Below are 51454 nucleotides of genomic sequence, written 5' to 3' on the forward strand. Positions count from 1 at the left end.
GTGCGGTGAAAGCTGCACGCACGGTGTGGAGCCGGGGAAAAGTTGGAGATCATATCAAAGACTTACCTATGGCTATCCGGCTCCAAGTCTCAGGGCATGAAGCAGCTCATGGCTGGCGGCGGTGTCGCTCTGGTGGGCATCACCCTCATTCCTCTGCTGTCTGGTCTGTTCGGCTAAGAGCCGCAGGCGGGTTTTCCCGCCTGTACATACGCAATCGCTCTATCTTTGCTGTGGATAACAGCCCTTTATCATAAGGAGCGCATTGCGGTACGAATCTCCACCCATCAACGAAAGGCGGTGCTATTATGCAGTTTTTGACCCACATTATTTTTCTCTTGAATCTGCTCAAGACCCTTATCAACCATTTCAGCTAAGGACGGTGACTGAATGGAAACCGTTCTCAAAGCCATTGCCGACTGGATCAAAGGAATCCTGACGGCAGGCATTATGTCCAATCTTTCCGGCCTGTTCGATGATGTGAACACGCAGGTCGGCAATATCGCCCAGCAGGTGGGCACCAAGCCTTCCAGCTTTGAGCCGAGAGTGTTCGCTATGATCGAAGCCCTCTCCCGGAACGTGGTGTTGCCCATTGCGGGCATCATCCTGACCTTCATCGCCTGTTATGAGCTGATCGAGATGATTACCCAGCACAACAACATGGCGCAGTTTGAGCCTGCTCTCATCATGCGCTGGATCTTTAAGACCGCCATTTCGGTCTGGCTCATCAGCAATACTTTTGACATCGTGATGGCGGTGTTCGACGTCACCCAGAAGGTGGTGTCCGATTCCAGCGGCATCATCGCCGGAAATACCCGTGTCAACGACATTGGCTTGTCGATGCTGGAAGCCAGCCTGATGCAGATGGACGTAGGACCCCTGTTCGGGCTGTTCCTGCAAAGTTTCTTCATCGGCATCACCATGCGGATCTTGAGCATCATTATTTTTGTCATCGTGTACGGAAGAATGATTGAGATATATTGCATGGTGAGCCTTGCACCCATTCCCATGGCAACATGGGGCAACCACGAGCAGTCGCACATGGGGCAGAACTACCTGAAATGCCTGTTTGCGCTGGGCTTTCAAGGCTTTCTCATCCTCATCTGCGTGGCGATTTACGCCGTACTGATCCAGAGCGTGGCGATTTCCGGGGATGCCATCAACTCCATTTGGAGCATTGTGGGCTACACCGTTTTGCTCTGTTTCAGCCTGTTTAAGACCAGCTCCGTGACAAAATCCGTCCTCGGAACGCATTAAAGGAGGTGCTTTATTGGCTGCGTATATTTCCGTTCCCCGTGACCTGACGAAAGTAAAATCGAAGGTCGCGTTCAACCTGACGAAACGGCAACTGCTTTGTTTCGGCACGGCGGCACTGATTGGAGTGCCGCTGTTTTTCGTTCTCCGGGATTCCGGCGGCAACACAGCCGCCACCCTTGGCATGATGGCCGTTATGCTGCCTGCATTTTTTCTGGGTATGTACGAGAAAAATGGTCAGCCGCTGGAAAAACTGCTGTCGCACTATGTTCAGGCGCGATTCTTGCGCCCGAAGATTCGACCTTATAAGACCAACAACTACTATGCGATTTTGATGAGAGGAGGGTCAGCCAATGCCGTTTTGGAAAAAGACCGATAAGGGCGGCAAGAAAAAGCCGCCGAAGTCTGCTGTTCCCCGGACAGCACAGCAGTCCATCCCCATGCAGCGGATGTTCGAGGATGGCACTTGCCGGGTGAAGCCGAACTATTATACTCGGACGATTGCCTATCAGGATATCAATTATCAGTTGGCGCAGCAGGAGGATAAGACTGCGATTTTTGAGGAATGGTGTTCATTCCTCAATTTTTTCGACAGTTCCATCAAGTTTGAACTGTCCTTTGTGAACATGGCAACCGACAGCACCGAGTTTGAAAAGAGCATCCGTATCCCGTACCAGCGGGATGGTTTTGACGATGTGCGCGCCGAGTATTCCCAGATGCTGCGCCAGCAGCTTGCCAAGGGCAATAATGGTCTGACCAAGACCAAATTCATCACCTTTGGCGTGGAGGGCGAGAGCATGGCGCAGGTCAAGCCGCGGCTTGACCACATCCAGAACGATCTGCTGAACAACTTCCATCGGCTGGGGGTGCGGGCAAAGCCCCTGAACGGTGCCCAGCGGCTGAAACTCATGCACGATATGTTCAACATGGACGGTGCCAGCAAGTTTCACTTTGACTGGAAAGACCTTGTGAAAAGCGGCCTTTCGGTGAAGGATGCCATTGCGCCCACCGCCTTTGCCTTCAAGAACTCCCGGGCGTTCCAGATGGGCGGCATCTTCGGGGCGGTCAGCTTCCTGAATATTACGGCTTCTGACCTGAGCGACCAGCTGCTGAAGGATTTTCTGGACATGGATTCCAGCCAGATCGTCACCATGCACATCCAGTCTGTTGACCAGAACCGTGCTATTAAGACCGTGAAGCGCACCATCACGGAACTGGATCGCAGCAAGATCGAGGAGCAGAAAAAGGCAATCCGCGCCGGGTATGATATCGACATCATTCCGTCGGATTTGGCAACCTACGGCAGAGATGCAAAAGCTCTGCTGAAAGAATTGCAGAGCCAGAACGAGCGAATGTTCCTCGTCACTTTTCTGGTGCTGAACACTGGACGCACAGAGCAGGAACTGGAAAACAACGTTTTTCAGGCATCCAGCATTGCACAGAAGCACAACTGCAACCTGTGCCGCCTTGACTTTCAGCAGGAGCAGGGGCTGATGAGCAGCCTGCCGCTGGCAGACTGTCAGATCGAGATCCAGCGCGGTCTGACCACCAGCAGCACGGCAATCTTTGTGCCGTTTACCACACAGGAGTTGTTCGACAATGGCAAGGAAAGCCTGTATTATGGCCTGAATGCCCTGTCCAACAACCTGATCATGGTGGACCGGAAGAAGCTGAAGAACCCCAATGGCCTGATTTTGGGTACTCCCGGCTCCGGCAAAAGTTTCTCAGCAAAGCGTGAAATTGCCAATGCGTTTCTGGTGACGGACGATGATATTATCATCAACGACCCCGAAGGCGAATACTCGCCGCTGGTGAATCGTTTGAAGGGTCAGGTCATCAAAATTTCGCCCAACAGTACCCAGTTCATCAATCCCATGGACATTAACGCTAACTATTCGGAGGAAGATAATCCGCTTTCCCTGAAAGCTGACTTTATTCTTTCTTTGTGTGAACTGGTGGTGGGCGGCAAAGAAGGGCTGCTGCCGGTGGAGAAAACAGTCATCGACCGCTGTGTGCATCTGATCTACCGCAAATATTTTGCGGACCCCTGCCCGGAGAATATGCCCATCATTGAGGATTTGTACAACGCCCTGCTCCAACAGGACGAGAAAGAAGCCCACCATGTTGCCACCGCACTGGAAATCTACGTCAAGGGTAGTCTGAACCTGTTCAACCACCGCACGAATGTGAACGTCAATAACCGCATCGTCTGCTATGACATCAAGGAGCTGGGCAAGCAGATGAAGAAACTCGGTATGCTCATTGTGCAGGATCAGGTCTGGGGGCGTGTCACGGCAAACCGCAGCAGCGGAAAGTCCACACGGTATTATATGGACGAGATGCACCTGCTTCTGAAAGAGGAGCAGACTGCGGCGTATTCCGTGGAGATCTGGAAGCGTTTCCGCAAGTGGGGCGGTATTCCCACAGGGCTGACCCAGAACGTGAAAGACCTGCTTTCTTCCCGTGAGGTCGAGAATATTTTTGAAAATTCGGACATGATCATCATGCTGAATCAGGCGGCGGGAGACCGGCAAATTCTCGCAAAGCAGCTCAATATTTCGCCCCATCAGCTTTCCTATGTGACCCACTCCGGCGAGGGCGAAGGGCTGCTGTTTTTCGGAAATGTCATTCTGCCGTTTGTGGACCGTTTCCCCACCGATCTGGAACTCTACCGCATTATGACCACCAAGTTGGGTGAAGTCTCGGAGGGCGCACAGAAATGAGCGAACCGAAGCTGAACATCAAAGAAGAGTCGTCCGCAAAAAAGACCCGTTCTCCCCCGAAGAAAACCAAGGTGGAGCAGTCGGTGCCCAGAAAGAAGAAACTGAAAACCGATGCAGAAAAGACCGCCGAAAGAAACCAGCACCTGCGGTTCGGCAAGGCGGAACTGACCCCGGACGAACTGAGCCGGTTGAGTAAGGCGCAGAAGCGGGAGATGTACGCCGCCCATGCCGCTCGCTCTGCGGTGCACCGGGAGGTTGACCAATACGAGGATGACAATGTGGGCACACAGGCTCTGAGCGAGGGCGAAAAAGCGGCAGGAAATGTCCGTGATACTTCCAAAAGCCGCTATGCCCGGAAGCTCAAGAAGAAAGCCAAGATGCAGGGCAAAAAAGGCTCCAAAACCGCTAAATCTTCCGCATCGGAGCCGACTGCGGCACAAGATGCAGGCGCATCCGGCACCGGCGAGGGAGGCTCCAACTGGCTTTCACGCTGGAAACAGCGGCAAGAAATCCGGCAGAGCTATTATGCCGCCGCCCGGTCGGGCACGGCAGCGCAGACCGCAGGCGGCAAGGCGGCATCCAATGGCGCATCTGCTGCCCGGTCCGGCGTAGAACAGGCAGTGGAGAAAGGCAAAACTGCCGTCAGCACCGCCGTAAAAGGGCTGATGAATGCCGCCAAGGGCAACGCACACGTTCTGGTGATCGTGGGCGTTTTTCTTTTGCTCATCCTCATGGTGATGTCCGGCTTCTCGTCTTGCGGCATCCTCTTTTCCGGCGGCACACAGGTGTCCGGGCAGACCATGTACTCTGCCGAGGACAGGGACATCCGGGGCGCAGAGCAGGACTACAAAAAGTTGGAAAAAGAGCTGGACAAAAAGATCAAGCGCACTCCCGCCGACCACCCCGGCTACAACGAGTATCAGTACCACCTTGATCCCATCGAGCATGACCCATGGCAGCTGACTTCGTTCCTGACCACTTTGTATAACGATTACACCCGGTCGGAGGTGCAGGGCAAGTTGAAGGAGACTTTCAAAAAGCAGTACAAGCTGACCACATGGGTGGACGTGCAGATACGGTATAAGACCGTGTGGGTCATCAGCCCGGCAGGAATCCCGGTTCCCACGCAGGTGCCCTATGAGTACCGCATCTTCCACACCAAGCTGGTCAATCGTGGCTTGGAGGTGGTCATCCGGGAAGAATTGGATGCTGACCAATGGAAACGGTACGAGATCTTTCAGGATACGTTGGGTGGCAGACCCTACCTGTTCAACGGCGGTCTGCCGCCCGGTGGCTCCGATGGCTCCGGCACACCGGGCATCGACTATCAGGTTCCGGCAGAAGCCCTGACCGACAGCGAATTTGCCGCCATCTACAAGGAAGCCCAAAAGTATGTGGGCACATCCTACGTTTGGGGCGGCTCTACCCCGGAAACCGGCTTTGATTGCAGCGGCTACGTCTGCTGGGTGTACAACCAGAACGGCTACGATGTGGGCAGAACGACCGCCAACGGCTTGTGGAATAAGAGCCAGCACATCAGCGAGGCCGAAGCAAAGCCCGGCGACCTTGTTTTCTTCGAGGGAACGTATGATACCCCCGGAAAAAGTCATGTGGGCATCTACCTCGGCAACGGCATGATGGTGTCCGCTGGCGATCCTATCAAGTACGCAAACATTCACTCGTCCTACTGGGAGAAGCATCTCGCAGGATTCGGACGGCTTTCAAAATGAAATGGAGGGTTCAACTATGAGCGAAAAACTGGATAAGCTGCGGGCAACGCTCAAGAAAGAGCAGGAACGCCGCATCAAACTGAATAATCGTATCGAGATTCTGGAGCGGCGCATTCAGGAGGAGGATTCCGCCGAGGTCAACGAGATGGTGCGAACTGCAAAGGTTACGCCGGAACAGCTCGCCGCCCTGCTACGGCAGTCGGCTACCGCCACCCCGAACCCGGCTACGCTGTCTGCTGTGGGTGCAACTTTTGAGAAGGAGGTCGGTGCAGATGAAGATTAAGAAACTTGGGGCGATGTTGGTATCGGCGGCACTGTGCGCTGGTATGGCGGCTCCTGCCTTTGCCTTTGAGGGCAAAGCCGCCCCCGTGGAGCAGCCGATTCTGCCGGAAGTGGTGGAGGAGGATGTTGTCACCATCACGGACGAAACCGCTGGTGCCCTGACCCCGGAGGGCAATCTGACGCTGGTGGACGACTACCACACCAACTATTCCGATGGCAGCGGACAGCAGTTCATTACACTGGTGTCGAAGTCGGGTGCGACTTTCTATCTGGTGATTGACCGCAACGCCAAGGGGCAGCAGACCGTCCACTTTATGAATCTTGTGGATGAAGCCGACCTGTTGGCTCTTATGGAGGAAGAAGATGCGGACGCTTATACCGCCGAAAAGGAAGCGGCGGCGCAGGCGGAACGGGACAGGCTGAAATCCGAGGAAGAAGCCAAGAAAGCCGCCGAAGAAGCGGCAGCATCCGGCACGGAACAGCCCGAGGAAAATAAGGTCACAAAGATCGCATCGGGCTTTCTGGGTGTGGTCGTGCTGATTGCGCTGGCAGCAGGCGGCGGCTTCTATGCTTTCACAAAGCAGAAGCAGAAAAAGCAGGCCGAAAAAGAAGCCCTTGACCCCGATGCAAACTACACCGAGGACAAGGGCGATTTTGAGATTCCTGTGGAGGATGAGCCGGAAGAAGCCGGCGAGGAGGATACCGAACCCATCTGATTTTAAGGCGGCGTTTTGCCGCCGTACATATCCAAATGAAAACAGATTGGAGGGAACGCTTATTTCAATTCTAGTTGTAGCAGAAAAGCCATCTGTCGCTATGTCCTATGCAAAAGTCCTTGGCGCTACCAGCCGCAAAGACGGCTACTTTGAAGGCAATGGCTATCTGGTGAGCTGGTGTATTGGTCATTTAGTGGAGCTGGCTCCGCCCAATGTCTACGATGCCAAGTACGTTAAGTGGAGCATTGCAGATTTGCCCATCCTGCCGCAAAAGTGGCAGTATCTGGTGTCTGCCTCCACCAAAAAGCAGTTTGGCAGTTTGCAAAAGCTGATGCACCGCCCGGATGTGGATAGCATCGTGAACAGCTGCGACGCAGGGCGCGAGGGAGAACTGATCTTCCGCTTGGTGTACCAGCAGACTGGCTGCAAAAAGCCCTTTTCACGCCTGTGGCTGTCCAGCATGGAGGAAAACGCTATCCGAGAGGGCTTTGTCCACCTCAAACCGTCAACTGAATACGATGCGCTGTACAATGCGGCACTCTGCCGGGAACGCGCCGACTGGATGGTCGGCATCAATGCGTCCCGGCTTTTTTCGTGCCTGTACAACCAGTCCTTGGCGGTGGGGCGTGTTATGACCCCGGTGCTTGCTATGACCGTAGTGCGGGAAGCAGCCATTGCCGCATTTGTGCCGGAGAAGTTCTACACGGTGGATCTGGAACTGACCAGTGGCTGCACGGCATCCAGCCGCCGCATTCCCGAAAAAACCGTTGCAGAAAACCTGCTGGAAGCCTGCCGAAAGGAGATGGTAGCAACGATCCAGCGCATCACCTGCAAGGAAAAGTCCGAGAATCCACCACCGCTGTACGATCTGACCACCCTTCAGCGGGATGCTAACCGCTTGCTGGGGTACAGCGCACAGCAGACGCTGGACTATGTGCAGAGCCTGTATGAGAAGAAACTTACCACTTATCCCCGAACTGATAGCTGCTATATCACCGACGATGACGAGGAAATGCTGGAGGAACTGACCGAGGAGTTGGAAGGTTTTCTCGACATTGCCCCGGAAGATGTGGACGAGGCTGTGCCCCGGACACGGCGCACCGTCAACAGGGAAAAAGTCACCGACCACCACGCCATTCTGCCCACTCGCAGTATGCTGCAAGCCGATCTGGACGCATTGCCCAAGGGGGAGCAGAATGTCCTGAAGCTCATCATCGCCCGGACGCTGATGGCGGTGAGCAAGCCCTTCCGGTATCTGGAAACCCTGCTGACCACCGAATGTGCCGGGGAGGAATTTACCGCCAAGGGAAAGGATATTTTGGAAGAAGGCTGGAAAGCGGTGGAGCGCAAGGTGCTGGCAGACATCCTGAACCGGAAGCAAGAACTCACCGCCCTGCCCAATGCAGCGGAAAACGAGTGCGGCATCCTCAACGCCGAACTGAAGGAGGGGCAGACGTCCCCGCCGAAGCATTTTACCGAGGACACCCTGCTGCACGCTATGGAAACCGCCAGTGCGGATAGTATGCCGGAGGGCGTAGAACGTCAGGGTATCGGTACTCCGGCAACCAGAGCCGCCACCATTGAAAAACTGGTGCAGAAGGGTTTTCTGGAGCGCAAGGGCAACAAGAAAACCAAGGTGCTGCTGCCCACGGATAAGGGAAAAGCCCTCATCACTGTGATGCCCGAAGAAATCCAATCCCCGGAAATGACCGCCGATTGGGAAACAAAGCTGCTGCAAATCGAACGTGGCGAAATGGAGCCGAGCGAATTTATGACCGAGATCAATACGATGATTACCGAACTGGTAAAGAACACGGAAATGAAAAAAGGAGCGAATGCACTTATGAAAAGCAAGATTATTGGTGTCTGCCCGAACTGTGGTAAGCCTGTCGTGGAGCGTGAAAAAGGCTGGTTCTGCGAGAACCGGGAGTGCCGTTTTGTCCTGTGGAAGGACAATGCGTTCTTTAAGCGTCTGGGCAAGCGGCTGGACGCTCATGTGGCGGACAAGCTGCTGCGGGATGGTCGTGTCCGCTTGAAGGACTGCAAGAGTGCCAAGGGCAAGACCTACAATGCCACCGTGCTGCTGTCCTGTGAAGCCGATGGCCGCAGCAAGTTTTCCCTGGAATTTGAAGGTGGGTGCTGATGGAGCAGAAAAAAGAATCGGTCTACCTTATCAACGATGAACGCTATCTGCATCTCCGGGAAAACGGTGCAGGGGTCGGCTTTGCCACTTATAACAAGGTGACTGGCGAGCCGCTGGAAAGTGGGCAGATCTCGGAAAAGAATCTGCCGCCCGATGGCAGGAACGCCATTTCTGCCGCCCGGAACTGGTATCTGTTTGAACTTTCGGACGATGACCGCAAGGTCATCCAACAGGAAAGCGTAAAGATTCTCGAAAACATCCCGCAGGCGGGCATCGGCAGACGGCGCATCTGGGAGCCGGAAACGCTGCCGAAGGATATTCGTCTCATCAACAGCCACTATGATGACCTCTATCGCATTCCAGATGGCGGCGTGATTCAGGTGGATTACCCGGATGGGCACAGTTTTACGGCACGGGTGGAACATCTGGATGATTATCACTTTGACATGGGCGGTCTGGGCAATGTGTTCCACATCTGCCAGTTTGCCGAAGTCATGGAACGAAACCATGCCGACTTCTACCCGGAGATTCAGACACAGGACGAGCAGGCGGCGTGGGAACTGGGCGGCAAAGGCTACCTTGCCATCCAGTCTTGTGAGGATGGATGGGACTACACCCTCTACCACAGCGATTATTCCGTGATGGACGGCGGGCAGTTGGATGCCCCGGAACTGACCATTCAGGAAGCCCGTGAGCAGATTCTGGAAGCGCACCACATGGAAAAGGGGCGGCGGCTGTTGCAGGACTACGATGCCGTCATGGACAAAGTTGCGGAAGCCGAGGAACTGAGTGCAGACCATCGCCCTTCCACACTGGAAAAGCTGGCAGAACTGGCAAGTGATACGTCTGCGCCAAAATCGTCTGCACGTTCTGCGCCAGAACTGTGAGGTGGACGATGCAGCAAAAATGGAACCAGAATTTTGACGGTGAACCCATGACGGACATCCCGCAGAAGTTTCTGAACGCAGGGTGCGATGTTTATATGGTGATGCAGCTGCGGCATGACGAAAAAATCTTCGATGAAAGATTTGCTTCCATGCGGGAACTGCATCGTCGGGGCAAAACGCCAGACCCGGAGCATTATGAGGTCACCTACTATGCTGATTTGCCCGCCATGTGGCAGGATGTGCCGAACAACGAGATTTTGGAAGAACTATTTCAGATGTTCAACCTCTCCCGTCCGCAGGATTTTGAGGGGCACAGCCTGTCCGTCAGCGATGTGATTGCACTCAAACGCAATGGCGAGGTGTCTGTGCATTATGTGGACAGCATCGGCTTCAAAGATTTACAGGGGTTTCTGGACAGGCAGCCGGAACGCCCTTCGGTGCTGATGAATCTCAAGGAAAAGTGCGATGCCCCGGAGTGCAATCCCACGGTATGCCGGAAAGTGAGGGCTGAACATGAACTTTAACCATGAAGAACTCATGCTGATGATGCTTTACAACACCGGCACCCGGATGGGGCTTATCCACGAACTGCGGCTCATGCAGTGCTACCTGATGCCTGACGAAACTGCCCTGCGGGAGTTGTCGGAGAGTGTTATCGAAAAGCTGAAACTACTGACCGATGCCGAGTTTGCCGAACTGGAATTTCCGCTCGACTGAATTTTGCCGCCTGCGGGCGGCGTACATAGGCTCTTTTACAATGGGATTCGGTGTGGTATACTGAACTCGACAAATCGTATATACCCTGTACACAAAAATTTCACTTGTGATCTGGCAGGATATCGGCTACACTTTACACATTCCAATCTGATAGGAAGGATAAGAAAGAATATGAGAAAGAAATGGATTTTTATCGGAGCGGCATTTGCACTTGCAATGACCCTGACCGGATGCAGAGATAATGCGGCAGCCAGTATTCCGCAGCAAAGCAGCCAGGAGCAGACACAGATGATCCCTATGGAGGAGGCACAGGAAGCGGCGTTAAAAGCAGCGGATATTGTAGCGGCAGATGCAGACATTTCAGCCACGACCTTAAGTGAGGTGGCGGGAGTGGCCTGCTATAAGGTGGAATTTACTTCCGGAGAGTATGCCTACGCCTACACGATCAATGCAGAGACAGGAGCTGTCATGGAAATGAGCAGCCAAGAACAGAATGCGCAGGCTTCCGGGACACAGACGGAGACGGCAGACCCCGCTGCCCCTGCTCCGGCACAGAATGCAACAGGTACCGGAACCGTGGATGAAGCAGCAGCACAGAAGATCGCACTGGAGCATGCCGGAGTGAAGGCAGCGGATGCAACGATCACCAAGTCAAAGCTTGACTATGAAGACGGACGTCAGGTATATGACATTGAATGGTATGCAGGCGGTGCAAAGTATGACTATGAGATTGCGACAGACACCGGAGAGATCATCAGCTCCGCATATGAAGAAAAAACGATGGGAGCAGACAGCAAGAACGTTACGGTCAGTGAGGCAGATGCAAAGAAAACAGCCCTTGACCGTGTAAGCGGAGCAACGGACAAGGATCTCTACGAATGGAAGCTTGATTATGATGACGGACGTCCGGAATACGAAGGAAAGATCATCTACGGTGGAACGGAATACGAATTCACGATTGATGCAGCGACCGGATCCGTAATGGAGTGGGATGCTGAGAAGGTCCGTTAAGACAGACAGGAGAAGTAGTTGTGTACAAAGATTATCAATGACCAGTTAACAGATTTATTTTATAACTTTATCGAGATGGAAGACCGTATTGCGGCCAATGACCGGTATGCAGACTTAAACAGCTCGGATATGCGGTTTTTGTCCGCCGTAGGAAAAGGTGTTTTAGGGGATGATTGCCTTATTGATTGTTCCCAAATTCCTATGATTTATTGTAATTATGATACACAAGATGTTGTAGATATAACACATGATGATTTACAGGTGGGGGACGAAATCATTTTGGCTATTCGGGGTTCGGAAATAGAAAATCTTCAAAAGGAAGATGACAATAAAGCAAAAATAACAGTTGAACAATTACAATTAGGTACACAGAGAATTAAATAATTCCCAGTTTGTCGATGATTGTCAACTGAGATAATGTCATAGGGCATTGTTCCGAAATTTTTTCATAACCCGCAAAAAGTGGGCTTGATAGAATACTTCCATTCATGCTATAAACTACCATAGATTCCATAAGCGAGTGACCTGAAAAGGCCGCTCGCTTTTTTGTTTACAACGAGATTGAAGGGAGGAACGCTATGCCAAGCAAAACCGAAGAATATCTCGCCCTTGCCCAGCGCACAGCCAACGGCTTGACCCGGTACTGGGAAAGCTGGACGGACTACCTGACCACCGCATCCCGGCTGTACAAGTACCCCTTTGCCGACCAGCTCATGATCTACGCCCAGCGCCCGGATGCCACCGCCTGTGCCGACTTTGACATCTGGAACAACCGGATGAACCGCTATGTGCGCCGGGGTTCCAAGGGCATCGCTCTGCTGGACGAATCCAGCGGATTTCCCCGGCTGCACTACGTCTTTGACGTAAGCGACACCGGGGTTCGGCGCAATTCCCGTGACCCGGAGGTGTGGCAGCTCAACGATGACCTGTTCCAGCCGGTATCGGAAATGTTGGCGCAGGAATACGGCATTCACCATGAACGGCTCAGCCAGCAGATTGCGGACATTGCCGGAAAGCTGGCAGAATCCTACTGGGACAACAACAGCACAGACATCCTCGCCATCGTTGACGGTTCGTTCCTGATGGATTATGATGATGCCGGACAGGAACTCCAGTTCAAGAGTGCCGCCGCAATCAGCATCATGTACACCATTTTGGAACGGTGCGGTTTTGAACCAGAGGGTTATTTTGACCGGGACGATTTTCAGGCAATTTACGATTTTTCGACCCCGGATGCTGTCTATGCACTGGGTACGGCGGTCAGCGATTGCAGCCGTGATGTGCTACGGAATATCGAGCGTACCGTCAAAACCACCATCCGTCGCCGCAATGTAGAAAGGAGCCAGCATGAATATGAAGAACAGGAACGTGACCTACTCGACCATCGGGGATTACCAGCTCCCGAACCTGACCCTCAGCCAGCCGAAGATCCCGTTGGGCAAGTACGGCAGGATGCGCCGGAACTATCTGAAGCAGCATCACCCGGTGCTGTACAACTCGATGCTCCTGAACGGAACGCTGTACCCGCATCTGATGGAGCTGGAGCAGACGGCAGAGAGCCGGATGCAGCAGATGATGACCGAACTGCTGAAGCAGAACCCAGCCCCGGACAAGGAGAAGAACCAGATGAGCTGGGTGAGGCACATGAACAGCCTGCGGGCGCAAACCGAGGAAATCATTCTGACGGAGCTGATTTACAGCTAAGTTTTCTGGATGCCGCCATCCCTACCGAAGCAGAACAGATTAAGAACATCGACCGAGCGGAGAGCGAGAAATCGTCCTCCGCTTTTGTTTTGTCGCAGGCTGAAATCGAGAACGAACTGCGTAAGCATGGTTCTGGGTTTACAGGTGGCAAGCAGCGCATTATGGCGCTGTACCAGACCCAGCCTGACCGCAAACTCCGTGCCAAAGCACTGGCAAAGGAGTACGGCATTGGTGGGCACTCCTACGATTTTCTGGACGGAAGCTGGGGTTTTGTGAATCACGACTGGAAGGGTCTGGAATTTGACCATTACCCCGACCACCAGAAAATCACCCTGAAATGGGCGCAGGTGGAAAAGTATATCGACCTAATGATCCAGTCCGACCGCTACCTGACGGATGAAGAAAAGGAGCAGTGTACCACTGTACAGGAAGAAAACGGCTACAAAGTCGGTGACGATGTAATGGTTGATTTGCCCACTGGAACCATCGAGGGCACCATTGGCTATATCGGCGAAACGGATGTTCGCATCGACACCAGCGCACACGGACAGTCGTGGGATAACGAAGTTATCAACAAACGACAATTCGAGGACGGTCTGCGGCAGAATGAACCTAGCCAGCGTGTGGATGAAATGCTGGAGCAGGCAGAAACCATCTACAAGGAATCCGAGGTGCCGGAATATGCGCGTTTTTCTGTCCGCGAAGTGGTCGGAGGTACGTCCCAGCTTTTTGCTATCTGGGATGATCTCAATGAGGGCTACTATGCAAATGATAACGGAATGGCGCAATTTACAGACAAGGAGCAGGCCGAATCCTATTGCACCGCTTTGAAAAAAGAGACGGATGAACGAACCGCCGCCGATTGGCTTGCAGTGGAAAAGGCAAAGTTTTTGGCAGAAAATGAACCTGTTCCCGCTCTCCCAAAAGAGCGTGATTACCGTGTGGGCGATACAATCCGTCTGGACGGTAAGGATTTTACGGTCGAAACTGTCGGAACTCTGAACATCCAGCTTCGTGACCCGGATGAGGTCTATCCGGTTGCCCGCTCGGAAAGCAAGGAAAATCTGGAACGGCTGCTGCGCCAGCCGGGCAACATCCATCTGCACAACCTGACGGTCAATCTCACTCCTGCGCATGAGCCGGACGAGGACAAACCGCCGCTTACGGACGAAGAACTGGACGAACTCCCCATCTCTACTGTGATGGACGGAAAAGTGCAGACCTTCCCGGATGCCGCTGCCTTGGATGAAGCTCTGAATGCTGAACCTGCGCCGGAGCCTGCTGGGAACTTCCGCATCACGGACGACCATCTGGGCGAGGGCGGCGCAAAGCAGAAATATGCCCGGAATTTCGAAGCCATCCGCACCCTGTTCAAGCTGGAAGAGGAGCATCGGGGTGCCACCGCCGAGGAACAGCAGGTGCTTTCCCAGTATGTGGGCTGGGGCGGTCTGGCAGATGCCTTTGACTCCGGCAAAGACAGTTGGGCAAAAGAGTACGTCGAACTGAAAGGACTGCTCTCCGAGGACGAATACGCCGCCGCTCGTTCCAGTACCCTGAACGCCCACTACACCAGCCCCACCGTTATCCGTGGTATCTACGATGCGGTGGAACGCATGGGTTTCCGCAGCGGTAACATTCTGGAGCCTAGTCTTGGTGTGGGCAACTTCTTTGGAATGCTGCCGGACAGCATGGCAGACAGCCGGCTGTACGGCGTGGAACTGGACAGCATCACCGGGCGCATTGCCAAGATGCTGTATCCGCAGGCTGACATTACTGTTGCCGGTTTTGAGACCACAGACCGGCGTGACTTCTACGATCTGGCGGTGGGCAACGTACCCTTCGGCAACTACAAGATCAACGACAAGGCGTACAACAAGTTGGGATTCTCCATCCACAACTACTTTTTCGCCAAGGCTATCGACCAAGTGCGTCCGGGCGGCGTGGTGGCGTTCGTCACCAGCCGCTACACCATGGACAGCAAGGACAGCACCGCCCGCAAGCACATGGCAGAGCGTGCCGATTTGCTGGGTGCCATCCGTTTGCCGAATAATGCGTTCCGTGCTAACGCAGGCACAGATGTTGTCAGCGACATTATCTTTTTGCAGAAGCGTGACCGCCCTGCGGACATTGAGCCGGACTGGGTGCAGCTTGGCAAGACCGAGGACGGCTTTGCCATCAACCAGTATTTCGTAGACCATCCGGAGATGGTGCTGGGCGAGCTGACCACCGAAAGCACCCAGTACGGACGGGAGGAACTGACCGTTGCACCCCTTGAGGGCGCAAACCTTGGCGACCAGCTTGCCGAAGCGGTGCAGCACATCGAAGGGCAGTACACCGAAGTCGAGGTGGAAACACCAGATATTACGGATGCCGAGGCAGAGCGCAAGACGCTCCCTGCTGACCCGGATGTGAAGAATTTCTCCTACACCGTGGTGGACGGCGAGGTGTTCTACCGGGAAAATTCCGTGATGACGCAGGTGGAGCTGTCCGACACCGCCAAGGGGCGTGTCACCGGCATGGTGGAGCTGCGGCAGATCGTCAACGAGCTGATTCAACAGCAGTTGGAGGATTACCCCGATGCCGACATTAAGGCAACGCAGGAGCGTTTGAACGCCGCCTACGATGCCTTTACCGCCAAATACGGTCTGCTGAACGACCGCAAAAACGGGCGGCTGTTTGAGCAGGATTCCTCCTATTATCTGCTGTGTTCGCTGGAAAATCTGGACGAGCAGGGGCAGCTCAAGAGCAAGGCGGCAATGTTTACGAAACGCACCATTCGCCCGGAGCGCACCGTCGCCAGTGTGGACACCCCCAGCGAAGCATTGGCGGTGTCCATCGGAGAGCATGGCAAGGTGGACTTGCCCTATATGGCGGAGCTGCTGGGCACATCCGGCGAGTACGGGCGCATTACCACCGAACTTTCCGGCGTGATCTTCAAGGACCCCGCCGCCGACCCCACTGACCCGGAAGTCGGCTGGCAGATGGCAGACGAGTACCTTTCCGGCGATGTCCGGGCGAAGCTGCGGATGGCACAGTTCGCCGCTGAGACAAACCCGGAATTTGTGGTCAACGTGGATGCACTGACCAAAGCACAGCCCAGAGAACTGGAAGCATCTGAAATTGATGTACGGCTGGGTGCTACTTGGCTGGACCCGGACATTATCCAGAAGTTTATGACCGAGACGTTCCAGATTCCCTACTATCTGCGCCATGCAGTCAAGGTGAGATATTCTCCCTATACCGCAGAATGGCGTGTGGAGGGCAAAACTGCCACCGGGCGGGGCGATATTATCTCCTCCGAGACCTACGGCACCAGCCGTGCCAATGCCTACAAGATTCTGGAGGAGACCCTGAACCTGAAAGATGTCCGCATCTATGACACCATTGAGGATGCCGAAGGCAAGCCCAAGCGGGTGTTGAACAAGCGGGAGACTATGCTGGCACAGCAGAAACAGCAGGTCATCAAGGACGCTTTTGCGAACTGGGTCTGGCAGGACCCCCAGCGGCGCATTGTGCTGGTGAAGCAGTACAACGAGCTGTTCAACTCCACTCGCCCCCGTGAGTATGACGGAAGTCACATCAAATTCGTGGGTATGAACCCTGAAATCACCCTCCGGGAACACCAGCGCAACGCCATCGCCCATGTGCTTTATGGCGGTAATACGTTGCTTGCACACGAAGTGGGGGCTGGGAAGACCTACGAAATGGCGGCATCCGCCATGGAAGCAAAACGCCTTGGTTTGTGCCAGAAAAGCCTTTTCGTAGTGCCCAATCATTTGACAGAGCAGTGGGCATCGGAGTTTCTGAACCTCTACCCTAACGCAAAACTTTTGGTGGCACGGCGCAAGGACTTTGAGACCGCCAACCGCAAAAAATTCTGTGCCCGCATCGCCACCGGCGATTACGATGCCGTTATCATCGGCCATTCGCAATTTGAGCGCATTCCGCTGTCCTTTGAGCGGCAGGAGCGTATCATTCAGGAGCAAATTTATGAAACGCTTGCCGCCATCAACGAGCTGAAAGTCCACGCAGGCGAGAATTTCTCCATCAAGCAGATGGAAAAGACCCGGAAAACGCTGGAAACCAAGCTGGAAAAACTGCGCTCCGATGAGCGCAAGGACGATGTGATCACCTTTGAGCAACTGGGCGTTGACAGGCTCTTTGTGGACGAAAGTCATTTTTACAAGAACCTCTTTTTGACCACAAAAATGCGAAATGTCGCAGGATTATCCACCAGCGAAGCCCAGAAGTCCAGCGATATGTTCGGCAAGTGCCGCTATCTGGATGAGATCACCGGCGGGCGGGGCGTGGTGTTCGCCACGGGTACGCCCGTGAGCAATTCCATGACCGAGCTGTACACGGTCATGCGGTATTTGCAGTACAGCACCTTGCAGCAGAAAAAGCTGACCCACTTCGACTGTTGGGCATCCACCTTTGGTGAGACCACCACCGCCATTGAGCTTGCCCCGGAAGGTACAGGGTACCGTGCCCGCACCCGGTTCGCCAAGTTTTTCAATCTGCCGGAGCTGATGTCCATGTTCAAGGAGGTTGCGGACATTAAAACCAGTGACCAGCTTCACCTGCCTGTGCCGGAGGCAAAGTTTGAGACCGTGGTGGCAAAGCCGTCCGACCTCCAAAAGGAAATGGTGCAGGAGTTGAGCAAACGTGCTGCGGAAATTCACTCCGGCAATGTGGATGCGTCTGTGGACAATATGCTCTGCGTCACCAACGATGGGCGCAAGATTGGTCTGGACGTTCGCCTGATGAATCCCATGCTCCCGGACGACCCCAACAGCAAACTCAACGTCTGTGTGCAGAACGTGCTGAAGATCTGGGAGGAGGGCAAAGACCAGAAGCTGACCCAACTTTTGTTCTGCGACCTCTCCACCCCGAAAAACGATGGCAATTTCAATGTCTACGATGATATTCGCAAAAAGTTAGTCGCCGCCGGTGTGCCGGAAAATGAGATCGAGTTTATCCACAACGCCGACACCGAAGCAAAAAAGGCGGCACTGTTCTCGAAAGTGCGCTCCGGCGATGTGCGGGTTTTGCTCGGAAGTACGGCAAAAATGGGAGCAGGAACCAACGTCCAATCGCGGCTTGTGGCGGTGCATCACTTGGACGTTGGCTGGAAGCCCAGCGACATGACCCAGCGCAATGGTCGCATCATCCGGCAGGGCAATATGAATAAGGAAGTCAAGGTGTTCAATTACGTCACGGAAGGGACATTTGATGCCTATTTGTGGCAGACCCTTGAGAATAAACAGCGATTTATCAGTCAAATCATGACTTCCAAATCCCCGGTGCGCTCCTGCGAGGATGTGGACGAGCAGGCACTTTCTTATGCAGAGATCAAGGCACTGTGTGCCGGAAATCCGCTCATCAAGGAGAAGATGGACTTGGATGTGCAGGTGGCAAAGCTGAAGGTGCTGAAAGCCGACCACCAGAGCCAGAAATTCCGCTTGCAGGACAAATTGCTGACCAAGTTCCCGGCTGACATTCAGGAAACGAACGCCCACATTGCCGGGTTGAAAGCCGATGCACAGCTTGCCGCCGCCCATCCGCAGGGCAAGGAGGAGTTTTGCGGCATGGTCATCAAGGGCGTTGCCTACGACGAGAAAAAGACCGCCGGTGAACGTTTGGTGCTTGCCTGTTCCGAACTGCCCAACGCCGAGGAAAAAGTCATCGGCAGCTACCGGGGCTTTGAGCTTTCTCTGCGGTTCGATGCTTTCCGCACGGAGTATCAGGCACTTTTGAAGGGGCAGCGAAAGTACACTGTGCCTTTGGGCACCGACCCACTGGGCAACATTATCCGGCTGGATAATTCGTTGAACAGCTTCCCGGAGCGCATCACCGCCGCCGAGAACGAGCTGACCACCCTGCATCAGCAGCAGGCGGCAGCGCAGATCGAGGTGGAAAAGCCCTTCCCTCAAGAGGAAGAGCTGGCAGAAAAGTCCGCACGGCTTGCAGAACTGAACGCCCAGTTGGATGTGGACGAAAAGAGCCACGAGCCGGAACAGGAGGAAGAACAGGAAGATACTCCTCGCCGCCCCTCGGTGCTGGCGGCGTTGGAGGAAAAATCCGATAAGCCGGAGCCTGTGAAGCCCTTCCGCAGTTACTACGACAAGGATGGTGATGCACGATGAAAGAAAAGCGGGATGAAACCATCATCCTGCGCTTGAGCAAAACAGAAAAGAACCGTATCTATGAAAAGATGCTCAGTATGGGCATCCGAAGCCTGAGTGCCTATATCCGCAAGATGGCACTGGACGGCTATTGCCTGCACCTCGACTTGAAAGAACTGCGGCGCATGGCATATCTTTTGCAGATGTGCAGCAACAACCTGAACCAATATGCCAAAACCGCTAACGAAAATGGTCGGGTCTACGCTGCCGACATGGAGGACCTGCGGCAGCGTCTGGATGAACTGATTGACATTGGCAAGCAAATTCTTTCCAAGCTGGCAGAGCTATAAAAATTCCCGCAGTTGGAGGACTGCGGGTGTACATATAACGCTTGACATCCTTGCAACGTAGTAGTCGATACCTTTATAATAAGGGCGAACAGAAAGGAAGTGCTTGATATGATGTCTATGCTGAAGAAAATTGTTCTTTTCCCGATTTCTCTCTTTGTGGCGTTTCTAGCTCTGATGGCAAGGTGGCTGCTAACCCTATCCAGCTATGTAGTTGCTCCGCTGATGCTCTACATCTTCGGCTGCGGCATCTACACGGCTTACCGTCAGACTTGGAATCAGTTCTTTATCCTGCTGGTAGCCGAGTTCATCTGCTTCATCCTCTTTTTCGGTGCAACTGCCATCACCGAGGGCATCGGGCGTTTCAGTGAGTGGCTTGCAGAACTGTGAGGGATGCTATGAGCAAACAGAAGATAGAAGATTGTTATTTTGAACACAACAGCACGATTTTTTCTGAGATGCTGGGTGAGGATGAAGAGTATCTGCGACTGAAAAAAGCCAAACGAGCAGCTGAGGAAGCCTTGCAGAGCGTTATCAGCAAAGAAGCATGGAATCAATATCTCGCCTTAGATGAAATCTGCAATGAGTTGGAATGCGCCAGATACAAGGCAATGTATCTGGCGGGTGCTGCCGATTACGAAAAAATATCCAAATGATCTCAATGCCGCCTCCGGGCGGCATTTTTTTTTGCAATAGGGGGTGATGATGCTGGCAGCAACACGGCTGATTGCGCTGCACAAAAACAAGGGCATGACCGTTGCGGCCTGCCTGAAAAATCGCACGGACTATATTGAAAACCCGGACAAGACCGAGCAGGGGCAGTATGTCAGCAGCTATGCTTGCAGCACCCTGACAGCAGATGAAGAATTTATGCTCACCAAACGGCAGTACGACCTTGTGAACGGACGAAGGCAGAAAAGCGATGTAATCGCTTATCAGATACGGCAGTCCTTCCGTCCGGGGGAAATCACCGCAGAGGAGGCTAACAAAGTAGGCTACGAACTGGCCATGCGTTTTACCAAGGGCAAGCACGCCTTTGTGGTGGCAACGCACACGGACCGGCAGCACATCCACAACCATGTGATCTTCAACTCTACGGCACTGGATGGCACCAAAAAGTTCCGGGATTTTTTCTTTTCAGCGTTGGCAGTGCAGCGGTTGAGTGACCTGATTTGCTTAGAGCACCAGTTGTCCGTCATTGAAAAGAAGCCCTACCGGGAGCGGCAGAAGCGTGTTCTCTATCCTCCAAAGGAGAGCAACCGTGACCGCCTGTGCGGAATCATCGACACCATCCTTGCGGAAAAGCCGAAGGACTTTGAAGTTTTTCTGCAAAAGCTGGAACAGCAGGGATATAGGGCGAAGCGTGGCAAGCACACGGCGGTAAAGGGCAAGGGGCAGAAACGCTTTATTCGATTCCAAACTCTGGGCACCGGGTACAGTGAGGATGAAATCAAGGCAGTGCTGGAGGGAAAGGCGAAGCACCAACCGTACCAGAAAAAGCCACCCAAAGAACAGCCCTTCCAGTTGCTGGTGGACATTCAGGGAAAAATGGCTGAGGGCAAAAGTGTCGGCTACAAAAAGTGGGCAACCAAGTTCAACCTGAAGGAGATGTCCAAGACGCTGCTGTTTTTACAGGAGCAGAAAATCGGCAGTGCCGAGGAACTGCGGGAACGTGCAGCGGCGGCAACCGAGCGCTATCATGCTATGGGGGATTCCATCAAGGCGGCAGAAGCGAGGTTGACACAAATTGCCGTTCTGAAAACCCACATCATCAACTATGCCAAGACCCGCCCAGCCTATGATGCCTACCGCAAGTCAGGGTACAGTAAAAAGTTTTTGGAAGCCCACCGGGAGGAAATCACCCTGCACAAGGCAGCGAAAGCTGCCTTTGACGAAGCCGGGATGAAAAAGCTGCCAAAGGTCAAGGAGTTGGATGCAGAATACGCCGAACTGCTGATCAAGAAGAAAGCAGCCTATCCAGACTATCGCAAAGCACGGGACGAGATGCAACAATTGATGAAAGCACAGAAAAATGTGGAGTTGTTCTTTGCGGAGGACAAGAGCAATCTCCGACCACAGCATACCCGATAAGCGAATACCGTCGAGGACTCTTCCCATTGTGGAGGTGTCCTCAGCGGATTTTTTGTATATGTACTCTTTTTTTGACAGGTAATTTCCTGTCAAATTATGTCGATGGCGTTCTCGTACCACAGCGACTCCCTCCTAAAGCCGCCGTGATCTGCCAGCGTCAGCGCGTCATTACTTTTGAGGGCAAAAGAAACGGCGGCCTTGATTTTCTCAAAGCCGCTGTATAGGAATAGGCGCACGAAATTGCCTCTGCTCCACGACGGCTTTTTTCTTTTGCCGTTGTTCGGCAGATTACAAACAGATTGAATTAAGTAATAGATAACCCTGTTTTCCCCTTCAATCCTCCCCCCTTTCACGCAGTTTTGCTTGCACCCCCCCCCGGAGAGTGGTATAATTTTCTTACAAGCACAAGCCCATGTTTTACCGGATTTGAAACTTTGTAAGGAGGTACCACTTATGATCTCTTATCGCAAACTCGCCATGCGTGTTCTGGGGCACAGCCCGGTTTCTGCGGTCAAAACAGCCCGCCGCTCCACCGCAAAGCGCGCCGCCGCCCTCGCCCTCACCGCCGCCCTTGTGGTCGGGATGACGCTCCCCGCCTTTGCGGATACATGGTACATTGAAGATGGTGACATCTCGATTTCGGCTGGTACAAGCGGCAACCATGTCGAACAGGGAGAGAAGAAACAAGATGAGACCACGGAGACTATTATTACAAACCGCGAAAGTACCGCGTCTTCGAATACGGTAACGATCGAAGCAGGTGAAGGCAAGACGGTGGATGTCACGCTGAAAAATGTCAATATCGACGCATCAAGCGGTGCCGCTGTAAGCGTTACCGGCAAAGGCGACACGAACATTGAGCTGAACGGTAATAATACTCTAACGAGCGGCTCTGGTCATGCCGGTCTGGAGCATAATAAAGAAACAAATTCCGAGGGAAAGGAAACCAGCGGTACTTTGACCATTATGGACAATAATAACGACGGTAAACTTACCGCCAACGGTGGTATCGACGGTGCCGGTATCGGCGGCAGTGACGAACACGACGGCCAAGTGACCATTACGGGTGGTGAGATCACTGCCACGGGTGGTAATGGGGCTGCCGGTATTGGCGGCGGTGCCGGTGACACGGACGCCGTCGGCGGTGACGGCGATGTGACAATTTCCGGTGGTACGATCACCGCTACGGGCGGCCGTCTGGGTGCCGGTATTGGCGGCGGTGCCTACGGCAATGGTACTGTCACAGTTACCGACGGCGATATCACCGCAAAGGCTACGGGCCGCTATGGTGCCGGTATTGGTGGCGGTTATGGCGCGAAACCATCTGGCACCCTCATTGGAGGAAATGGCACTGTCACCATCAGCGGCGGCACCATCACCGAAGCCTCTGGTGGCTATATGGCTGCTGGCATCGGCAGCGGCTTTCAGGGTCTGGGCACAGTGACCATTGAAGGTGATGCCGTCATCAAAAACGCACAGGGCGGTAAAGCTGGAGCCGGCATCGGCAGTGGCACCCGTGGTGACAGCAATATCCTCATCAGAGGTGATGCAGTCATTGAAAATGCGGAAAGTAGCGGAACCGGCGCTGGCATCGGCAGCGGCCAAGGCACAACTAGTTATGGTGCCCCCGTTCCCTCTGTCGGCAATGTGACCATCGAAGGAAACGCTAGAATCGAAAATGCAAAAAGTGGCTCTGGTGGTTCCGGCATTGGTGGCGGTTTCATTGGCATCGGCAATGTAATCATTAGAGGCAACGCTCAAATCGGAAACGCCACCGGCGGTGAAGAAGGTGCCGGTATCGGCGGCGGTGCTCTTGGCACTGGTGACGTGACCATCGAGGGCAATGTCACCATCGAAAATGCACAGGGCGGCGCTGGTGCTGCCGGTATCGGTGGCGGCGCAGAAACAAAACCAGACACCAAGGATACCAGAAACAAAGTTTCCATCAAGAGCACCGAAGCTGGTTCTCCTAACATTACTGCTACAGGCGGCGGCGTTCTGAATGACGAGCTCGCCGGTGCTGCGGCCATCGGCAGCGGCAGCGTTGCTGACGGTGCTACTGAGGTAAAGTCTGATATTACCATTGAAGGCAAGGTAACAATCAACGCCACTGGCGGCGGCGATGTGGCCATTGGCGATTCGATCAACGGCGAAACGCAGTTCTCCGGTTTGCAGGTGGGCACGACCATCACCCGCCGCAATGCGAAGGGCGACGACGTTTCCCAGCCCGGTGATGTTGTACGCGAGCAAGCGCCCACCGAAACGGAAGCGGCAGAAGCACCTTCCACCGGCTCGGTGGAAGTGGAGCGCCCGGTCACGGTGGAGGGGCTGTATGTCACCAACGTTCTGGGCAAGCAGATCACCCACACCTGCACCCAGAACGGCACGACCCTGACCATCCGCGCCAACGGCATCGTGACCTCGGCCCACCTGACGCTGGGCATGGTCCGCACCCTGAAGGCGCAGGGCGTGAAGACCCTTGTGTTCACCACCCTGCTCTCCCGCTCCACCACGGTCTCGGTGGACGCCCTGCTGGCGGCTGAACCCAACGCCCCCGATGAAACGGCCGTCGTCTGGACCCACACCGGCCTCCGCGCGGCATTGACCATTGACGGCACAGACCACAGCGCCCTGCTCAAGTAACCGGACAGAGCACACAACTTACAAAAAACACAGCCGGGAGGCTTCCGCTTTTGGAACGCCTCCCGGCTATTTCGTTATGCCGTTTTGGTTTTGAGGTAATACCAGATGCCGATGGCGTCCGCCAGCGCCCAGCCGATCGGGACGCTGAGCCAGATGCCCGTGCCCCCCAGCGGCGTAGCCGAGAGCAGATGTGCTGGATGAAAAGGCCGATGGAAAGGGTGATGAAGAATGAGGCTCCCGGTACAACTGAATAAGGCCGTTCTCAGGCCGCAGCACATCCGATAAACGAATACCGCCGAGGAGCTTTCCTACTTGGGAAGCGTCCTCGGCGGCTTTTTTAGTTTATGTAGCAGCGGTCCTGTTTTATAAGCCAATCTTCACACAGCCGCTGGGCTTCGTCCTTTGTGCAGCAGGTGCAGTTGAAAAGTTTGCCACGGATGGAACAGTAAGTGTAGTGTACCTTCGGGACTCCATTGGCATCTCGAAAATCAACGCAGCGTTCCTCACCGGGCAGCAGATAGATCGTATCCACGTTCAGCAGCTCCTATCTTTTATCTTCGGTCATGTGCAAACGACACAACGCTTGTTATTGTACCATGTGCTGTCTCAAAAGACCATTGCCTTTTTGACCAAAGATACGCACAAAAATTTTCCGTCTTAAAAGCACCCGATTGGCGTTGAATAAATGCTGATTGATTGTGTATAACAAAAAATGCGACAGGTATGCTATTGGTGTGTAATAAACACAAACAGAATGTGAGGTCGCTATGAATACGCTTTTGGGTCAACGAATACGAGAACAGCGCAGGGAAAAAGGCTGGACGATTGAACAGTTTGCAGAACGGGTCGATTTATCGGCAAATTATGTTGGAGATTTAGAGCGCGGAGTAAAAATCCCCAAACTGGAAACCTTTATCCGAATCGTAGAGGTGTTGGACGTATCTGCTGATGTGCTTATTCGGGATTCCGTTCCATCCGCATCCCATGTGGCAGATGACGAACTGAGCAGAAAGCTGAGCCAGCTCACACCGGGGCAGAAGAAAGCTGCCATTGACATTCTGAATGCATACACCGACAACATTCCCTATATTACAAAATAACACCTATGTCAAAGAACGCCAGCAAACGTGCTGACGCTCTTTCTTTTTGCCCACAAATAGTCTATAATCAACACTATAAGCGTGCATATAACGCTAACAGTGAGTGTTTGAGGTGAACGACATGACAATCCTACCCAATATCGAAGAAGCAATGGAAGATGCCCGGAATGGAAAGCTGAGTCCGTATTGGCAGAACGACCTATACCGTGAATGTCACCGTCAGAAGTTATCGGACGAAGAACAGCAGGCTCTTTCGGAACTGGAGCGCATTTTGTCCGAAACTCCACAATGGAGCAGCGAAGAAGAATTGCATCATGACATGGCGAACATCGGCGGCAGAGTCTGGTACTGCCACTACTGGGAGGAACACTACTCCATGGTGCAGTTGACGGAAGATCGCAACGGCAGATTTAATACTGCCTACGTTCTGGACAGAAACACTTCCCCGGAAATGCGCCGGGAGGCTGCACTGCTGGCGCAGAAGGAGCTTGCGGAATGTATGCAGAAATGGGGCATTACGCTTCTGGATGCGCCTGTTCCTGAACAGATGAAGTACGATTCTCTTGCAGAAGCCGCTTCTCACCTCATGCAAGTTTTGAACGACCCAGAGCACATCACCGGGTAAAAAGCGTCCCGAAGGGATGCGCAGCCTGCATTGGAAAATGCAGATTAAAGGGGCTTGGGGCATTCCCCAACAAGCGTTTTGCAACGCAAAATAAGCAGATGTATATACGTCTGCACTGCTTGCTGGTACAATGTCACCGATGAAACAAAAATAGTTTCATCAAAGACGGTTATATGGTTGTGCCGATTTCCAAAACATAGTAATATTGAAGTACTAACTGGGGCTGAAAGTGGCAAAACTGCTTACTTGGTTTCCATTCAGGAATTACTAACAGCGTAGACCGTTCGTTCGCTTCGTATACCGTCAGCGTCACAAATTGACACCAATTTATCATTCTTCACGAAGTATGTGCTAAAATCTCTTGACAGCACCTCACAAAATATGTTATCTTTTGTAAACATCCCTGAAAAGATATGACCTTTTCTGGGGACCGAACACAAACCGATTTTTCTCTGGAGGAAAGACCCATGAAACAGGAGATCATCCGCAAACTGAGCGCTGCCGTGGCCATGAGCCTCGTTGTTGGCGTTTCTCTGGCCGCGTGCGGCGGCGGCAGCAGCTCCACCGCCGCTGGTGTGACTAAGACCGGCTCTGCCGAAGGCTTTGGCGGTGCTGTCACCGCCACCCTGACCGTGGATGCCAACGGCACCGTTACCGACTGCAAGCTGGAAGGCGCACAGGAGACCGAGAGCATCGGCGGCGCTGCACTGGAAGAGCTGTCCAAGCAGGTCGTGGCCGCCAACGGCCCCGCCATCGACGGCGTTGCCGGTGCCACGGTGACCACCAAGGCCGTCCGGAAGGCCGTTGCCGCCGCACTGGGTGTGGAGCTGGCCGAAGAAGCCCCCGCCGACTCTGCTGCCGCAGCCCCCGCTGAGCCCGCCGCCATCGTCCCGGTGGAAGGCGGCATCCAGATCGGTCAGGCCTATGCTGCCGCCCACGGCACCAAGTGCTTCACCGAAGCGGTGGCTGTGGTGAAGAATGACGTCATCCTCGCCGCCTACCTCGACGATTTCCAGTTCACCAGCGCCGATGCAGGCGTGACCGCTGTGCCCAACTCCGACTCCGACTTTGCCGCAGGCTACGCCGAGGGCAAGGTGCTGATGTCCAAGCGGGCCAACGCCGATTATTACAGCAAGATGATGGCTGAAAAGGGCGGCTCCACGGTCGCTCTGGATGCAAACTTCGACGCCATCCAGAACTTTGCCGTCGGCAAGACCATCTCCGAGCTGGAGGATGTAGCCGCCAAGGGTGCCGAGGCTGTGGACGCCGTCTCCGGCGCAACGCTGGTGGATACCGCCGGTTATCTCTCTGCCATCGTGGATGCAGCCAAAAACGCCCAGACCACGCAGGCCGTGGAGTTCAACGGCAGCTCCGAGGACCTGAAGCTGAATGTGGTCTATGGGGCCGCACACGGCACCAAGTGCTTCACCTCCGGCGCTGTCGCCACCGCCGGGGACACCATCGTGCTGAGCTACATTGACGAGTTCCAGTTTGCCGGTTCGGACGCCGGGGTCGTCGGTGTGCCCAACTCCGATTCTGACTTCGGCGCAGGCTACGCCGAGGGCAAGGTGCTGATGTCCAAGCGGGTCAACGCCGATTACTACAGCAAGATGATGGCCGAAAAGGCTGGTTCCACCGTTTCGCTGGATGCCAACTACGACGCCATCCAGAACCACGTGAACGGCATGAGCATTGCCGACGCCGAGGCTCTGAGCAAAGATGAAAAGGCTGTGGACGCCGTTTCCGGTGCCACGCTGGTGGATACTGCCGGCTACGTTGGTGTGCTGGTGGATGCCGCAAAGTAAGGCAAGAAAAATAACGTTCCTCTGAACACAGCAGCGCCCGCCGGGAGATCTCCCGGCGGGCGCTGCTTATTTATTATACTCTGCATGAGCCGCCTCCTTCCTTACGCAAACACGCCGAACAGCTTCGCCATCCGGGACAGAAGCATAAACAGCTGTGAGAAAAGAGACAGTGCCGATGCAGTTGTAGTAAGAAACGCCATTGTGCCTCTCGGAAAGGATTCAAAGTGCCACTAAATTTTCCCGTGCAGGCATCTGTCCCGCCGCTCTCTGGCGTATTCCAGCAGTGCATTGCACGCCGGACAAAGCGCCTCGCCCCTTGTCCCATGCACGCCACAACAATACCGGCGCACCATGAGGGTAACGGTTTCGATCTCCTTTTCCTTGTTCAAGTTCTGAAGTCCTTTCTGTTTTATACATAGTTAGTCAACTCTAATCATCTGGTAGAAGAAAAGGCAGGCCACCTGTATGTAGTCTGCCTTTTGCCTGATGCGAAAGCCCGCAGACACGCGGGGCTTACAGCACCAGCGAGGGCGCGGTGTAGACCCGTGCCTTCAGCTCGCTGTTTAGCATATACAGCCCCTTGCTGTCACCGCCGAACAGATCCATCTTGGTAATGAGGTCAGCGGCGTTCTTCTCCTCCTCACCCTGTTCCTTGATGAACCAGTCCAGCATCTGCATGGTGCGGAAGTCCCTGACCTCGTATGCGGCGGCGTAGATGGCATTGATGCTGGCGGTGACCAGCATCTCGTGTTCCAGTGCTCTTTTCAGCGGGGCCGTGTGGTCGCCTCGTTCCCACTCCGGCTTTGCGATAGCCTCAAAGGTGACGCCCTCGCCGTTATTCTGCAAATACTGACAAAACAGCATGGCGTGATCCCGTTCCTCCTGCGCCTGTACCCGGTACCAGTTCTCAAAGCCGTCCAGTCCGACGGCGGCGTAGTAGTTGGCAAAGTCCAGATACAGATAGGCGGAGTAGAACTCCTTATTGATCTGCTCGTTGAGCAGAAGAGATACGTTAGCGTTCATGATACTTCTCCTCCATAAGATTGTCTTTTCCTGCTCCCGGCATGGGGGCAGATATACCGTACCCAGAGCGATGCTGGGATGCTCCCTTTTTTCATCTCCAGGAACACCTGCTCCGCCTTGGGATGCTGCTGCAGCTCCGTTACGGCGGCCAATATCTCCTCTGCGTATTTTGGCATACCGCCAATTCTCCAAATGCAAGAATGAACCTTATTATTTTGCTTTTATTATACCTATATTTTTTTCTCTGTCAACAACCACAAAGGGCTTGTGCTCCAAAAGCTGCCTCGAAGCCGATTTTTTCAAATTATGTGCCGCCGTCACAGTAAAACCGCTTGTCACGCGGTAATACTACGCATAAAAGCACAGCCGCAGAGTACATCTGTGGCTGTGCTTTGTGTTCAGTTGCTCACTGTTGTGTGGACTGGATATGGAGAGACAACATATCTCCCGATCTTACATGGGTTATCTTATCTGCCATCATTCTGGCAGTTTGCCTTGCAGATATGTCGGCATCCCCACTGCGGTCGTATCCGGCCTGACCTTAAACATGGCTTTTTCAATCTACCTCCCTTATCGGTTTTCCGCGATATATTTCTCCGCCATGTGGACTGCCACCGCGCCGTCCGCCACGGCGGTGACCACCTGACGGAGGGGCTTCGTCCTCACGTCGCCCACGGCGTATACGCCGGGAATACTGGTTTCCGTGGTCTCTCCGGCCACGATATAGCCGCCGCCGTCCAGCGCCAGTTGACCCACCGCCAGCGCCGTGGCGGGCTGTCGGCCCACGCTGACAAATACGCCGTCGCAGTCCACCACGCTTTCCTCACCGGTGACGGTGTCCCGCAGGCGGACGCCGGTCAGCCTGTCCCCGGAAAGCAACGCGGAAACGACGCTGTTCCAACGGAATTCCACGTTTTCGGCCTGTGCCAGCGGCTCGTGATAGATCTTGGTGGCCCGCAGGGTGTCTCTGCGGTGGACGAGGATCACTTTTTTCGCCACGCGGCTGAGAAGGAGGGCATCTGCCGCGGCGGAATTGCCGCCGCCCACCACGACCACCGTTTTGCCCTTGTAAAACATCCCGTCGCAGGCGGCGCAGTAGGCCACGCCCCGGCCCAACAGCTCCGTCTCTCCGGCAACGCCCAGCGTTCTGGGGTCTGCGCCGGTGGCCAGCACCACGGTTTTCCCCCGGAAGATCCCCTCGCTGGTCTCCACGAGCTTGGGAACCGCCGTCAGATCCATGCGGAGAACTTCCGCGTATTCGCTGCGTGCCCCAAAACGCTCCGCCTGCTTTTGCATATTCTCCGCCAGAGAGAAGCCGTCGATCCCGTTCTCAAAGCCGGGGTAGTTGTCGATCTGCTCGGTCAGGGCCATCTGCCCACCGGCGGACAGTTTTTCCAGCACGATGGTGTCCAGCCCCGCCCGTGCCGCGTACAGGGCAGCGGTGTAGCCGCCCGGTCCGCCGCCCACCACGAGCATATCATAAACATGATTGTTGTTCATATCTGAACCCTCCGTTATTTCGCCAAGGCTTCCTGAATGAAACGGTCGATTTCTGCCTTTGAGCCGGGCGCGATGATGGAATCCACGGCCTTTCCGTTCCGGTACAGCACCAGAGTTGGGATGTCCTCGATCCCCTCGGCCCCCGCCAGCTGCGGCTCCTCGTCAATATTGATCTTGCCGACAGCAAGGCTGTCCGCGTATTCCTCTCCAATCTTCTCATACGCAGGGCCGATCCTCCGGCAATAGCTGCACCAGGGCGCCCAGAAATCTACCAAAACAGGCTTTTCCTCCCGGATCAACTGCTTAAACTGCTCCTGATTCATATTCATAGCTGCCATATCTGTCAGCTCCTTTCCTTTGTTTGGGTATTCTCAAGACTCCAGTCTCGCCCCACACCACATTGTGACCTCATCCTGAGATGACGGTACTCTGCCCTTGGGACATAAAGCAGATGAGTAAGACCATCATCTGTACGAAAATAGCTGCGGTTTGTTGCAGCTTATTCTGCGCAGAGCTCAGCCACCAGAGCGTCCATCTGCGCTTCGCTGGTTTGGTTCAATGCACCACGCAGAGACACTACCGTTTCGTAAAGGTGGATATCCTTCATCTCCTCCAATTTGGTGCGCATCAGCCGCGCGGCATCAGGTGCCCAAGAGCCGTCTTCAATAAGGCCAACCCGGCGGTTTCGGAATCCCTTTGTCCGTAAATGTTCCAAAAACTCCCTCATGGGCGGAAACAGTCCTCCGTCATAGGTGGCGCTGGCTAAAACCAACTTCCCGCAGTAGAACGCACTGGCAACAGCGTAGGAAAGATCTGTCACAGTGAGATCACATATGTTGACCTGTACGCCTTTTTTCTCTAATTTACCCTTGAGGGTCTTCGCCGCATGGGCAGTATTTCCATGGATGGATGCGTGGGCAATCAGTATGCTCTCCGATTCTTCTGGTTCCCATTGTGACCAGAGATCATAGAACCGCAGACACTCCTCCAGCCCTTCTGTAAGCACGGGACCGTGGAGCGGGCAGATTGTTTTGATCTCCAGTGCGGAGATTTTTTTCAGCAGCGCCTGCACCTGTGCGCCATATTTCCCGATAATATTGTAATAATACCGTCGGGCCTGCGGCACCCAGGGGGCACGGGCAGTCCGTTCCAGTGAGCCAAAGCGTCCGAAGGCATCCGCCGAGAACAGGATTTTTTCCGTTTCCTCATACGCCGTCATCACCTCCGGCCAGTGTACCATCGGCGCCAGCAGAAAGCGCAGCCGGTGCAAACCCAAGGAAAGCGTATCTCTTTCGCCAACCTCCAGCATACGGTCTTCCGACAATGCACCTGTGCCGAAGAACTGCTTGATCAGGGTAAATGTTTTCGCGTTTCCCACGATCTTCATCTCCGGGTACTTTTGTGCCAGCCGCATGAGACTGCCGGAATGATCCGGCTCCATGTGTGTGACCACAAGATAGTCGGGCCTGCGCCCCTCCAACACCCGTGCCACATTGGAAAGCCATTCTTCCGTTGCCCGTGCGTCCACGCTGTCTATCACGGCAATCTTCTCATCCAGAATGACATAGGAGTTGTAGCTCACTCCCATAGGCTGGACGGGGTACTGGTTTTCAAAGAGTGCCAATGTGTTATCATCCACCCCTACATAGCGGATGGCATCTGTTACCGTTTGGATAGCCATATAAAATATACCTCCTATTTTCCTTACTCAGACTCTGACTGATAGGTTCTTCTTTTCTAACGAAACATACGCTCAACCGCGGATCGACGGTCGCGCATTTCACCGTTGCCTTGCTTCCCCCCAGAGTCGTTACATGTGGTACACCGCAGCGGGGCGAAGTCCTTCCGGCAGGCCGTCGGGCGCAGCAGGTGAAAGTTCCCAGCGTACCTGCCCCGCCCACTGGGAGGCGACAGCGGAGAAGTGGAGCATGACAATACCGAGATCCAATGCGGCATCCAAATTATCGGTGTAGGCATCCTCCTGCTGCACCAAATAGATGCTGTGGTCCTGCACAAGGAAGCCATAGGGCTGACGGTTGAGATAGCTGGGGGAGAGCGAAGCGGCGTAGACGGACTGCCAGAGCATATCGTCGTAGAAGTCCATCATCTCGTCAAGCCCAGACTTGTTGCTCCAGCTCCCCATGTGAACCAAATCGTGCACGCCCTTTTTGGGCGCGTAGTACTGCTGCTCGGCCCGCACATCGATCTGAGACATACTTAGGATATTCAGCCGCAGCTTTTTTGCGGTCTTTTCCCCGTAGCCAAAGGCAACGATTGCCGCCACCTCTAACGGGGTGGCGAGAGACAGTGCCTTTTTGATTTTGTCGCTGTCGGTGAAGGTCATCCAGCAGGTGTCAATGTCCAACTCAGTCAGCTTGAGGACGAGATCTTCCATCATGTAGCCGGCGTTAATGGCCGCATAGGAATGCGGGGCAGACATAAGGAGCAGGTAGTGCGGTGCTCCGATGAGAAATTGATTATAGCCCGCTGAGCTCTCCAGCGCCGGCTGTGCATCCTTGTCCAAGACGATCAACTCCGTTGCAATCTCCGGGACAAGACGGGGGCAGGTCTTTTCATAGTAGGATCTGAGCTGGCCGATAGCCTCGCTCGGAACTTCCTTTTCGCGGAATGCGTGAACGGATCTGCGATTTTGAATCATAGCGCTGTAATTCATAGTAATATCTCCTATTCTGATGTCTTTGGTTTTCTTATAAATCGTCTATCAGTGCGGTGCTCTTGGCGTAGGCGGTACTGCGTGCCTCAAAGAAATCGGTCTTGACCATGTTGGCGTCGGCGTACTGGCTGACCCATTCCATGCTCTCCGGTTCGCTCTCAAAGCCTGGATACAATGCGGGATAGCCAAGGCTCGTCCAGCGGAGGTTGCCGAGATAGCGGATGTAATCGCTGATCATCTGCCGGTTCAGCCCCGGGATGTCGTCGCCGATTACATAATGCCCCCATGCGATCTCCTGCTCCACGCCCTCACGCATCATCTCGCGCAGCGCTTGTACGCTCTCGGCGGTGAACAACTCCGGCTGCTCCTTTTGCAGCTCCGTGATGATATTGCGGAACAGCCACAAGTGCGTGTTCTCATCGCGGTTTATGTAGCGAATCTCCTGCGCCGAGCCGGGCATCTTCCCGTTTCGGGAGAGATTGTAGAAGAACATAAAGCCGCTGTAAAAATAGATGCCCTCCAAAATATAGTTTGCCATCATCACGCGCAGCAGCGTGGGAGCGTCCTTCCGCTCCTGAAACGCGTTGTAGCAGTCCCCAATGAAGGTGTTGCGGCGCAGCAGATGCTCGTCCGTTTTCCATTGGTAGAGGATGTCATTGCGCTCCACGGGGGAACAGATGGTATCGAGCATATAGCTGTAGCTCTGTGAGTGGACACACTCCTGAAACGCCTGAATGGACAGGCAGAGATTGACCTCGTTGGCGGTAATGTAGGCGCCGATATTAGGCAGGTTCGCTGTCTGAATGGAATCCAAAAAGACGAGAAAACTCAGAATTTTATCGTAGGCGCTGCGCTCGGTTGACAGCAGGCGGGGATAGTCCTTCACATCCTGCGAGAGATTGATCTCCTCAGGGATCCAGAAGTTGTTCATGGCCTGCCGGTACCAGTCGCTGACCCAAGCGTACTTCATATTGTTGAAGTCGTTGAGGTTTGTGGTATTGCCGCCGATCATGCGCCGCAGGCGCACATCAGGGTCGCCCTCCGGGTTAAAGAGGGGCTTTTTCTTCAGTTCCGTCATGCTATCCTCCTTATGACGAGCAGCTTTCGCAGGTCTCGACCTCAAGGGCCTTGCTGCGGACATAGTAAATGGTCTTGACGCCGGCCCTCCACGCCTCCAAATACAGTCTGAGCACCTGACGCATGGAATAGTCGTTGGTGATATAGAGATTCATGCTCTGCGCCTGGTCAATATGTCTCTGGCGAAGGCCCGCGGCGCGTACCGACCAGCTTTGGTCGATCAGATGCGCTGCCTTATAGTACCACCATGTGTCCATAGAAAGCTCCGGAGCAACGCGGGGCAGCATGCTGCCCTTTTTTTCCTCTAAAAAGAATTTCTTCATAATTGGATCTATGCCCGCCGACGTGCCGGAGAGGATAGATGTGCTGGAGGTCGGTGCGACCGCCAGCAGATAGGCGTTGCGCATTCCCTGCACCGCCACCGTTTTCGCAAGCGCCCGCCACTTTTCGGAGGTATAACCCCGCTTTTCAAAATACGCGCCCGTCTGCCAGTCGCTGCCCTCAAAGAGCGCGTAACGACCCTTTTCCCGTGCCAGTGCTGTGTCCGCCTTGACGGCGGCGTAGTTGATGAGCTCGAACACTGCGTCGGTGAAGGCAAGGTGCTCATCGCTCTCCCAGTGGATGCCGCGCTTTGCCAGCATGTGGTGGTAGCCGCTGACGCCCAGGCCGATGCTGCGGTACTTCTGATTGGTAAGCCGCGCGTATTCCAACGGGTAGAAGTTGAGGTCGATCACATTATCCAGTGCGCGGATGGCCGTTTCCACCGTGCGTTCCATATAGGCCTCGTCCTCCACCGGCAGATTACCGAGAGACAGACTCGCCAGATTGCAGACCACAAACTCACCTGGGCGTGTGGCCGTCACCACTATTGTGTCGCCGTTCTCAGTGTGCACCTCAGTGCTGATGTGCTCGATGGGCGCCATGTTCTGCGCGATCTCCGTACAGAGATTGGAGCAATAGATCATTCCCGTGTGGCCGTTTGGATTCATATGATTTACACTGTCGCGATTGAAAGCGAAGGGCGTGCCGGTCTCCACTGCCGAGCGAAGCACCAGCCGCACGATGTCCTTGACGGTGACGCTGCGCTTTTCGATGCGCGGGTCATTGACGCAGTCCAGATACCGCTTCTCCCATTCTGTACCCCAGTAATCCTCCAGTGCGTAGCCCTTGACCGTGAGGATCTCATGCGGACACATGAGATGCCACGGCGCGTCTATGTTCTCCTCCGCCAGTCGCCAGAAGAGATCCGGATAGCACACGGCGGGAAATACATCATGTGCCTTCATGCGGTCGTCGCCGTTGTTGGTGCGCAGTTGAAGGAATTCCGGCAGGTCCCGGTGCCATGCGTCTAAGTAAACCGCCACAGCGCCCTGCCGCATCCCCAACTGATCCACCGCCACGGCGGTGTCGTTGACCAGCCGGATCCAGCGGATAACACCGCCCGCCGCCCCTTGAAAGCCGCGGATGGTGCTGCCTGCAGCGCGCACCTTACCGAAGTACATCCCCATTCCACCGCCGAATTTAGAGACCTTTGCGAAGTTGTCCAGCGAGCGGTAGATGCCGTCCAGACTGTCCGGCACAGTGTCCACAAAGCAGCTTGAAAGCTGATGGTAGGGCTTTCGTGCGTTGGACATGGTAGGTGTCGCCATTGTGACCTCCATACGGCTGAGCATATCGTAAAAGCGTTTTACCCACCCCATGCGATCAGAGCCTTCGTTCATAGCAAGATGCAGCGCGATACCCAAAAACATCTCCTGCGGTGTTTCCAGCGGCACGCGGCTGCGTGACTGGATCACATAGCGTTTGAGCAGCAGGTCAAGGCCGGAATAGGTGAACAGCTCGTCCCGTTCCGGGCAGAGAAAGTCCTCCGCCATGGCAATCTCCTCGTGGGTATAGTGGGCAAGGATATAGTCACCGTAGAGTCCCTTATCCGTCAGATAGCGAAGCTTGCCATAGAGGTCGCCGACGCCACGCCCCTCCCATTCCTGTGCGTTGCGACAGCGAAAGGAGTGGTTCAGAAGCCGCGCCGCGATGAACTCCCACTTGGGTGCCTCTGCCGTAGTCAGCTCTACCGCCGCCTTGGTCAGTGCCTCAGCCCGCTCATCCTCCGTCATGCCCAGGCGACAGAAACTCTCAAACTTCATTTGAAGCGCCGCGAGGGAGTAGACTTCCTCGGTAAAATCCATCTGGATGCGGCGCAGCACCTCGTCAAGCGAGTCATCCCCCACCGTCCGCGCGATGGTATGCCGGACACGGCGCAGCGCAGACCGCTTTTCGCGGTAGAGGATGTACGCCTTGGCCACCTCATAGTGTCCGCGCTCCATGAGCGTTCGCTCCACCTCGTCCTGCACACGTTCTACGGTGAGCGGCACTGTGACGGAGAGATTGTTGAGAACGGTGGCGAGGATCTCATCCATCTCTCTGCTCCCGATCTCCTTGCCCTGTCCGTCAAACGCCTTTTTCATGGCGTTGAAAATTTTCTCCTGTTGAAAGGGAACAGACTCCCCGTTTCGTTTTCTGATCTCCATTTCGATCCTCTCATCTTCTCCGGTCACTTCTCATGTCCTTTTGGGCAAAGAGCGGGCAAGCGCAGTATCACGCTTGCCCGCTCTGTTTTTGAAAGCCGGTTTTTCTGCAGCCGACGCGGCAGGGCTGTTTGTTGTCTGTTGTCTTGGTTTTGGCTTTCCTGCCAGTTACTTCATAGATTCCAGAATGGCGTCCGCCAGTGCTTCCAGCTCAGTGCGCTTGTCCGTGCCCATGGACGAGGCGAGGCTGAGCCGCTCGTTGAGCACCGTCATGTTCTTAAGCTCATTGTTGACGAATTTCTGCATGAGGTCACCGGACTTCACCGCCCATGAGCCGTTTTCAATGATGGCAAAGGTGCGGTTTTGCAGATTCAGTGCCTTCATATCCATGAGGAAGTCATGCATGGCAGGGTAGATGCCGAGGTTGTAGGTCACAGAGGCCAGGACAATGTGACTGTACTTAAACGCCTCGGAGATCAGCTGGGAGACATGAGTGGAGGACACATCGTACATCGCCACCTTGCTCATGCCCTTATCGCAGAGCGACGTCGCCAGCGCCTGCGCCGCGTTCTCCGTGTTGCCGTACATAGAGGCGTAGACGATGAGCACGCCCTGGGTCTCAGGGGCATAGCGGCTCCATGTGTCGTACTTTTCAATGAACCAGCCCAGATCCTTGCGCCACACGGGGCCGTGGAGCGGGCAGATGTACTTGATCTGATCCAAAACGCCGCCGGCCTTTTTCAGCAGGAGCTGGATGTGGGGGCCGTACTTGCCCACGATGTTGGTAAGGTAGCGACGGGCGTCGTCCAGCCAGTCCCGCTCGAAGTCCACCTCGTCGGCGAACAGCTTGCCGTCCAGCGCGCCGAAGGTGCCGAAGGCGTCGGCGGAAAAGAGGACGCCGTCGGTGACGTCGAGGGTCACCATGGCCTCCGGCCAGTGAACCATAGGCGCGCCCACAAAGGTGACGGTGTGCTTGCCGAAGGAGAAGGTGTCGCCCTCCTTCACCTCGATGCACTCATGTCCGTCCACATGGAAGCCGAACTGCCGCATGAGCATGAATGCCTTCTCGTTGGAGATCAATTTCACCTTGGGATGGCGCAGCAGGATCTCCTCGATGCAGGCGGCGTGATCCGGCTCCAGATGGTTGACCAGCAGGTAGTCCAGCTCGCGGCCATCCAGCACATACGCCAGATTTTCCAAAAGCTGGCGGCAGGCAGACCAGTCCACCGTGTCAAAGAGCACCGTCTTTTCATCCAGCAGGCAGTAGGCGTTGTAGCTTACGCCCCGGGGAATGGGAAAGCAGTTTTCAAACAGGGCCAGGCGATGGTCGTTGGCGCCCACCCAGTAGAGGTCGTTCGTTACTTTACGCACACAATACATCTTATCTTGCCTCCTTCACGGCCTCAAGCCTTTACAAATTGATCCTTCGTCTCCGCGCACTCGGGACACACCCACTCGGCGGGAAGCTGCTCAAAGAGCGTACCGGGCGCGATCTCGCCGTCCTCGTCGCCCAACTCCGGCACATACTCGTAGCCGCAGCCGCTGCAGACGTAGCGGTCGCCGATGGGGGCGGGCTTCGGCGGCGTGGGCCGCTTCATCTTTACCATGGGCGGCGCGGGCAGCTTTTCGCCGCTATCCAGCGCGGCAGTGAGCAGGGGCAGGATCTCCTCCACATCGCCCACGATGCCGTAGTCGCAGTTCTTGAAGATAGGCGCGTTACCGTTCTTATTGATGGCCACGATGGTGGAGGCGTCCTTGATGCCCTTAAGGTGCTGGGATGCGCCGGAGATGCCGCAGGCGATGTACAGATTGCCGGTGAACTTCTGACCGGACATACCCACATAGCGGTTCAGCGGCAGATATTTGAGAGTCTCCGCCACAGGGCGGGAAGAACCGATGGCCGCGCCGGCGGCCTTGGCCAGCGACTCTACCAGTTTCATGTTCTTTTTCTCCCCGATGCCCTTGCCCGCGGAGACCACCCGCTCCGCCTGCGGGATGGGCGTATCCATAGGGATGCCCACGGAGAAGTCGTGACCATCCTTCTTCAGCGCCGCCACAAGGTCGGCCACCTGCTGGGCAGCATCCCCCTCCCGGAAGATAGTCTTTTTGCGAATGCCGGTGATGGGCGCGGGTTTCTTGGCCGCCGAACGGCTCTCGCCGCCGGAGCTCTTGCCCAGTCTGCCCAACAGATGAGAGGCGATGACCACCCGCTGGATCTCGTTAGTGCCCTCGTAGAGGGTGGTGATCTTGGCGTCGCGGTAGGCCCGTTCCACCTCCATGCCCTTGAGGTAGCCGCTGCCGCCGTGGATCTGCAAGGCATCGTTGGTGACCTCCAGCGCGATGTCCGAGGCGTACATCTTCGCCATGGCGGACTCCATACCGTAAGGCGCGTGCTGCTCCTTCAGCTCCGCCGCGGAGTAGATGAGGAACCGGGCGCAGCGCAGCTTGGTTGCCATATCCGCCAGCTTGAAGGCGATGCTCTGCTGGGCCGCGATGGGCTTGCCAAACTGGACACGCTCCTTGGAATAGCTCAACGCGTGCTCAAACGCGCCCTGGGCGATGCCCAGCGCCTGCGCGGCGATGCCGATGCGTCCGCCGTCCAGCGTGGACATGGCAATCTTGAAGCCCTCGCCCTCCTTGCCCAATAGGTTTTCCTTGGGAACCTTCACGTCGTTGAAGATCAGCTCCGCCGTGGAGGAGGAGCGAATACCCATCTTGTCATAGTGGTCGCCGAACTCAAAGCCCTTCCAGCCCTTCTCCACGATGAAAGCGGAGATGCCCCGGGTGCCGATGTCCGGCGTGGTGACGGCGAAAACCACATAGGTGTCCGCCTTAGGGGCGTTGGTAATGAAGATCTTGCCGCCGTTGAGGAGGTAGTAGTCCCCCTTATCCAGCGCTGTGGTCTCCGTGCCGCCGGCGTCGGATCCGGCGTTGGTCTCCGTAAGGCCGAAGGCGCCGATCTTCTCGCCCTTGGCCAGCGGAACCAGATATTTCTTCTTCTGCTCCTCGGTGCCATAGGCGAAAATGGGCCATGAGCCGAGGGAGACGTGGGCGGAGAGGATTACGCCCGTGCCGCCGTCCACACGGGCCAGCTCCTCCACCGCGATGGCGTAGCTCAGAGCATCAAGACCGGCACCGCCGTACTCCTTGGGGTAGGGAATGCCCATCCAGCCCAGCTTACCCAGCTTCTTGACAGCCTCCTCGGGAAACTCATTGTTCTGATCCATTAAAAATGCGAGGGGCTTGATCTCCTCCTCCGCAAAACTCCGGATCTTCGCGCGCAGCTCTTCGTGCGCCGACGTGGTTTGAAACAGCATACGGGTACCTCCTTTTAAAATTTTACAGCTTGCTTGTATCTTGGGGATCGGATCCGCCGGTCAGCAGCCTGCGCAGGCTCACGGCGCGGAACGCCTCGTCCTGCTTTTGCTGCAAAGCCGCCAGCTGACAGTGGATGGCGCACCGCCCATGCTTGTCATGCCAGCGGCATTCATATCCCGGCTCCATGCAGGCGCACAGGATGCCCCGCTCCCCCACGACCCCCATGAGATCGTAGAGGGAGGTCGCGTCCAGATCGCAGGACAGCTCGCAGCCGCCGAGAGCGCCGCGGCTCACCCGCACCAAATTGCCGGCGGAGAGCTTGCGCAGAATCTGGTAGGCAAACTGATTGGGGATCAATTCCGTTTCCGACATCTCGGCCACCGAATGCTTCTCCCCGTCCATCAGCACCCGCAAAATGCGCAGCGCGTAGTCCGTCTCTTTGGTGATGATCATGCTCCACATCCTCTTTTCGCTTGCTTGTTAATACTATCATATCAATCTTGATAAAATTTGTCAAGATTATTTCAAAAAAAATATTGCTTTCATACAGACCGCCCCAGCCCGGGTCAGCTTCGCTTTCCATTCAGCGAAAAGCCATGTTCCTTACAATTATAGAAGCCGAAAAAGCTGTGCCGTGGCAGTCCGCCGAAAGCAGAAAAGACTATGCCTGAAAACCAGAAAGCGGAGGAATTGGTTGGGGCTCGCAGGGGTCGCCCATCCAAGGCGGATGAGGCGATCCCTGACAAGTCCAAGGCAAGCACCAAAGTGCGTGCTTTTCATTTTATATCCGACGCACTATGTTAAGATGTGCAGTAGATGTTCCATTTTTCTGTCCCATTCTCTGCTGGAATCGGCGCACTCTTTCAGTTCAGTTTCGATTTCAGCATTTATCGGCAGATTTTTCTTATAGCGGATGGTATGCTCAAGGCTTGCCCAGAAGTCCATGGCGATTGTACGGAGTTGTATCTCCACTGGCACATGGATCTCTTTTTCCGCAAAGAATACCGGCAGCCGGATCGTCAGGTGCAGACTGCGATAGCCATTTGGCTTAGGGTGTGAAATATAATCTTTCTCCGTGATGATTTCAATGTCAGACTGATCTTTTAAGCACTTTGCCAAAAAGAACACATCCTCCTCGAAAGAGCAGATCACCCGCACACCGGCAATATCCATGATATTTGCCTGCATGGTCGGAAAATCCAGAGAAAGTCCGCGCTTCTGCATCTTATTCATAATGCTGGACGGCGACTTCAAGCGACTTTTCATACTTTCTATCGGATTGCGATCATGCTGCAATGAAAACTCTTCGTTTAGAATTTCCAACCTGCTTTCCAGTGCTTTCAGCGCACATCGGTATTGCAGCATGACTTCCTGATACCTGCGATTTTCGCTTAAAAGGCGCTGGCACTGCAGATCATCTAAGCCTTTATCTGCCGCAACCGTCAAGCCAAATAAATTTTCACTCATAGTTTCTCCATTCCGCAGGGATAGGCGCTCCGCGCTGTCTGCTGCTCTTGTGTTACGACCTGATAAAAACTGTATCCGCCGGAGAGATGGGAACAGCTGAAACCATACTGCGTCAAAAGCCGACAGGCCAGATAACTGCGAAGCCCAGTCTGGCAATTCACATAGATAGGCTTGTCCCGCTCTAACTCGTCCAAGTGCTTCCGCAGATCGTCCAGTGGAATATTGCGGAATCCATTCAAGTGCCCACGCCGATATTCGCCTTCCGTACGGACGTCCAGCAGCGTCGCACTGCCATCGCAGGGCAAGTCCTCAACATCATTCCAATGGAACTGCTGCACTTTCCCGCTCTCCAAATCCTCGATCATAAAACCGGCCATATTGACCGGATCTTTGGCAGAGGAATAGGGCGGCGCATAGGAAAGGTCAAGTTCCGTCAGTTCCAAAGCTTTCATTTTTGCGCGAATGGCCGTTGCCAGTACATCAATACGCTTGTCCACACCGTCGCCGCCAACGATCTGCGCACCGAGCAACCGCAGGCTTTCTTTTTCATACAGTACCTTCATTGCCATAGACTGTGCGCCGGGATAATAGGCAGCGTGGGATGCTGGGAAAAGTACGACTTTGTCGTAAGCGATTCCTGCTGCCTGCGCTGCCTTTTCATTGATACCCGTGGAGGCCGCTGTCAAGCCAAACAGTTTCAGAACAGACGAACCCTGAGAGCCGGTAAAGTGGCTGTTGCCGCCGCAGATATTGTCAGCGGCAATGCGTCCCTGCTTGTTGGCGGGTCCCGCCAGCGAAATCAACGCTTTCTGCCCGGTTACAAAATGGGTGACCTCTACGGCATCGCCCACAGCATAGATGTCCGGCACGGAGGTTTCCATCCGTTCGGTGACAGCGATGCTTCCACGAATACCAAGCTCAAGACCGACATCTTTTGCTAAATGCGTGTCCGGGGTAACACCGATGGCCAGCAACACCATATCCGAATGCAGCGGCTCACTACTCTCCAACAGAGTCAGCACGGAATCTCCGTCCTGTCGGAATCCGGTAACGGTTTCCCCCAACCGCAGAGTCACGCCGTGTCTGCGCATTTCCGCATGGACAAAGCTCGCCATGTCCGCATCCAGTGGTGCTAATAGCTGATTGGGTCGCTGAACGATGGTGACAGAAACGCCCATTTCTGTAAGGTTTTCCGCCATTTCCAGACCGATAAAGCCGCCGCCAGCCAAAACAGCGTTTTTCGGCTTCTGATCCTCTACAAAGTGCCTAATGCGGAGGGTATCCTCCACGGTGCGCAGCGTGAAAACACGCTCACTGCTGACGCCGGAAAGCGCAGGAACCGTCGGCTTTGCGCCGGGGGCAAGAAGCAGTTTGTCATAGGTTTCCGTATAGATCTTCCCGCTGTCCAGTGTGCGGACCGTGACGGTTTTCTCTGCGGGATTGATCGCAGTTACTTCCTGCCGTACCCGCACATCAATGCGAAAGCGGTCCCAGAAGCTCTCCGGAGTTTGCAGTGTCAGTTCTTCTTGCTCCTTGATCACACCGCCCACATAATACGGCAGACCGCAGTTGGCATAGGACACATAGCCGCTACGCTCGATCATGATAATCTGCGCGTGTTCATCCAAACGGCGGATGCGGGCAGCAGCAGAAGCACCGCCCGCCACGCCGCCTACGATCACAACTTTCATCTTGCGCCCTCCACCATTGCGGCAATCTCCGACTTAGGCCGATAGCCGACCAATTTGGTAATGGCCTTTCCATCCTTGAATACGGCCAGCATCGGGATGCTGGATACCTGAAAACGCATCGCCAGCTCCATCTGCTCGTCCACATTGACCTTGCCCACCTTGAGCGTACCGCTTTTTTCTTCGGCAAGCTCATGCAGTACGGGAGAGAGCATTTTGCACGGTCCGCACCAGTCCGCATAGAAATCCAGCAGGACGGGCTTGTCGGAATGCAGTACCTCATTTTCAAAATTCGCAGCAGTAATTTTCAGTTCAGCCATGAGAAAGGCTCCGTTCTGTTATCTTTGTTTATTCTTTGTTTTTCAGCTTGCAAATACCCTGCGTCATGGTTCCCATCGGACAAAACGCACACCATGTGCGGGGCTTGTAGAGCACCATAACGATCAGACCCAGCAGCAGAGAGGTCAGCATGAGGCTATAAAAGCCAAAGCTGAACTGCGCCATCCAATCAGCGACTGTACCGGCTGTATAAGTCCAGTCCCATGGCACACGGAATGTCCAGAACAGCTTAATGGCCTCCCGCAGGGACGTAGCACCAGCAGCGACCAGATAGGTCTGGAACACCATGTTGCCGAACATCGTCAGGAAAAAGAGCAAAAAGGCATAACGGAACCACTTGGAGGACATCCAGCGGGGCGTGGGCTTGCAGCGGGAGCATTTAAGGTCTGTCCCCAGCTTGCTGAACAGTTGACCCCGTCCGCAGAGGTGGTTGCAAAAGAATTTGTTCCCGCCAAAGATGGCTAAAAGCAGCGGCAGAAGAAAATCGATCATACCCAGCCATGCGAACAGGATATTGAAAAAGCCCAGTGCAAAATAGATGATGGCATATACCCACAGGTAATCGTACCAATGCTTTGCTTTCATGCGTCAGCCCTCACTTTCACCTCAATGCAGCCGACGGGACAGAGCTTTGCGCACTTGCCGCAGCCTACGCAGCGTTCCGCCTCCACGGCGGCGTAGCAGCCACGGCGCACCTTGACGGCCCCCAGTGGACAGGTATTTTCACACACACCACAGGCGACACACCGCGTCTTATCTATGGCAGCCAGTTTCTTTGACAGCATAGCTTTCCTCCCTTAATCCTACAAGGATTTGTAATAGAGCATACAGTGGCAGACCCCCTCGAAGCGCGGATCTGCAATTGGATTCTTGAACTCCTGGCACATACATTTGGTTGCCTCTATGCGCTCCCTGCGGCAGGGGCAGTACCCGCCGGTGCGCTTGAGTCCTTTTCTGATGGTGCTGACAATCTCCTGATCGGGATTGAGCTTGATTTTCATGTTCGCCAGCTCTTTCTTGATTGTGGCTTTATCATACCGCAGGACAAAGTCTTTTTCTGTGACGAGGTTACATTGATAAAAAAATCCGGTGCTTTTTGAGCACCGGATTTTAAGAAGGTGAATTACGCTTTCCACAGACTGTGGAGGTTGCAGTAGGCGTAGACCGCCTCGACCTCATCGCCCTCGCAGAGAGCGAAGCAGACCTCCGGCTTTTCGCCGGGATGCAGTTCCTTACGCTGATTGCCCTGCTTGGTCTGGAGAGATACCCATTCGATGTAGTGCTCCGGCAGCATGGGGTGCTCCACAGAGCCGACCTTGACATGGACGATGCCGTTTTCCACCGTCCAGACAGGGACGTGCTTCTCCACGGCAGCGTCGGTGGTGCCGGGAACGATCTCGCTCATCGGCTCGCCGCAGCAGACGACAGGGACGCCTGCGTCCTTAACTTTGGCAATGATGTTGCCACAATGCTTGCAAATGTAAAACTTCTGATCCATGATAATTCTCCTTTTCTTTCTTTAATAGTTTTCTGCGTGAATTTCAAAATAGCTCTGGGGATGATTGCAAGCAGGGCAAACCTCCGGAGCTTTCTCACCGATCACAATGTGACCGCAGTTGCGGCACTCCCATACCTTGACCTCACTCTTGGCAAAGACCTCTGCCATCTCCACATTGTGCAACAGGGCACGGTAGCGCTCCTCATGGTGCTTTTCAATGGCGGCTACCAGGCGGAAACGCTGGGCCAGCTCATGAAAGCCTTCCTCATCGGCAGTTTTGGCAAAGCCATCGTACATATCCGTCCACTCGTAGTTCTCACCCTCAGCGGCGGAGAGAAGGTTTTCTGCGGTGTCGCCAATACCGTTCAGTTCTTTGAACCACAGCTTGGCGTGTTCCTTCTCATTATCAGCGGTTTTGAGGAACAGTGCCGCGATCTGCTCAAAACCTTCCTTCTTGGCCTTGGATGCAAAATAGGTGTACTTGTTGCGTGCCTCGGACTCGCCGGCAAAGGCAGCCATCAGGTTTTTTTCGGTTTGAGTTCCTGCGTATTTCGTTTCTCTCATGGTGGATACTCCTTCCTGCTTTTCTGCTTTTCTGTTTTTATTGTAGCAAATCTATGATTTTATTCCGTGACGAAGTCACATTCCTTTTTATTTTAGACGATTTAATCTGTTCTTATCCCGCAGCGTGATTGCACCACGCTTCAGCTCCACCAGTCCGTCCTCCGAGAAGCTTTTGAGCATCCGTGCCACTGCCTCCCGTGCCGAGCTGATGTGCTGGGCGATCTGCTCATGGGTCATACGTATCGTGTCGGAGCCGGTACGTTCCGCTTCGGCAAAGAGAAATTCTGCCAGCCGCTGATCCAGCCCCTTGAACATGATCTGCTGCATCGCCCACATCACATCAGAAAACCGTTTCGTTGCCAGTTCATAGAGAAAACAGCGGACATGGAGATTTTTCTCCTTGAGTGCAGCAATGACATTTGCAGGGATAACCAGAACGTCCGTATCCATTCCGGCAGTCATTTGCGTATCAAAGGTGATCTGACTGATCACGCAGGAGGCGGAAAGCACACATAGTTCGCCCGGATACAGGCGGAACAGCGTTACCTCCCGCCCCTCATCAGAGAGAAGATAGGTGCGAATCTCGCCGGAAAGAATAAACAGCATTCCGAGACATTCATTGTCGCTGCTGTGAACGAACGCACCCTTTTTATAATGACGGACAAAGGCACTTCGGCGTAGTGTGTCCATTTCGCGTTCGGTCAAGGATGACCAGAACGGAAGTTGTGTCAGTGTGCGTTCCATATCAATGGCAGCTATGCTTGCCGCAGCCGTGGTCACCGCAGGAGTGACCAGCCTCGCCGTGCTCATGATCATGGTGGTCACAGTGAACATTGGGATCGTAGCCCAGATTTCCGTTGAGCAATGCGCTCACCGCAGCATCAGCGTCCCCGCTGACACCGCCGTAGAGCTTGATGCCCGCTTCGGCCAGAGCTGCCTGCGCACCGCCGCCGATGCCTCCGCAAATCAAAGTGTCCACGCCGTTCTGCATCAGGAAGCCTGCCAGTGCGCCGTGACCGCTGCCGTTGGTGTCAACGACTTTCGCATGAGTGATTTTGCCGTCCACAGCTTCATAAAGCTTGAACTGCTCGGTGTGACCGAAATGCTGAAAGATTTGACCGTTTTCATAGGTAACTGCAATTTTCATAATGGAATCTCCTTTGCAAGTTTTGCCTAATTTTTCCATGTTGGTTCTCTGCATCCGGGAGCAACGGCCGCAGTGAGCTGCCTCCTGTCCTCCGCAAATGCGGTAGTTTCCCCCGGTGATGTGCAGCGGTTTCCCGTGGACAAGACACGCTGCAATCTTGCGCCGTGCGCCTTCGTAAATCTCCTGCACGGTAGAGCGTGAAATGTCCATCTGCGCGGCACACTGCTCGTGGGTTTGCTGCTCCAAGTCAACCAGCCGAATGACCTCGTATTCGTCCAGCGTCAGCAGGATCGGCTCGGTATTCTCGCACCCGTTGGGACAGAATGTATCGACCTGTGGTACGCCACAAATTTGACGGCACCGTGGCGGTCTTGGCATGGGAGCTTTCTTCCCTTTGTATTCGGTATATTCCGATTGTAGCACTTTGAGCAGAAAAAAGCAATTTTTTTCAAAAGCTGCTACATTTTCCGTCCTCATATGTGTGCCGGCTGATATTCGGAGTCGAATGCTACATGTGAGCCTTGTTCGTAATGCCCACCGATCATGACCGTAGCGGCAGTCACAGCATCCACATGAAAGCGTTCCCGGTAATGCTTGCATTTTCGTAAAAAAACGTTATAATTGAATCAGTTAAATCAAAGGAGGCATCAAATCATGAAATCACATAAATACTGGGCCTTAGGCGCACTTTTCTGTATGTTGGGATGCATTTATTCTGGAATCAAAAAATCTATGACTGCGCATAAATACTTTGCCTATTCTTCATTGATTTGTATGGGAATGTCCATTTATTCCGGTCACAAACTGGCTTCTCCAAAGAAGAAAAAAATCACTAAATCAAATAATAGTGAGAATAGTTAAACAAAAAAATTCCTTTCTTTATCTTTATTCTCCTTGCCCTGCGGGACCAGTATGATTTTGAATACGGAACCGATAAAGAGGTTGACGGTGTGCTGTCATCAACGACAAGTGCAAGGCTCTGGCGCAAAAGGTCAAAGAGATTATCGACACCAAATCTTCGTTTGCTGACTGGCTGAACAATCAGAACGTCCGCAATCAGTTGAAGCTGGAGATCAAGATCTGCCTTGTAAAAAACGGCTATCCTCCACAGTACAGCCCCGAAGTTTTCAAAAAGGTCATGGAGCAGGTCGAGAACTTTGAGGAGAACAATTAAATCATCCATAAAGAAAAAAATACAGCTATATTCAGGCTTCACACTGAAATATAGCTGTATTTTTTTGCATCGCTAACAATTGTTGTGCTTTCTCTTGAAAACAGCGTAAAGATTTATTATAATAAGATAAATAGTTGTGGACTTTGCAAAGGAGCTGTGAAGAATGAATCGAAACTGCCGTCGCAAAACGGAAAAGGTCTATGTGAAAGTGACTTCTGATTTTGACGCAACCGGCTATATGCAGCCCCGGCAGATCACATGGGGCGATGGCCGGACGTATCCCATCGAGCAGGTGCGGGACTTTCGCCCCGCAAATACCATTGCCGATATGCCCGGCGACTGTTATACTATAATGGTAAAGGGGCAGGAACGGTGTCTGTTTTTCGAGCGTTCCGACCCACGATTTCCATCCCGGTTCGGCAGATGGTTCGTGGAGGTGGAAATCAAATAACACAGAGGAGGGCTGAAGTATGGCAGCACAGCGCACCTATCTGGCAATCGACCTGAAAAGTTTCTATGCCTCGGTGGAGTGCGTAGACCGTCATCTGGACCCCCTGACCACCAATCTGGTGGTGGCGGACGCCTCCCGCACCGAAAAGACCATCTGCCTTGCGGTATCGCCCTCCCTGAAAGCCTACAAGATACCCGGCAGAGCACGGCTGTTTGAAGCCGTTCAGCGGGTGAAAGAGGTCAACGCCCAGCGGCTGCAAACTGCCATCCGGCAGAAAAAGGCGGTCCGGGGAGAGGATGGCAGGTACCACTTTGCCAGCACCTCTTTCGATGCCAATGCCCTGAACGCAGACCCGGCGCTGGGGCTGAGCTACATCGTTGCGCCACCCCGGATGCAGCGGTATCTGGATGTTTCCACCCAAATCTACAAGACCTACCTCAGATATGTGTCCCCGGCAGACATTTACCCCTACTCCATCGACGAGGTTTTCATTGATGTGACGGGCTATCTGCCTTATTATCACATGAGCGCCCATGAACTTGCCATGACCATGGTGCGGGAGGTGCTGTACAACACCGGCATCACCGCAACGGCAGGCATCGGCACCAACCTCTACCTTGCAAAGCTGGCCATGGACATTGTGGCAAAGCACATCCCGGCAGACAAAGATGGTGTCCGCATTGCGGAACTGGATGAGCAGTCCTATCGGTATCTGCTGTGGAACCACAGACCCCTGACAGATTTCTGGATGACCGGTCCCGGAACCGTCAAGCGGCTGGAAGCTCATGGCATCTACACCATGGGGGACTTGGCACGGTTCTCCATCCATGGAGAAGATCGTCTGTATGAGATTTTCGGCGTGGATGCAGAAATTCTCATCGACCACGCATGGGGCTGCGAACCCTGCGGCATGGAGCAGATCAAAAGCTACAAGCCCAGCACCAACAGCATCAGCGAGGGGCAGGTGCTATCCACTCCTTACCCGTATGATAAAGCAAAACTCATTGTCCGGGAGATGGCGGAGATTCTGATGTTCCGGCTCACGGAAAAGAAGCTGGTGACGGAATCCATCACCTTGGAGGTGGGCTACGACCGGGAGAACGTGGACAAGGGCGGCTACCGTGGTCTGACCCAGACCGACCGCTACGGCAGAACCATCCCCAAAGCAGCTCACGGCACTATCCGGTTTGATGCGCCCACCAATCTGGGCAGCACCATCATCAACGAAAGCGCAAAGCTGTTTGAGCGCATCACCGACCCGGCGCTGACGGTGCGGCGCATTACCATCAACGCCAACAAGGTCACGCCAGACGAGGGCATCTATCAGGTGGACTTTTTTACCGACACCAAGAAGCTGGAAAAGGAGAAAAAACTCCAGCAAGCCATGCTGGGCATCAAGAACAAGTACGGCAAAAATGCCGTACTGAAAGCCAGCAGCTACGAGGAAGGTGCCACCATGCGCCAGCGCAATGCGCAGATTGGTGGTCACAGCGCAGGAGGTTCGGATGGAAAACTACAAAAATAGCAAGATCGGACAAGAGACCGCCCAAAAGTACGGAGACATCATAGAGATGGAACGCCCCCAGACCGAAGAATCCCTTCGCAAGCACCCCCGCATGACTTTACAGAACCGGGCAAAGATTTTCTCTCCCTTTGCAGCCTTGCGTGGTTATGATGAGCAGCTTGCCGCAGAAAAACAGCGCACCGAGCGGGTGACCAAGCGCATTTTGACCGAGGAAGAAATGTCGGCTCTGTCCGATCGGCTGATGCAGGTCACCAAGGGCATGACCATCACAGTGCGGTATTTCAAAGAGGATACCGCCCACCCGGAGATTCCCGCAGTGGGCAACTACATCACGCTGACCGGAAAAGCGGACCGCATCGACCCAGTGTTCCGCACCTTGCAGGTGGGCGAAACCGTAGTGCCCTTTGAAGATCTGGTCGAGATCAGTGGGGAAAGCATCATGGAGATTGACCAATATCTCGGCATTACAGAGGATTAAGCACAAAAAAGGCCACCAGTCGAAAAAACGGCTGGTGGTCTTGTTTACTTATGACGTATCGTCGGCAGCTGCTTGACTTTGTTTCCGACTTTTTTGCGTTCCAGCGAGAACACCATGTCTGGAGTGCGCTCAAAAAATCCTATGTCACGCCGCCAGCTCGTGCCACATTTGCAGTGGAACAGGCCAATGAACTGCTGCTTCATTTTACGTCCGCAGTTCGGACAGATTCGCTTGCTGGCTTCCATAAAAATTTACTGGAGTTTGGCAACAATTTCATCAGCGGACATACCGCTGGCAAGCAGCTTCTTCAGCACATCTTCTGCTTCGCTTTTCTTTGCTTCTTCCATTGCCTTTGCTTCGGCGGCAGCTTTTTTGTTTTCGGCTTTGGTAAGTTCCTTGGTGACGGCTTTCAATTCTGCTTTCTTGGCTTTCATCTGCGTTTTCAGATCATCGAGATTTGCAGTCAGCGCAGCAACCTCAGATTCGATTTTTTCCTTTTCAGCGGTCTTTTCTGCAACGACGGCTGCATAATCAACGCTGGCCTTTACAGTACGAGCCTTATTCTTGCTTCCCTTGGGTCTTGCCATAATAATTTCCTCCCATAAAGTGAAATAATTTGATACTTACAAGTATATTTCCAAATAGTCAGAATTGCAATAGGTAACATGAGTCGTTTTCAACTGCCAATGCAAATCTTATTCGGTATGCCCGAAGATCGTCGCAAATGTATTCCTTCAATGGTAACAATCATGGAGATTAGTGTTTATCTGGAGATTACCAAAGGATAAATAGAAGCAGTATTAAAGCTGTTCACCATGCAGATTTTCCAGCGTGGCAAACGGCTTTTTTGCTGCCCCTATATTTACAGGTAGGAGGAATCGAAGAAGTCTTTTAATGTAATTCCTAAACCCTGACAAATTCTTTCAATCGTCTCTACGCTTAACTGCCCTCCCCGACGGGCGGTGGTTTGAATCGTGGAGTACGATATTCCGCATTTCTTTGCCAATACACATAGATTCATATCACGCACTTGCATCAAATCCTGAACACGCTTGATCGTATCCACGAAAACCCCTCCCATCTTTTTAGTTCAAAACTTTTCCAAC

51 protein-coding genes and 1 pseudogene are annotated in these 51454 nt (G+C 54.1%); 27 read left to right on the plus strand and 25 right to left on the minus strand.

Annotated features, from left to right (window positions below; translation table 11 throughout):
* Positions 1-78 precede the first annotated feature (78 nt).
* From C4N23_RS11930 to C4N23_RS12035, 19 genes and pseudogenes are all read left to right on the plus strand, one after another.
* Positions 79-177, plus strand: a pseudogene (locus C4N23_RS11930) (Maff2 family mobile element protein); the annotation flags it as partial.
* A gap of 210 nt (positions 178-387) precedes the next feature.
* Entirely contained in the window at positions 388-1254 is an 867-nt protein-coding gene (locus tag C4N23_RS11935; RefSeq protein ID WP_112146256.1) for a VirB6/TrbL-like conjugal transfer protein, CD1112 family, read from the plus strand.
* Positions 1255-1267: 13 nt separating this feature from the next.
* Positions 1268-1630, plus strand: coding sequence for a PrgI family protein (locus C4N23_RS11940; protein ID WP_097793239.1), 363 nt, complete (start codon positions 1268-1270; stop codon positions 1628-1630).
* Positions 1605-3974, plus strand: a complete 2370-nt coding sequence (locus C4N23_RS11945; protein ID WP_112146258.1) for a VirB4-like conjugal transfer ATPase, CD1110 family — start codon at positions 1605-1607, stop codon at positions 3972-3974. The genes C4N23_RS11940 and C4N23_RS11945 overlap by 26 nt, the downstream gene beginning before the upstream one ends.
* The gene (locus tag C4N23_RS11950) at positions 3971-5704 is read left to right on the plus strand and encodes a C40 family peptidase (protein WP_112146260.1); all 1734 of its coding nucleotides are present in this window, start codon (positions 3971-3973) and stop codon (positions 5702-5704) included. Before C4N23_RS11945 ends, C4N23_RS11950 begins: the two co-directional genes overlap by 4 nt.
* 16 nt (positions 5705-5720) lie before the next feature.
* A complete protein-coding gene (locus tag C4N23_RS11955; RefSeq protein WP_112146262.1) occupies positions 5721-5987 on the plus strand; it encodes a DUF4315 family protein in 267 nt (88 codons plus the stop codon).
* Complete coding sequence (locus tag C4N23_RS11960) at positions 5977-6702, plus strand: DUF4366 domain-containing protein (protein WP_181567125.1); 726 nt, start codon at positions 5977-5979, stop codon at positions 6700-6702. Before C4N23_RS11955 ends, C4N23_RS11960 begins: the two co-directional genes overlap by 11 nt.
* A 100-nt stretch (positions 6703-6802) precedes the next feature.
* Positions 6803-8845 carry a DNA topoisomerase 3 gene (locus C4N23_RS11965; protein ID WP_242983791.1) on the plus strand — a complete coding sequence of 681 codons (2043 nt, stop codon included), beginning with the start codon at positions 6803-6805 and terminating at the stop codon, positions 8843-8845.
* A complete protein-coding gene (locus C4N23_RS11970; protein ID WP_112146266.1) occupies positions 8845-9732 on the plus strand; it encodes an LPD16 domain-containing protein in 888 nt (295 codons plus the stop codon). Before C4N23_RS11965 ends, C4N23_RS11970 begins: the two co-directional genes overlap by 1 nt.
* 8 nt (positions 9733-9740) lie before the next feature.
* Positions 9741-10256, plus strand: a complete 516-nt coding sequence (locus C4N23_RS11975) for a YodL domain-containing protein (RefSeq protein ID WP_112146268.1) — start codon at positions 9741-9743, stop codon at positions 10254-10256.
* Positions 10246-10449 carry a transposon-transfer assisting family protein gene (locus C4N23_RS11980; protein WP_112146270.1) on the plus strand — a complete coding sequence of 68 codons (204 nt, stop codon included), beginning with the start codon at positions 10246-10248 and terminating at the stop codon, positions 10447-10449. Before C4N23_RS11975 ends, C4N23_RS11980 begins: the two co-directional genes overlap by 11 nt.
* Before the next feature lie 171 nt (positions 10450-10620).
* Positions 10621-11460, plus strand: coding sequence for a PepSY domain-containing protein (locus tag C4N23_RS11985; protein ID WP_112146271.1), 840 nt, complete (start codon positions 10621-10623; stop codon positions 11458-11460).
* Between the two features lie 18 nt (positions 11461-11478).
* Positions 11479-11844, plus strand: coding sequence for a hypothetical protein (locus C4N23_RS14230; protein WP_242983792.1), 366 nt, complete (start codon positions 11479-11481; stop codon positions 11842-11844).
* A gap of 194 nt (positions 11845-12038) precedes the next feature.
* Positions 12039-19310 (plus strand): DEAD/DEAH box helicase family protein, encoded by a 7272-nt coding sequence (locus C4N23_RS12010; RefSeq protein WP_483423402.1) that lies wholly within the window; start codon positions 12039-12041, stop codon positions 19308-19310.
* The gene (locus C4N23_RS12015) at positions 19307-19639 is read left to right on the plus strand and encodes a plasmid mobilization protein (RefSeq protein ID WP_112146277.1); all 333 of its coding nucleotides are present in this window, start codon (positions 19307-19309) and stop codon (positions 19637-19639) included. Before C4N23_RS12010 ends, C4N23_RS12015 begins: the two co-directional genes overlap by 4 nt.
* Before the next feature lie 108 nt (positions 19640-19747).
* Positions 19748-20026, plus strand: coding sequence for a hypothetical protein (locus C4N23_RS12020; protein ID WP_055187087.1), 279 nt, complete (start codon positions 19748-19750; stop codon positions 20024-20026).
* 8 nt (positions 20027-20034) lie between these two features.
* On the plus strand, positions 20035-20292 hold the full coding sequence (locus C4N23_RS12025; RefSeq protein ID WP_112146279.1) for a hypothetical protein: 258 nt from the start codon (positions 20035-20037) through the stop codon (positions 20290-20292).
* 52 nt (positions 20293-20344) lie between these two features.
* Entirely contained in the window at positions 20345-21727 is a 1383-nt protein-coding gene (locus C4N23_RS12030; protein WP_112146327.1) for a relaxase/mobilization nuclease domain-containing protein, read from the plus strand.
* Positions 21728-22180: 453 nt separating this feature from the next.
* A complete protein-coding gene (locus C4N23_RS12035) occupies positions 22181-24370 on the plus strand; it encodes a hypothetical protein (RefSeq protein WP_112146281.1) in 2190 nt (729 codons plus the stop codon).
* A 337-nt stretch (positions 24371-24707) separates the two neighbouring features.
* Here C4N23_RS12035 and C4N23_RS12045 read toward each other — a convergent pair whose 3' ends face one another.
* Positions 24708-24902: a DUF3873 family protein gene (locus C4N23_RS12045; protein WP_044959886.1), complete on the minus strand. Its 195-nt coding sequence runs from the start codon at positions 24900-24902 to the stop codon at positions 24708-24710.
* A gap of 235 nt (positions 24903-25137) precedes the next feature.
* On the opposite strand from C4N23_RS12045, the gene C4N23_RS12050 reads away from it, so the two are divergent.
* The 3 genes from C4N23_RS12050 to C4N23_RS12060 all read left to right on the plus strand — a co-directional run bounded on the left by C4N23_RS12050 (position 25138) and on the right by C4N23_RS12060 (position 27900).
* Complete coding sequence (locus tag C4N23_RS12050) at positions 25138-25470, plus strand: helix-turn-helix domain-containing protein (RefSeq protein WP_112146285.1); 333 nt, start codon at positions 25138-25140, stop codon at positions 25468-25470.
* A gap of 121 nt (positions 25471-25591) precedes the next feature.
* A complete protein-coding gene (locus tag C4N23_RS12055; protein WP_097839449.1) occupies positions 25592-26095 on the plus strand; it encodes a hypothetical protein in 504 nt (167 codons plus the stop codon).
* A 467-nt stretch (positions 26096-26562) separates the two neighbouring features.
* Positions 26563-27900, plus strand: a complete 1338-nt coding sequence (locus C4N23_RS12060; protein WP_112146287.1) for an FMN-binding protein — start codon at positions 26563-26565, stop codon at positions 27898-27900.
* A gap of 230 nt (positions 27901-28130) precedes the next feature.
* Here C4N23_RS12060 and C4N23_RS14450 read toward each other — a convergent pair whose 3' ends face one another.
* From C4N23_RS14450 to C4N23_RS12170, 21 genes are all read right to left on the minus strand, one after another.
* Positions 28131-28289: a nitrous oxide-stimulated promoter family protein gene (locus tag C4N23_RS14450; RefSeq protein ID WP_112146289.1), complete on the minus strand. Its 159-nt coding sequence runs from the start codon at positions 28287-28289 to the stop codon at positions 28131-28133.
* A 124-nt stretch (positions 28290-28413) separates the two neighbouring features.
* Positions 28414-28923 (minus strand): ferritin, encoded by a 510-nt coding sequence (locus C4N23_RS12070; RefSeq protein WP_425349596.1) that lies wholly within the window; start codon positions 28921-28923, stop codon positions 28414-28416.
* A 570-nt stretch (positions 28924-29493) separates the two neighbouring features.
* Positions 29494-30423 carry a thioredoxin-disulfide reductase gene (trxB, locus tag C4N23_RS12080; RefSeq protein WP_015536766.1) on the minus strand — a complete coding sequence of 310 codons (930 nt, stop codon included), beginning with the start codon at positions 30421-30423 and terminating at the stop codon, positions 29494-29496.
* 14 nt (positions 30424-30437) lie between these two features.
* Positions 30438-30761, minus strand: a complete 324-nt coding sequence (gene trxA, locus C4N23_RS12085; protein ID WP_112146291.1) for a thioredoxin — start codon at positions 30759-30761, stop codon at positions 30438-30440.
* A gap of 161 nt (positions 30762-30922) precedes the next feature.
* Positions 30923-32104, minus strand: a complete 1182-nt coding sequence (locus C4N23_RS12090) for an FprA family A-type flavoprotein (RefSeq protein WP_112146293.1) — start codon at positions 32102-32104, stop codon at positions 30923-30925.
* Positions 32105-32233: 129 nt separating this feature from the next.
* On the minus strand, positions 32234-33097 hold the full coding sequence (locus C4N23_RS12095) for a nitroreductase family protein (RefSeq protein ID WP_055185895.1): 864 nt from the start codon (positions 33095-33097) through the stop codon (positions 32234-32236).
* A 34-nt stretch (positions 33098-33131) separates the two neighbouring features.
* Entirely contained in the window at positions 33132-34175 is a 1044-nt protein-coding gene (locus C4N23_RS12100; RefSeq protein ID WP_112146295.1) for a ribonucleotide-diphosphate reductase subunit beta, read from the minus strand.
* A gap of 10 nt (positions 34176-34185) precedes the next feature.
* On the minus strand, positions 34186-36702 hold the full coding sequence (locus tag C4N23_RS12105; RefSeq protein ID WP_154266016.1) for a ribonucleoside-diphosphate reductase subunit alpha: 2517 nt from the start codon (positions 36700-36702) through the stop codon (positions 34186-34188).
* A 165-nt stretch (positions 36703-36867) separates the two neighbouring features.
* Positions 36868-38079, minus strand: coding sequence for an FprA family A-type flavoprotein (locus C4N23_RS12110; RefSeq protein ID WP_005946385.1), 1212 nt, complete (start codon positions 38077-38079; stop codon positions 36868-36870).
* Between the two features lie 23 nt (positions 38080-38102).
* Positions 38103-40016, minus strand: coding sequence for an acyl-CoA dehydrogenase family protein (locus C4N23_RS12115; protein ID WP_112146297.1), 1914 nt, complete (start codon positions 40014-40016; stop codon positions 38103-38105).
* A gap of 22 nt (positions 40017-40038) precedes the next feature.
* On the minus strand, positions 40039-40470 hold the full coding sequence (locus tag C4N23_RS12120) for an RrF2 family transcriptional regulator (protein WP_112146299.1): 432 nt from the start codon (positions 40468-40470) through the stop codon (positions 40039-40041).
* 342 nt (positions 40471-40812) lie between these two features.
* On the minus strand, positions 40813-41484 hold the full coding sequence (locus tag C4N23_RS12125; RefSeq protein WP_112146301.1) for a GTP pyrophosphokinase: 672 nt from the start codon (positions 41482-41484) through the stop codon (positions 40813-40815).
* A complete protein-coding gene (locus tag C4N23_RS12130) occupies positions 41481-43175 on the minus strand; it encodes an FAD-dependent oxidoreductase (RefSeq protein WP_112146303.1) in 1695 nt (564 codons plus the stop codon). The genes C4N23_RS12125 and C4N23_RS12130 overlap by 4 nt, the downstream gene beginning before the upstream one ends.
* Positions 43172-43492, minus strand: a complete 321-nt coding sequence (gene trxA / locus C4N23_RS12135; protein WP_097771463.1) for a thioredoxin — start codon at positions 43490-43492, stop codon at positions 43172-43174. Before trxA (C4N23_RS12135) ends, C4N23_RS12130 begins: the two co-directional genes overlap by 4 nt.
* 28 nt (positions 43493-43520) lie before the next feature.
* Positions 43521-44096 (minus strand): 4Fe-4S binding protein, encoded by a 576-nt coding sequence (locus tag C4N23_RS12140; protein WP_112146305.1) that lies wholly within the window; start codon positions 44094-44096, stop codon positions 43521-43523.
* Positions 44093-44296, minus strand: coding sequence for a 4Fe-4S binding protein (locus C4N23_RS12145; RefSeq protein ID WP_005946404.1), 204 nt, complete (start codon positions 44294-44296; stop codon positions 44093-44095). The genes C4N23_RS12140 and C4N23_RS12145 overlap by 4 nt, the downstream gene beginning before the upstream one ends.
* Positions 44297-44314: 18 nt before the next feature.
* On the minus strand, positions 44315-44512 hold the full coding sequence (locus tag C4N23_RS12150) for a ferredoxin thioredoxin reductase catalytic beta chain (RefSeq protein WP_112146332.1): 198 nt from the start codon (positions 44510-44512) through the stop codon (positions 44315-44317).
* A 122-nt stretch (positions 44513-44634) separates the two neighbouring features.
* A complete protein-coding gene (locus tag C4N23_RS12155; RefSeq protein WP_112146307.1) occupies positions 44635-45009 on the minus strand; it encodes a desulfoferrodoxin family protein in 375 nt (124 codons plus the stop codon).
* 21 nt (positions 45010-45030) lie between these two features.
* The gene (rbr, locus tag C4N23_RS12160) at positions 45031-45573 is read right to left on the minus strand and encodes a rubrerythrin (protein ID WP_112146309.1); all 543 of its coding nucleotides are present in this window, start codon (positions 45571-45573) and stop codon (positions 45031-45033) included.
* An 87-nt stretch (positions 45574-45660) separates the two neighbouring features.
* Entirely contained in the window at positions 45661-46389 is a 729-nt protein-coding gene (locus C4N23_RS12165) for a Crp/Fnr family transcriptional regulator (protein ID WP_227613631.1), read from the minus strand.
* Positions 46319-47098, minus strand: coding sequence for a DUF134 domain-containing protein (locus C4N23_RS12170; protein ID WP_112146311.1), 780 nt, complete (start codon positions 47096-47098; stop codon positions 46319-46321). The genes C4N23_RS12165 and C4N23_RS12170 overlap by 71 nt, the downstream gene beginning before the upstream one ends.
* Positions 47099-47374: 276 nt before the next feature.
* On the opposite strand from C4N23_RS12170, the gene C4N23_RS12175 reads away from it, so the two are divergent.
* The 5 genes from C4N23_RS12175 (at position 47375) to C4N23_RS12200 (ending at position 50348) form a co-directional block, all read left to right on the plus strand.
* Positions 47375-47581: a DUF6219 family protein gene (locus C4N23_RS12175; protein WP_112146313.1), complete on the plus strand. Its 207-nt coding sequence runs from the start codon at positions 47375-47377 to the stop codon at positions 47579-47581.
* 142 nt (positions 47582-47723) lie between these two features.
* The gene (locus C4N23_RS14235) at positions 47724-47894 is read left to right on the plus strand and encodes a type I restriction enzyme endonuclease domain-containing protein (RefSeq protein WP_242965721.1); all 171 of its coding nucleotides are present in this window, start codon (positions 47724-47726) and stop codon (positions 47892-47894) included.
* A gap of 163 nt (positions 47895-48057) precedes the next feature.
* On the plus strand, positions 48058-48345 hold the full coding sequence (locus tag C4N23_RS12190; RefSeq protein ID WP_112146315.1) for a hypothetical protein: 288 nt from the start codon (positions 48058-48060) through the stop codon (positions 48343-48345).
* 19 nt (positions 48346-48364) lie between these two features.
* Positions 48365-49870, plus strand: a complete 1506-nt coding sequence (locus tag C4N23_RS12195) for a Y-family DNA polymerase (protein WP_112146317.1) — start codon at positions 48365-48367, stop codon at positions 49868-49870.
* Entirely contained in the window at positions 49851-50348 is a 498-nt protein-coding gene (locus C4N23_RS12200) for a YolD-like family protein (protein WP_112146319.1), read from the plus strand. The genes C4N23_RS12195 and C4N23_RS12200 overlap by 20 nt, the downstream gene beginning before the upstream one ends.
* A gap of 44 nt (positions 50349-50392) precedes the next feature.
* Here the strand turns inward: C4N23_RS12200 and C4N23_RS12205 are convergent, their stop codons facing one another.
* From C4N23_RS12205 to C4N23_RS12215, 3 genes are all read right to left on the minus strand, one after another.
* On the minus strand, positions 50393-50593 hold the full coding sequence (locus C4N23_RS12205) for a hypothetical protein (protein ID WP_112146321.1): 201 nt from the start codon (positions 50591-50593) through the stop codon (positions 50393-50395).
* 6 nt (positions 50594-50599) lie between these two features.
* A complete protein-coding gene (locus C4N23_RS12210; RefSeq protein ID WP_112146323.1) occupies positions 50600-50935 on the minus strand; it encodes a hypothetical protein in 336 nt (111 codons plus the stop codon).
* Between the two features lie 275 nt (positions 50936-51210).
* A complete protein-coding gene (locus C4N23_RS12215; protein WP_223383275.1) occupies positions 51211-51414 on the minus strand; it encodes a helix-turn-helix domain-containing protein in 204 nt (67 codons plus the stop codon).
* Between the last annotated feature and the right edge of the window lie 40 nt (positions 51415-51454).

The sequence above is a fragment of the Faecalibacterium hattorii genome (assembly GCF_003287455.1).
Lineage (GTDB): Bacteria > Bacillota > Clostridia > Oscillospirales > Ruminococcaceae > Faecalibacterium > Faecalibacterium hattorii.

Coding starts and splice junctions, on each gene's coding strand:
- trxA (WP_097771463.1), bottom strand. CDS start 43,492: ATGGCTGAACTGAAAATTACTGCTGCGAATTTTGAAAATGAGGTACTG.
- C4N23_RS11975 (WP_112146268.1), top strand. CDS start 9,741: ATGCAGCAAAAATGGAACCAGAATTTTGACGGTGAACCCATGACGGAC.
- C4N23_RS12190 (WP_112146315.1), top strand. CDS start 48,058: ATGAATCGAAACTGCCGTCGCAAAACGGAAAAGGTCTATGTGAAAGTG.
- C4N23_RS12020 (WP_055187087.1), top strand. CDS start 19,748: ATGATGTCTATGCTGAAGAAAATTGTTCTTTTCCCGATTTCTCTCTTT.
- C4N23_RS12015 (WP_112146277.1), top strand. CDS start 19,307: ATGAAAGAAAAGCGGGATGAAACCATCATCCTGCGCTTGAGCAAAACA.
- C4N23_RS12145 (WP_005946404.1), bottom strand. CDS start 44,296: ATGCTGTCAAAGAAACTGGCTGCCATAGATAAGACGCGGTGTGTCGCC.
- C4N23_RS12105 (WP_154266016.1), bottom strand. CDS start 36,702: ATGGAGATCAGAAAACGAAACGGGGAGTCTGTTCCCTTTCAACAGGAG.
- C4N23_RS12025 (WP_112146279.1), top strand. CDS start 20,035: ATGAGCAAACAGAAGATAGAAGATTGTTATTTTGAACACAACAGCACG.
- C4N23_RS11965 (WP_242983791.1), top strand. CDS start 6,803: ATGTCCTATGCAAAAGTCCTTGGCGCTACCAGCCGCAAAGACGGCTAC.
- C4N23_RS12195 (WP_112146317.1), top strand. CDS start 48,365: ATGGCAGCACAGCGCACCTATCTGGCAATCGACCTGAAAAGTTTCTAT.
- C4N23_RS11950 (WP_112146260.1), top strand. CDS start 3,971: ATGAGCGAACCGAAGCTGAACATCAAAGAAGAGTCGTCCGCAAAAAAG.
- C4N23_RS12120 (WP_112146299.1), bottom strand. CDS start 40,470: ATGATCATCACCAAAGAGACGGACTACGCGCTGCGCATTTTGCGGGTG.
- C4N23_RS12060 (WP_112146287.1), top strand. CDS start 26,563: ATGAAACAGGAGATCATCCGCAAACTGAGCGCTGCCGTGGCCATGAGC.
- C4N23_RS12175 (WP_112146313.1), top strand. CDS start 47,375: ATGAAATCACATAAATACTGGGCCTTAGGCGCACTTTTCTGTATGTTG.
- C4N23_RS11970 (WP_112146266.1), top strand. CDS start 8,845: ATGGAGCAGAAAAAAGAATCGGTCTACCTTATCAACGATGAACGCTAT.
- C4N23_RS11945 (WP_112146258.1), top strand. CDS start 1,605: ATGCCGTTTTGGAAAAAGACCGATAAGGGCGGCAAGAAAAAGCCGCCG.
- C4N23_RS12100 (WP_112146295.1), bottom strand. CDS start 34,175: ATGACGGAACTGAAGAAAAAGCCCCTCTTTAACCCGGAGGGCGACCCT.
- C4N23_RS12205 (WP_112146321.1), bottom strand. CDS start 50,593: ATGGAAGCCAGCAAGCGAATCTGTCCGAACTGCGGACGTAAAATGAAG.
- C4N23_RS12115 (WP_112146297.1), bottom strand. CDS start 40,016: ATGCTGTTTCAAACCACGTCGGCGCACGAAGAGCTGCGCGCGAAGATC.
- C4N23_RS12125 (WP_112146301.1), bottom strand. CDS start 41,484: ATGAGTGAAAATTTATTTGGCTTGACGGTTGCGGCAGATAAAGGCTTA.
- C4N23_RS11960 (WP_181567125.1), top strand. CDS start 5,977: ATGAAGATTAAGAAACTTGGGGCGATGTTGGTATCGGCGGCACTGTGC.
- C4N23_RS11985 (WP_112146271.1), top strand. CDS start 10,621: ATGAGAAAGAAATGGATTTTTATCGGAGCGGCATTTGCACTTGCAATG.
- C4N23_RS12130 (WP_112146303.1), bottom strand. CDS start 43,175: ATGAAAGTTGTGATCGTAGGCGGCGTGGCGGGCGGTGCTTCTGCTGCT.
- C4N23_RS11980 (WP_112146270.1), top strand. CDS start 10,246: ATGAACTTTAACCATGAAGAACTCATGCTGATGATGCTTTACAACACC.
- C4N23_RS12210 (WP_112146323.1), bottom strand. CDS start 50,935: ATGGCAAGACCCAAGGGAAGCAAGAATAAGGCTCGTACTGTAAAGGCC.
- C4N23_RS12200 (WP_112146319.1), top strand. CDS start 49,851: ATGGAAAACTACAAAAATAGCAAGATCGGACAAGAGACCGCCCAAAAG.
- C4N23_RS11935 (WP_112146256.1), top strand. CDS start 388: ATGGAAACCGTTCTCAAAGCCATTGCCGACTGGATCAAAGGAATCCTG.
- C4N23_RS12095 (WP_055185895.1), bottom strand. CDS start 33,097: ATGAATTACAGCGCTATGATTCAAAATCGCAGATCCGTTCACGCATTC.
- C4N23_RS12155 (WP_112146307.1), bottom strand. CDS start 45,009: ATGGATCAGAAGTTTTACATTTGCAAGCATTGTGGCAACATCATTGCC.
- C4N23_RS12110 (WP_005946385.1), bottom strand. CDS start 38,079: ATGTATTGTGTGCGTAAAGTAACGAACGACCTCTACTGGGTGGGCGCC.
- trxA (WP_112146291.1), bottom strand. CDS start 30,761: ATGGCAGCTATGAATATGAATCAGGAGCAGTTTAAGCAGTTGATCCGG.
- C4N23_RS12150 (WP_112146332.1), bottom strand. CDS start 44,512: ATGAAAATCAAGCTCAATCCCGATCAGGAGATTGTCAGCACCATCAGA.
- C4N23_RS12165 (WP_227613631.1), bottom strand. CDS start 46,389: ATGATCATGAGCACGGCGAGGCTGGTCACTCCTGCGGTGACCACGGCT.
- C4N23_RS12035 (WP_112146281.1), top strand. CDS start 22,181: ATGATCTCTTATCGCAAACTCGCCATGCGTGTTCTGGGGCACAGCCCG.
- C4N23_RS11955 (WP_112146262.1), top strand. CDS start 5,721: ATGAGCGAAAAACTGGATAAGCTGCGGGCAACGCTCAAGAAAGAGCAG.
- trxB (WP_015536766.1), bottom strand. CDS start 30,423: ATGAACAACAATCATGTTTATGATATGCTCGTGGTGGGCGGCGGACCG.
- C4N23_RS12050 (WP_112146285.1), top strand. CDS start 25,138: ATGAATACGCTTTTGGGTCAACGAATACGAGAACAGCGCAGGGAAAAA.
- C4N23_RS12090 (WP_112146293.1), bottom strand. CDS start 32,104: ATGGCTATCCAAACGGTAACAGATGCCATCCGCTATGTAGGGGTGGAT.
- C4N23_RS12070 (WP_425349596.1), bottom strand. CDS start 28,923: ATGAACGCTAACGTATCTCTTCTGCTCAACGAGCAGATCAATAAGGAG.
- C4N23_RS12055 (WP_097839449.1), top strand. CDS start 25,592: ATGACAATCCTACCCAATATCGAAGAAGCAATGGAAGATGCCCGGAAT.
- C4N23_RS12140 (WP_112146305.1), bottom strand. CDS start 44,096: ATGAAAGCAAAGCATTGGTACGATTACCTGTGGGTATATGCCATCATC.
- rbr (WP_112146309.1), bottom strand. CDS start 45,573: ATGAGAGAAACGAAATACGCAGGAACTCAAACCGAAAAAAACCTGATG.
- C4N23_RS12010 (WP_483423402.1), top strand. CDS start 12,039: ATGCCAAGCAAAACCGAAGAATATCTCGCCCTTGCCCAGCGCACAGCC.
- C4N23_RS12170 (WP_112146311.1), bottom strand. CDS start 47,098: ATGCCAAGACCGCCACGGTGCCGTCAAATTTGTGGCGTACCACAGGTC.